Genomic DNA, 56,907 nt, shown 5'->3' on the forward strand with positions numbered 1-56,907 from the left:
CACGTGGGGCATGGCGTTTTGCCTCTTGCCAGGCGTCTGGACCGCGGCATCCAGCTACGTCGTCGAGGGGCGGTAACGAAATAAACCCTTTAAAAACTTTACTGGGTTAAGTATTTTGCATGCCTATGCCCGGCCTGTTGCTAACCGCAAACCCTGTGGGAGCGAGCTTGCTCGCGATGGCGGTGGATCAGCCACGTTCAAGTCGACTGAAACACCGCTATCGCGAGCAAGCTCGCTCCCACAGGGCTGGTACGCCAAGGCCTTTAACCTCTTCCTTACGACAAGGACCCTCCCGTGAGCGGACTGCGTGAACGTCAAAAAGCCGAACGCCGGCAAGCCATCAGCAAGGCGGCGGTCGAACTGTTCGAGCGCCAGGGTTTCCAGAACACCACCATCGAACAGATCGCCAGCCAGGCCGGCGTATCGGCTCCCACGGTGTTCAAGTACTTCGGCAACAAGCAGGAAATCATCCTGGAAATCCTGCACGACGCCGACCAGCGCGCGCTCACGGACACCCGCAGCCAGATGCCTGAAATCGAGGACCCGGTTGAAGCGCTGTGTTATCTGGAGCGGCTGTTGACCGGTTACGCACTGGAGGTCATGCACCCGAGCCTGTGGCGCGAGTTGCTGCCGCTGATCCTGTTTGGTGGCGATAACGGGCTGCCCGAGGGGTACCGCGCCATGAACGATGCGCTCAGGGCCGAGATCAGTGGTCTGATCAGGGAATTGCAACAGGCCGGCAAATTACGCGCCGACCTGGACGTCGACCTCGCCGCGTTCCTGTTGAACGACTATTCGCACTTACAGCTGTTCAGGCTGGTCAACCAGGAACAACCAGACATCGAGGCACACTCCACCCAGGTCCGGCGGATCACCGAATTGCTCTTCCTGGGCATGCGCGCCTGAGGGCGTCACCCACCGATACGGACCCGGCGCCGCAACGCCGGGTCACGCTGATCAGCGATGGGTCTTGATGCCGATCCAGGTGCGGGTGCGGATCCGCTCCACGGCGGCCGGCACCGGCTCCAGGGCGAACAGGGTCTTGCGCGCCTCGTCCGGCACATACATGGCGGGGTTGTTGCGAATGTCGGCATTGACCAACGCCGTGGCTTCCTTGTTCGGGTTGGGGTAACCGATCTTGTTGCTGATCCGCGCGATGACATCAGGACGCAAGATGTAATTGATGAACGCGTAGGCCTCCTTGGCATGAGGGGCGTTGGTGGGGACCATCATGACGTCCGACCACATCGGCGCACCTTCCTTGGGCAGCGCCATCTCTACCTTGACCCCCTTCCCTGCGTCTTCGGCCAGTCGCTTGGCCAGGGCCACCCCACCGGACCAACCCACCCCTACGCAGATCTCGCCATTGGCCAGGTCCATGCCATAGCGCGATGAGTTGAAGTAGGTGATGTAAGGCCGGACCTTGAGCATGGCCGCCTGCGCCTTTGCATAGTCCTCACGTTTCTGGCTGTTGGGGTCCAGCCCTTCATAGTGCAAGGCAATGGGCACGATCTCGTTGGCGGCGTCCAGCAGACCGACGCCACAACTGGCCAGCTTGGCCATGTTCTCTTCCTTGAAAAGGATGTCCCAGGTGTTCATTTGCACATCGGCACCCAATACCTGGCGTACCTTGTCGACGTTGTAGCCGATCAGGGTCGTGCCCCACAGGTACGGTGCCGCATAGCGGTTGCCCGGATCGCCCACCGCCTCCAGGGACTTCATGAACTCGGGGTCCAGATGCTGCCAGTTCGGCAACTGGCTGCGGTCCAGGGGCTGGACGGCGCCGGCGGCGATCAGGTGACTGACGTTGGAGCTGCTCGGGTAGACCACGTCATATCCGGAGTTGCCGGTCAGGAGCTTGGACTCCAATGTCTCGACACTGTCGAAGACGTCGTAGATGGGACGGATGCCGGTTTCCTCTTCGAAACTCTTGAGGATTTCAGGCGGCAGGTACTCGATCCAATTGTAGATCCGCACCGTCCGCTCTTCGGCCAGGCTCGCGCCACTGACCAGCATCGAAACGACAGCGCCCAGCAAGGTGTTGCGCAACAGCATGTTCATGATCAAACACTCCAGCGCGGCCGCGAAGGCTCGCGGCACTTAATAGCGGTAGGTGAAATAGAGTTCCAGTGCGCTGAATTTCCGGTCGTCGCCGAAGACCTGTTTGGCCGCCGCCATGGGTTTGACCCAGTTATACGACAGCGAGGTGGACAATGACTTCGACGGCGCCCAATCCAGGAAGACTACACTCTCGTCGGCAAAACGCCGGTCGCTGACGGCGGTGCCCATGTAGTTTTTTTCGTCGAGCCAGAACTGGTAGTGGATCGCACCGAGGGTGAGGGTTTCGTTGAGGTGGGTCTTGAGTGAGAACTGCTGGACGTTTTCGTTGCTGTTGAACATCAGGTAGTTGCCGACGACATCGCCGATCAGCCAGGTGCTCCAGTCGACGAAGCCCTTGCTCAACGGATCCCAGGCTTTCTGTCGGTTGTCCGTGAGGTTGTCGTCGCCGGAAAAACTCGCGTAGCGGTAGCCGATCACCGGGGTCAACGGCAGCGTGCTGAAGGTGTAATCCGCCTGGCCGTACCAGGCCTTGGCGTCGTAGTCCACGCCTTCGCCGCTGCCCCGCTCCAGGGCATATTCGGCGTTGAGGGTCAGGTCCGGGATACCCGGGAGCCTGGCGCTCAAGGCCCTGACGTTGTACACCAGCATGCCATCGCGGCGACGCGGCAAGGTACTGCCCTTGGGCCCCATGGCCTTGACCTTCAACGCGGTGGCGCCCAGCGTCACCTGGTCGTCGAGGTTGTAGTCCAGGTTCACGCCGCTCATGCGAAAGTCCCCCAGGTCGCTGTCCGTCCCCAGACTGAAGCCCTGGACCTTCAATGCGCCATGGTCCCAGGCGACCACCGCCGAATCCTTGAAGGCGGTGCGTGGCGCGAGCCAATAGGCGCCGTCGTTCAACTGGTCGAGGTTGCCATCCATCACGATGAAACCGTTGCCGATCATGTAGTTCTGGCGACCGCCCGTGACCGTCCACTCCCCGGCGCGGAAACCGCCATAGAACTCTTCGGTCGAGACCTTGCCGTCGGAACTGCGGGTGAAGCCACCGGCATCGCCATCCCCGAAGGTGGTCGCCCCCACCAGGGAGCCGCCGGCCAGCAGGCTGAAATCCGGCTGCACGGCATACTCCAACTTGACGCCCGGCTTGACGTAGAACTCCTGCCAGTCGATTTTCGTGCCGCCATTCTTGCCGCTGCGCATGTCCACCACACCGCCGCCAAAGTTGACGTTGCGGGTGGACAGGACCGCGCCACCAGCCGTTAAGTTGACCTCGCCCTTGAGGTTGCCCTCCTCGAAGGTGTAGCCCGCCCAGGCAACCTGGGCGGTCAAGGGTAACCCGAGCACGAGGAACGTTCGGGACAAACGCATCATGGAAACCATATGGAGCTCCTGTTGATTATTGTTGTTACAGGGCAGTGAATGGCGGCGCAAACGCGCGCCAACACCTGGCTGGGCCGGGTGAGCGGAACGAAACTCTTGTGTTTATCGGATGAACTCAGGGCGTCAGTTGCGCCGCGATGGCACGCAGCATGCGCACGCTGTCGCCGTCGAAGGGACTGACGGCGTCGCCCAGGGACGACTGCTTGACGATCACCACGCCGGACGGTTTGTCGATGAACAGGTATTGGCCATGGATGCCACCGGCCATGAGCGCCTGGCTGTGGTCGTTGAAGACATACCACTGGCTGCGGTAGGACGCGCCGGGGGTCCAGCTCGAAAAGTCGGCGCAGGCGGCATAGATGGCGGGGTCGGCGCCAGCGGCGATACCAGCGAGCGCCTCGGCCGAGAGCAATTGTCGCCCCTGCTGGCGGCCATCGTTGGCCAGCAGGCGGCCGAAGCGCGCCATGTCACGCAAGGTCGCGCTGAACCCGGCACCGGCCACGCTGCGGCCCCAGGGATCCGCCAGAAAGTAGCCGTCACGTTCACAGCCCAACTGGCTCCAGACCTCCTGCAGCAACTGATGACAGGCCTTGCCAGACGCCCGCTCCATGACCCAGGCCAATGCCTCGGTGGTGGCCGTCACGTAATGGAAAAAACCGCCGTGATTGCCGCGCTTTCTCAATGACGGCAAGTACTGGTACAGGGATTCGAACGTCGCGTACTGCGCTGGCGCCGGCTGGAAACCGCAGGCATAGCCGTATTGGGAGCTCTCTGAATCCGGGTCCTCATAGACCTCGCTGTAATCGACGGCCACGGCCATGTCGAACAGCTGGCGCACGGTCGCATCGCCGAACGCGCTGCCCGTCAGTTCCGGTACGTAATGGGCGGCCGTCAGCGTCGGGTCCAACAGGCCTTCGCAGACCAGTTGCTCGCCCAGGGCACCGATCAGCGACTTGGTCACCGAAAACATGATGTGCCGGTCCTGGGGGCACTGGCCATTGAAGTAGCGCTCGAACAGCACGGTGTCGCCCTTGAGGACCAGGAACCCATCGGTCTGGCTGGCGATCAGGTGGTCGATCACGCTGATGCTCAAGCCACACTCGCTGTCGAAGTGCAGCTCATCCAGCGGCTGGAGCGCCTGCTTGAACGCGCTGACCGGCCCGGTGCCGGCCCGCACATCAATGGAAGGACGCAAGCGCGCCAGGTTGCGAAAGCCCCATTGGCTGTACGGCGGGCTCATCCAGTTGTGCCAGGTGACGCGGCGGTGGGGTTCGGCGGGAAAGCCTTGCATGAGCGAAGGCGCCAGGCGTGCGTCAGAAGGCGATTCGTGAGTCTCGACGTAGAGACTGGCCAGTGAAGGCACGGTGTTCTGATTCATTGGGTTGCCCCTGCGAAATGACTCTGCGTGAAAGCAGATGCAGGAGAATAATTACCCGATGTAATTTTTTAGTCAATAAAACTTTTTACCGTCATTGCTTACCTATCTGGGTCCCGTGACCACCGTGCCCGAGGGAGCAAGCCTCGCTCTCACCGTCGGCCCAGTCCTAAGCAAATAACTTAAAGTTATTTATTATCATTTTTTTAGATCATTTAGATTAAGCCTTAAGCCCAAAGGCTTCCCGCGGTGATGCCATCAAGGAACGTTGGCACTCACCCACCTTCCGTCACGGCAATCTCATTAACGGGCCACCGTCATGCAGCTTCTAACGCTACCTCCCTCCCCCGGCCTGGCCACCTCGATTCGTGCCACGGCCCAGGTCTTCGAAGACCCCACCTCCCGCGCCTTGCTGGAACACCTGCAACAAGTGGCGCCCAGTGATGCCAGCGTGTTGATCATCGGCCAAACCGGCACCGGCAAGGAACTGGTGGCGCGCCACGTGCACAACCTCAGCGCCCGTCGCCACAAGCCGTTCGTTGCGGTCAACTGCGGGGCGTTTTCCGAGACCCTGGTGGAGGCCGAGTTGTTCGGCCATGAAAAAGGCGCCTTTACCGGTGCGTTGACGGCCAAGGCCGGCTGGTTCGAGGAAGCGGATGGCGGCACCCTGTTCCTCGATGAAATCGGTGATTTGCCGCTGCCGATCCAGGTCAAGTTGCTCCGGGTATTGCAGGAGCGCGAAGTGGTTCGACTGGGTTCGCGCAAGAGCATCAAGATCGATGTGCGTGTATTGGCGGCCACCAACGTACAGCTGGAAAAAGCCATCAATGCCGGGCACTTTCGCGAAGACCTCTATTACCGCCTGAACGTGGTCAGCCTGGCGCTCAAGCCGCTGCGCGAACGTCCCGGCGACATCCTGCCGTTGATACGCCACTTCATCGCGCAGTACAGCCACAGGCTCGGTCACGGCGAGGTGACGCTGGATGCCCAGGCGCAGCGCAAGTTGCTCGACTATTCCTGGCCGGGGAATATCCGCGAACTGGAAAACGTCATTCACCACACGCTGCTGATTTGCCGCAGCAAAGTAATTGGTGTGCAGGACCTGCACCTGTCGAACTTTCGTATCGAGCGCCAGGACAACCCACCGCAAGCAGCCCCTCAAAGTGCAGAGGAGCTCTTGCAGAAAGCCTTCGAGAAGCTGCTCGAGCAGGAGCATGGCGATGTGTATGAAAAGGTCGAGGCCGAGTTGTTGCGCACCGCCTACCGATACGCCAATTGCAATCAGGTCCATACCGCCAGCCTGTTGGGCCTGAGTCGCAATGTCACCCGCACGTTGCTGATCAGGATTGGCGAACTGGTGGTCAACAAACGCCGTCCCACGCTCAGTACGCGGGACGGCCAGGTGGTCAATCTTTCAACCTGATCGCGCCCCGACGCCCAAGGGCTCCTCAGCCCTCGCCCCGGCCCGCGCGCCCAGGTAGAAGTCCTGGAGATCGCTGCGGGCCGCCAGTTGTTCGGCGCTGCCTTCACTGACCACCCGACCGCTTTCCAACACGTAGCCGTGGTGGGCGTAACGCAGGGCGACATTGATGTTCTGCTCGGCGATCAAGAAGCTCACACCATCACGTTGATTGAGTTGCCGGACGATCTCGAAGATTTCCTCGACGATCTGCGGCGCCAGGCCCATCGACGGTTCGTCCAGCAAGACCAGTTGCGGCCTGGCCATCAGCGCGCGGCCTATCGCGATCATCTGTTGCTCGCCGCCCGAGGTGTAGCCGGCCAGACTTTTGCGCCGCAGTTTCAGCCGAGGGAAATGGCCATAGACCAATTCCAGGTCAGCCAGCAACTGGCGTCGCGGCACCTGGCGCGCCAGGGCGCCGGCCAGCAGGTTTTCCTCCACGGTCAACTGGGCAAAGCAATGCCGACCTTCCAGCACTTGCACCAAGCCGCTCGCCGCCAAGGTGTGAGGGGCGCTGCGGGTCACGTCTTTCCCCTGGTAGACGATCCGCCCCCGTACCACCTCGCCCCGCTCGGCGCGCACCAGATTGGAAGCCGCCTTCAGCGTGGTGCTTTTACCCGCGCCGTTGGCGCCCAGCAGCACCACGACCTGGCCTTTTTCCACCTCCAGCGACACACTGCGCACCGCCAGGATGGTCTGTTCGTAGAGCACTTCAATATCGTCGATCTGCAGGATCGGCACGTTCGTCGCCATGCTGTTTCGCCTTTTCAGACAGCGACCGGACGCGTGCGCCCGGTTGCCGCGATGCCTCAGGATTCCTTGCTGCAATCACGCGGGGTAATGCCTTTTTCCCGGGCGTACTGGTGCGAAGACGCTTCGATGATCGGCCGCAACAGGGCGCGGTCGGCCTGCACCCAGTCACTGATCAGCTTCCACTGGGTACCGTCCCATTGCTGGAAACGCACCGCACCGCCGCCTTCATGGTCCGAGCACGACAACTGCAACGGCTGCACCAGGCCCAACGCCCCCAGTTCCTTGAGCCGGGCGTCGTCGAGCTTGAGGTTCTCGAAGCCCCAACGCACCTGCTCACCCGTCAGGGGTTGCTTGCCGAATTTCTGCTGGGCAATGCGCAGCGCTTCTACGTTGAGGATGCCGTTGACCACGCCGAGGTTGTAGTACACGGTGCCGAACCGCTTGGGATCGGCCAGGTCGCCATGGCCGGCGTCGACCACTTGCTGCTTGATGCCCTGCAGCACCGGGAAATCAGTACCTGAAGGGTGCGTGGTGATGGCGATGAAGCCCTTGGCCGCGGCACCGGCCGGCGCGGCGTCATCTTCGGAGTTGCTCCAGATGTTGCCGATGATGTGGTCGGCCGGGAAACCGACTTTCTGCGCGGTTTTCAGCGCCACCGGGTTCATCACCCCCCAACCGCGCAAGATCACCCAATCGGGTTTTTCCCGGCGGATATTCAGCCACTGCGACTGCTGCTCGTTGCCTGGGTGCGGCACCTCCAGCAAGGTCAGCGCAAAACCGTACTTGTCGGCCAGGGTTTGCAGGACCTCATTGGTTTCCTTGCCATAGGGCGAACCGTGATACAGGGTGACGATCTTCAAGCCCTTGAGCTTGTCCAACCCGCCGGCGCGCTGGCCGATGTAATTGATGATCGCCGAGACCTCGGAATACGGGTTCAACTGCAACGGGAAAACGTAGGGGAACACGCTGCCATCGGTGGAATCCGTACGCCCATGGTTGATGGTGATCAGCGGCAGTTTGTCGGCCGTCGAGCGCTCCAGCGTGGCGTAGGCGATACCCACCGACAGCGGGTTGGTGGCAGCCGCCGGCGCGCCGTTCAAGCCTTTCTTCAGGCGTTCGTAGCACTCCACGCCTTTCTCGACCACGTATTCGGTCTCGCACTCACTCCAGGTCAGCTTGACGCCGTTCACGCCGCCATTGGCGTTGACATACTTGAGGTAGTCGATGAAGCCGCCGAAAAAACCGGTGCCGCCGGCTGCATAAGGGCCGACGCGATAGCTTTGCAGCGGGAAGTATTGCTCGTTGTCCGCCTGGACGGTGAACGCCGCGGCGGTGAGGCTCAGGGCCAGTGCCAGGCTGCTGGCGAATGATCGTTTGAACATCGAATTTTCCTTGTTATGAAGCCATGGATAAGCCAACAAAATGGAACTGCAAACCCGCGTTGTGCGGTTCGCTCAGTAGCGCAACGGCCACAGCCGTGCGCGCTGGCGAAATCTCTGCCAGAGGCGCGCAAGGCCCTCTGGCTCCTTGATCAGGAACAGGATGATCAGGGCACCGAATATCATCTTCTGCAGGTTCTCCACCTGGCCGGCGTCCACCAGCCCGCCAGGCAGCAGCGACACCAGGTTCGAAAGCAACACCGGAAACAGCACGATGAAGGCCGCACCGAGAAAGTTGCCCAGCAGACTGCCGAGGCCGCCGATAATGATGATGAACAGGATCTGGAACGAGCGGTTCAGATCGAAGCCGTGGGGCTCCACGGTGCCCAGGTAAGCGAAGGCCCACAGGGCACCGGCCACTCCGAGGAAAAACCCACTGATGGCGAACGCCAGCAGCTTGGTTTTCGCCAACGCAATGCCGATGACCGCAGCGGCAGTGTCCATGTCGCGCACCGCCATCCAGTTGCGCCCCAACTCGCTGCGCACCAGGTTCTTGCCCAGCCAGAACAGCGCTACCACCACGCTCAGGGTCAACAGATAGCGGCCGGCCGGCGCGTCGAGGTTCACCCCGAATACGTCCAGGCGCGGCGCACTGATCACGCCCGAGGCGCTGTTGTTGGAAAACCAACTGAACCGGGTCAGCGCCCAGGTCACGAAGAATTGCGCCGCCAGGGTCGAGACCAGCAGGTAGAAGCCTTTGATGCGCAGGCTCGGCAGGCCGAACAGCACCGCCACCAGCGCTGCCGTCAACCCACCCAGGGCGATACTGACCAACAACGGCAAGCCGGCGACCCGTATTTCAAGGTTGTAGGTGGCAAAGGCTCCCACCGCCATGAACGCCGCCGAACCGAGGGAGAGTTGCCCGGCATAACCGGTGAGCAAATTGAGCCCCAACCCGGCCAGGGACAGCACCAGGAACGGAATCAGGATCGCGCTGAACCAATAGTCATTGCCCAGCCAGGGCACCACGACGAAGGCGAACAGCAGCAAGGCGGCCAGCCCGTGACGATCCTGGCGCAGGGCGAAGACCCGGCGGTCCTGGGCATAGCGGGTGTTGAACTGACCTGTTTCTCGATAAAACATGAGTGTTCTCCCTAAACCCGTTCGATGGCCCGTTCGCCAAACAACCCCGCCGGACGTACCAGCAGAAACAACAGCGCCAGCACGTAGGGAAACCAGTTCTCGATGCCACTGCCGATGAAGGGCCCGAGGTAAACCTCCGCCAGCTTCTCCGAAGCCCCGATGATCAGGCCGCCGACAATCGCCCCGCTGATGGAGGTGAACCCACCGATGATCAGCACCGGCAAGGCCTTGAGCACCACCAGCGAGAGCGAGAACTGCACGCCCAGGCGAGCGCCCCAGAGCAGGCCGGCGACCAACCCGACAAACCCCGCCACCGCCCACACCACCACCCAGACCCGCTGCAAACGAATGCCCACGGCCAACGCCGCCAGTGGGTCATCGGCCACCGCCCGCAACGACAATCCGAGCCGGGTCTTGTTGAACAGCCAGGACAACAGCAGCACCAGGAACGCTGCGGTCACTGCGGCAAAAATGTCGAACTGCGACAACAACATCCCGCCCAACTCCAGCGGCTCATCACTGATACCCAGTTCCAGGCCATGCACCTGGGCGCCCCACAGCGCCTGGGCGAAACCTTCGATGACGTAGGACAGCCCGAGGGTGGCCATGAACAGGGTGATCGGTGAACGGTTGACCAAGGGCCGCAGCACCACCCGCTCCACCGCCACCGCGATCAGCACCATGGCCGCCAGGCTGATGACGAACGCCAGCCAGAACGGCACACCGCGCTCCAGCAGGCTGACGAAGGTCAGCGCCGAGAACAGCACCATCGCACCCTGGGCAAAATTGAACACCCCGGAGGCCTTGTAGATCAGCACGAAACCGATGGCCACCAAGGCGTACATCACCCCCGCCAACAACCCGCCAATCAATACTTCAAAGAAAAATTCCATCGCCGCTCCTATTCTGCGGACGCAACTTACCTGCCCTCCCTGGTGGGAAGGTGTCGAATATCCGGTATCAGTGGCGAGTGCCCAGGTAGGCCGAAATGACCTCGGGGTTCTGCCGTACGTCTTCAGGCGAGCCGTCGCCGATCTTGCGACCGTAATCGAGCACCACCACGTGGTCGCTGATGTCCATGACCACGCCGATATCGTGCTCGATCAACACCACCGTCGTGCCCAACTCACGGTTGATGTCGACGATAAAGCGGCTCATCTGCTGCTTCTCGTCGGCGTTCATCCCGGCCATGGGCTCGTCCAGCAGCAACAGCCGAGGCTCCGCCGCCAGCGCGCGGGCCAACTCCACCCGTTTCTGCAAGCCATAGGGCAGCGTGCCCACCAGGACGTCGCGCCAAGGCTGCAAATGCAGGAATGCGATGACCCGCTCGGCCGCTTCGCGCTGACGGTCATCCTCGGCCCGGGCGCGACCGATGCGCAGTGCCTGTTCGATCCAGGTGCTGCGGCGCTTGAGGTTGCGTCCGGTGAGCACGTTGTCGAGCACGCTCATGCCCTTGAACAGCGCGATATTCTGGAATGTCCGGGCAATGCCGCGGACCGCCACGTCATGTGGGCGCATCCGGCGCCGCTCCTGTCGATCAAAACGGATGTGCCCGTCCTGGGCCTGGTACACGCCGCTGATGACGTTCAGCAGCGAACTCTTGCCGGCGCCGTTGGGGCCGATCAAGGCACAGATTTCACCGGCGACGACGCGAAAGCTGATGTCCGTGACCGCCTTGACGCCTTTGAATGACAGCGAAATATGCTCCAGCTCCAGCAAATGCGTGATGGCCGTCTGGGTCATGGGGCGTCTCCTCTCAGGCCAGTTGCGACTGGAGACCCGTCCAGTCATCGGTGGTGTGCTGCACCAGGTTCGGCGGCGCTTGCCAGTGAGCCCCGTCGTCCCACTGGCGAACCTCGATACCCAATGCCTGGAAAAATGCCTGGGTTTCGGGCGGCAAGGCATCGCCCACCAGCAGCGGCGCGCGGGTCCGGGAAAACCCCAGCACGTCGCGCAACGGCCGGCGAACCAGCCAGTCCCCCAGATGCCGTTGCAACAGCCCCGGCTGCGCTGCCAAGGCCCAGTCCACCAGCCCGCGGGACCAACTGCCCGGCTCCGGCAAACGTTCGAGCGCATAGCGGTGCAAACGCTCGTAGGTTTCCCGCGTCCCGGCCACCAGCGTCGGGCCCAGCTCGCGACGATCGCGATCACGGGTCGCCAGGTTCTCAGGAAAGTTCAGGCGAAAACCGGCCATCAACCAGGGCGCCAGCAGATAGCGAGCTTGCCCGCCCGAGGCGAACGCCCGGGCGGCCAATGCCTCTTCCTGCCGGCCCAGCCCTTCGCGCGCCAACAGCCGCTGCCCCTCCTGCAACAGTTCGGCGTGGCTGACGCGTTGTTCCTCCATCGCCCGTCCACTTCCGCGATAAAAAACAAAGGCCGTCTGCAGCACTTGCCCTTGCGGGGCCAGGTCAACGATTGGCCGCTCGGCAGCCAACGCGGCGTAATCCAGCGCTTGCGCAAATGGCGCCGAATCCGACAGGCCACGCTTATCGAGGTAGACCCACACCCCCACGGCCACCTGCGCCGCACGCAGACGCAGCATTTCTTCCACGCCTTCGACCAGGACGAAATCCGGCTGCAGCGTGGCGAGCCGTTGCACCTGTTCGGCCGCCGTCTCCAGCGGGTCGAACAGACTCGCCACGCCACCCAGCCATTGCGCGGCCAAGGCGGCAAGCAGCGCCTGCGGCCTGGGTCGACTGATGATCGTCAGGGTCGCGCCCGCCGCAAAACCGCGGGCTTGCAGGGCACTGGCGAAATGGCGCACCTCGTCGGCCACGTGCGCCCAGGTCCGCTCCTGCCAGACACCCAGGTGCTTGTGGCGCAGCGCGACGTCCGTGCCATGCTCCAGCGCCTGGCGCTGCAACCACTGGGGCAAGCTGGCCGGGACCGGGTCGAGGGTGTCGGTGAACGTGCCCATGCTGCCTCCCGCGCCTAAGCGACCGCCGCCGTTGGGGCTGCCGCTTTGCGTTGCTCAAGCTCACGCACCAGCGGCAGGACCTTACGACCGAAATACTCGACTTCTTCCTGGAAGTGCAGGAAACCGGCGAGCACCAGATCCACGCCTACCGCCTTGAGCGCGACGATGCGTTCGGCGATCTGCTGCGGCGTGCCGATCAAGTTGGTCTTGAAGCCATCGTTGTATTGCACCAGGTCCTCGAAGCTGGACTTGGCCCAGTTGCCCTCGCCTTCCGGGCTGGACTTGCCGGCCTGCTTCGCCGCATCGCCGAAGGCATTGACGGCCTCGGGATCGGCCTGGTCGATGATCTGGGCGAGGACCGCACGCGCCTCTTCTTCCGTGTCGCGGGCAATGACAAAGGCGTTAACACCGACCTTGACCTTGTGGTTGTTGGCCGCGGCTTTCGCCTGGAGGTCATCGATCTGCGCCTTGACGCCTTCCACGGTATTGCCGTTGGTGAAGTACCAGTCCGATACCCGGGCGGCCATGTCCCGAGCCGCACGTGAGCTGCCTCCCTGGAAGATCTCCGGGTGCTGCTGCAGTGGTTTTGGCTTGAGGGTGTAGTCGTGGAAGCGGTAGAAATCACCGCGCAAGGTGAAGTTGTCGGTGGTCCAGATGCCCTTGAGCGCAGTGATGAATTCTTCGGAACGGCGATAGCGCTCATCGTGCTCCAGCCACGGCTCGCCAATGGCGGTGAACTCGCCCTTGAACCAGCCCGATACGATGTTGACCGCCACCCGGCCGCCGGTCAGGTGGTCGATGGTTGCGATCTGCTTGGCCAACACCGACGGCGTCCACGGCCCCGGCAGTACCGCGGCGATGACTTTCAGGCGCGTGGTGGCGGCCAGCAAGGCATGACTGAACGCGACGGACTCGTGCTGGTATTCAGCCCCGTAGCCGGCGGTAAAGCGCACTTGCGACAGGGCGTAGTCGAAGCCGGCCGCTTCAGCGATCTGGGCCAGCTTGCGGTTGTAGTCGATGCCCCAGTCGGTGCGTTGTTCGATTTTGCTGACCACCAGACCGCCACTGACGTTGGGCACCCAGTAGGCAAATTTGATCGTGTCCTGGCTCATTGCATGTACTCCACGGCTCGTTTTGAAAGGAAAAATGGATCAGGCAGCACTGGCGTCACGCCGGGCGCCCGGGACCAGGCTCAGCAACGCCGACTCGACGGCGCGCTCGATACGCTCCAGCACCTGAGCACTGGAGATCCGGTATTGGCTGAAATCGGTTTCGCTGGCATAGACCCCCACTGGCAGGCTGAGGGCCTGGAAGAAGCCGAACAGGGGTCGCAACTGGTGGTCGATCATCAAGGCATGGCGATCCGAGCCACCTGTCGCGGCCAACAGCACCGGTACGTTCTTGAGGGCTTCGTGATGAACGAAATCGAACAGGTGCTTGAACAGGCCGGTGTACGAGGCTCGATACACCGGGCTGGCGGCGATCAACAGATCGGCCGATTCAATGGCATTCAGATCCTCCTGCACGGCAGCCGGCAACGCCTCGCGACGCAACACCCCGGCGAACTGTGGACCGACCTTGGCCAATTCGATCAAGCGCACCTCGATCGGCAGTTGCTGCCCGAGCCGGTCCACCAACGCCTGGAGCAGTGCCAGGGTGCGTGACGGGTGCTGCACGCTGCCTGACACCGCCACCACTTTGAATTGCTTGCTCATCGCTTACCCCATGCCTGGAGACGCCACCTCAGCGTCTGCACAAGGTGTAGAGCAGCAACCGTGCCAGTTAAATATTTCCTTACTAATCAATTAATTACATGAAAATCCCAATCACTGCACTGTCGCCCGACGGACAAGCTGTTGGTCCACTGTTGCCTGGCGAACACCTGGCCCGTCGATGTCCGTCGCGGCAACTGTTGCCCGGCACACAGTTGCGCAACAGATTGTCCGCGGCCAGGACAGCCCTTGCGCTGATGAACGCCGTATGGACCCCGCATTTACGGGCGTTGGGCCTCGGGCATGGACTGTGCAATGGCTTTTGGCACCGGCAGATTTTTCCCCTGCCCGCCGACTCGCCACCAAGAAGGAATATCAACATGACCGCACAGCAACACCACCTGCCGCCGATCCTTTCCACGGGCACCGACTATGAGCCCCTTGCCGAACGCTTCCGGCCGATCTTTGCACGCATCCAGGCCGGCGCCCTGGAGCGTGAGCAAACACGCAGCCTGCCCTTTGAACAGGTGAAATGGCTGAAGGAAGCCGGCTTTGGCGCCGTCCGCGTACCGGTCGAATATGGCGGCGCCGGGGCCTCGCTGCCGCAGCTGTTGCAATTGCTGATCGAACTGGCTGAAGCCGACTCCAACCTGCCCCAGGCCTTGCGCGGGCACTTCGCATTCGTCGAGGACCGCCTCAATGCCCACGCCAGTAGCCCACAGGACACCTGGTTCAAGCGCTTTGTCGAGGGTGAGTTGGTGGGCAATGCCTGGACGGAAGTCGGCGCGGTGAAAATCGGCGAAGTCGTCACCCGGGTTTCCCGCCAGGGTGATCAGTGGGTCGTCAACGGCACCAAGTACTACAGCACCGGCAGTATCTTCGCCGACTGGATCGACGTGTATGCCCAGCGCGACGACAACGGCGCCGACGTGATTGCCGCCGTCCGTGTGCACCAGCCGGGCGTCAAGCAAAGCGATGACTGGGACGGTTTTGGCCAACGCACCACCGGCAGCGGGACATCGCTGTTCGAGAACGCATTGGTCGAGGCAGAAAACCTCATCGACTTCTCTACCCGCTTCAAATACCAGACCGCGTTTTATCAACTGGTGTTGCTGGCCGTGCTGACCGGCGCCGGCCGCGCGGCGGTTCATGACATCACCGAGCAAGTGCGCAAACGCACGCGGGTCTTCAGCACCGGCAATGCCAGCGAAGTGAGCCAGGACGTGCAAGTGCAACAAGTGGTCGGCAGGGCATCGGCCCAGGTCTATGCCGCCGAAGCCACCACCCTGCGCGCCGCGAGCGCCTCCCAGCGCGCTTACGAAAGTCGCTTCAGCCAGGACGCCGAGACCGAGCACACCGCCAACATCGCCGCCGAACTGGAGTCGGCCCAGGCCCAGGTGGTGATTTCCGACCTGGTGCTGCGCGCCACCAGCGACCTGTTCAATGCCCTCGGTGCTTCGGCCACCAGCACCAGCAAGGCCCTCGACCGTCACTGGCGCAATGCCCGCACCGCGGCCTCGCATAATCCGTTGATCTACAAGGAGCGCATTATTGGTGATTGGGAAATCAACGGTACGGAACCGCCGTATGTCTGGCAGATTGGCGGGGGCTCGAAGCAGCTTTGAGCAGGCTTGCTCGCGATGGCGGTGGTTCAGCTACATGGATGTCGGGCTGGCTGGCCTCATCGCGAGCAAGCTCGCTCCCACAGGGGGTCTGGGTTGAACATGGGGTTCGTGTCCACTGGAGATCGAGTGTGGGAGCGAGCTGGCTCGCGATGGCGGTGGTTCAGCTACATGGATGTCGGGCTGGCTGGCCTCATCGCGAGCAAGCTCGCTCCCACAGGGGGTCTGGGTTGAACATGGGGTTCGTGTCCACTGGAGATCGAGTGTGGGAGCGAGCCTGCTCGCGATGGCGGTGGTTCATCTGCATGGATGTCGGGCTGGCTGGCCTCATCGCGAGCAAGCTTGCTCCCATAGGGGTTCTGGGTTGCACATGGGTTTCGTGTCCACTGGAGATCGAGTGTGGGAGCGAGCTGGCTCGCGATAGCGGTGGTTCATCTGCATGGATGTCGGGCTGGCTGGCCTCATCGCGAGCAAGCTCGCTCCCACAGGGGGGCTGGGTTGAACATGGGGTTCGTGTCCACTGGAGATCGAGTGTGGGAGCGAGCCTGCTCGCGATGGCGGTGGTTCAGTTGCATGGATGCCTGTTCCTTACGCCACACGTTCGACGTAGTGGGATTCCCCACCTCCAGTCGCGCCCGATAACCAACCCCATACGAAGCTCAACGTCGTACGCCCTGCTTGATCGACACTCACCGTCCCTCGAGACCAGCCGGAAAGAATCTCACCCTCCGTAGTCAAGCATTGGAAGAGAAGTTCAATGGTATCGGGACCCGTTATGCGTCCGACTTGATTGCCCAGGCGAATCCGGCCGCCTTGGTAAGTGCTCGAAATGGCACCGTTCTCGACGAGGTAATGAAACACCGTGCCTGCGCCAGAGAGTCCTTGGGCGTTGTCCGCCACCGTAAACCGGCGATTGTGCAAACGATCGCTGATTGGAGAAAAGGGAATTTCCATGAATGTCGCGTCCTCTAGTCGAGATATTCCATTGCGGCCGTCGATGACCCTGAATCATTTTTGTCGCCACTGGTAAAGCCCCCCGGGCAAGTACCGAGTCGCAGGGCAAGCTGCCTACCTCTCCACAAAGCCGACGGGAACTCATCCCAGACGATCAAAACACTGGCATCATGCCTTTTTCCTTGCACTCATGGAGTGACTGTGACGAATCTAAGTGCCGCCCCTGAGTTTGCACCCGCCTCCACTTTATCGCCCTACCGCTTCTTCCCCCGGCTCGGAATGTTGGTGCTGGCCACTCTGGTCGTCTTCCTGGCCGCAATACCCGAGGTCCTTTTCGTACCCGCGGACATGCAGGCCTATCTGATGTTCACGACCACCTCGGGGCTCACCGCGCTCGTCCTCCTCGGCCTCTTCGCCCTGCAATACCGTGCCGATTCGCGCCCCCAGTGGTGCGGTCATGCCATTGGCAAACCCCTGCGGTGGGGGGCGGTCGGCATTGTCGGGACCTACCTGCTTTTCGGGGTTGCCGTCTTCGTGCTCGGGTTGCCCCGTGAGGTGTTCATGGCCGAGCTTCTGGACGGGCTCAACCGTTGGCAGGCCGCGATCAAGATTGCGTCGCTGATCGTGCTGCCGCCCATCGCCGAAGAGCTGTTCTTCCGCCATTACATGTTCCGGCTATTTCCCTACGAGAACAGCCGTGCCTGGACATGGATCGCGATCATCGTGACGTCGGCCGTCTTCGCCGGCATGCACATCCAATACGGAAATTGGATGACGATCGTGCTGATCTTCGCCTGTGGAGGCGTGTTCGCCATCGCCAGGGTGGTCAGCGGTGGGCTGCTGGTGCCGGTGCTCCTGCATTCGCTGACCGAGATTGTCGCACTGAGCGCTGACCAGTCTTTCTCGCTGATGGGGCTTTACGGTTGAGCCAGCGGTGCCAGGCAGCGGCCCTCCACAGCTTCACGGCGCCTGAACCTCGACGGGTGGCAGAAGAATCTCGCCCATCTGCGGGTAGTGCATGGTCAGGACCGCCCACCTCAGCCCCTCCACGCCTGGCACGGTGCCGGATGCCTTGGATGAATGCTCGACGTAGCCGGCATATTCTTCGATGTAGCGGAGATGCTTTTCCCAGCGCGCCTGATCAAAGTTCACGCCAAAGATGATGACACTGCCCGTTGCCACCTTTTCCGCCTGGGCTTTCAAGCGGGTCATGTACCAATAGTCCTTGGCCGCGCTTTCAAACATCTTGCCCTGGTTGGCATTGGCGAAAGGGGTCTTGAGTTCAATGAAGTGAAAGCGCTTTTCATCCTGGTCGCGAATCCATAAGTCGCATTGCTTGGAAACAATGTCCATCAGCGACCAACGCTGATCGAGCTTCACCTTGTACTCGACGCCAACATCCGCCAGTTCGCGGTCGGGGCCACGAAGCCCACGGGCCTGGATCAGCCAGAAATAAAACTCGAACTTCAACCAGCCCTCGAAACCGTTGGCCAGGGCACTGATGGATGACGGCAGGTATTTGCGGTCTTCTTCCCACGATTGCATGAAATCGTGAAACGCTGACGCAACGTCAGAAACTCCGGGCATGGGGCACTTCCTTGTATCGCTCTGGGGGTTTTCGGCATAGTGCCATCACCCTCCTGATGGCTACAATGCCAGGCTATGATTTCGCAAACGTCAGCACCTCAAACAAGAGCAATAATGAAAATTCACGCAACCTGCCTCGGACTGTTTGCCCTGACACTCCCACTCCCCTGGGAGTCCCTTCAGGCCTCGACGTGGCAGATCTGCCAGATGGAGCTGCGTATCGTCGAGGTCCTGAAACAACCCTACCCGCAACTTCAGGCGCAGATCGTGAAAGCCAGGCCGAAATCCGCCTCGGTGGAGTGTCCTGCGCAAGGCTCACTGTTGACCTTCACCCCGGAAACCCCGGACTACCAAGCCACGCTCCCCCGCCGGCAATGGCCCGGCAAAGGGCAGTCGGTACGGGTGGACTACCGCTACCTGGATGGCATCTGTAAAGGCGACGGTAACTCGCATCCGTGTCGTATCAAGCACTACCCCCTGATGGGACGATAGTCGGGCAGCCGGGGAAGGCGGCAGTTCTCGAATCAGTGAAGTCACTGATGGCCTCATCGCGAGCAAGCTCGCTCCCACAAAAGGGACTTGCGCAACGCCCTGTGGGAGCGAGCTTGCTCGCGATGACGTCCGCACATCCAACCTCAATGCAACTCAAGCCAACAGCGCGCTGATCCACCGGATTTGCCGGGCAATGTCTTGCCGCTTCTCTTCGGGCACGGCTTGGTGTGCCTTGGCGAAGCTGGAGAGGGTCTTTTGTTTCTGGCGCAGCAGGCGCTGCCACTTGGCCAGGAAGGTCGGGGTTCGCGCTTGCATCTGCAGCGGGCCGAAGTACAGCTCCTCGGCGGTGTACGTCACTGGCCCGGCGCGCTCGGCGACGATGATCTCGTAGTAGAAGCGGTTTTCCCGCAGCACTTCCTCGCAAAGGATGCGGTAGCCGTTTTCCATCAGCCATTGACGCAGCGGTTGTTCGCCACCGTTGGGTTGCAGAATCAGCCGCTCGTGCCCGCTCAGACGTGCCTTGCCGCTGTCGAGGATGTCGCGGATCGTCTCGCCGCCCATGCCGCAGAGGCTGATCGCGGTGATCCCGTCTTCCGGCTCGATTGCCGCCAGGCCGTTGGCCAGACGCACACTGATCCGCTGCTCCAGGCCATTCTCGCCCACGGTGCGTTCGGCGGCGCGCAAGGGTGTCAACGCCACCTCGCCGGCCACCGCCGTCGCAATGACGCCACGGCGCAACAAGGCCACCGGCAGGTACGCGTGATCCGAGCCGATATCGGCCAGGTGCGCCCCCGCCGGCATATGCGCCGCCACGCGCTCCAGGCGCATGGACAATGTCTGTTCGTTCAACTGCAGTTCCCTGGGTTAATCGTAGAACGGCTCGACCGCCGTCCGACTGCCGACAAAGAAGCTGTCCGCGACCAACCGCAGTGGCTGCAGGTCCATGTCGCTGGCCTTGTCGTTGATCAGTTGCTGAAAATGTCGATACACCGCGGCGTACTCGCCTTCCTCGGATACGGCCTGGCGCACACCGTCGATGCTCAACAGCGCGCCGCCGTTGTCCAGGCGCAGGACGCCTTCGGCGCAGCGAATCTCGATGCTCCAGAGTTCGTCATGGCCATGGTCGAAATCGAATTCCGCCCGGATATCGAGGTGGCGCGCATCAGCCATCTTGATGCTGGCGGCAATCGGCGACTGGCAGTTGTCCGGCACGCGCAACTCGGCGGCCTCCACGAACAACGGCAGTGCCAGCAGATGAGTCGCAATCGACAGCGCGTTGATGCCGGGATCGAAGACCCCCAGGCCACCGGGTTGCCAGATCCACGCCTGGCCGGGGTGCCACTTGCGCACGTCTTCTTTCCAATCGATCTGCACGCTGTGCAAGGTGCGACTGGCCAGCCAGTCACGGGCGGCCGCGATGCCCGGGGCGTAACGGGAATGCCAGGCGAACAGGCCGCTGACGCCTTGCTCGCGAACCTGCTCCACCAAGGCCATGGCTTCACCCAACGTGGCGCACGGCGGCTTTTCCACCAGAACGTGTTTACCGGCCGCCAGCGCCTGTTGCACCAGGGCGAATCGACCTTGCGGCGGTGTGCAAAACGCAATCGCATCGACGTGCGGGCCGTTTTCGAGCAGCTCGCCCAAGGATCGGAAGTTCTCCACCCCGGCGCAGGGCTGCCCTTGCGTGGCGACTGCCACCAGTTGGAACGCGGGGTTGGCGAGGATGGCTGGAACGTGTTGATCCTGGGCAATCTTGCCGTAGCCCACCAGGCCGAGACGAATCGGTTGCATCGATGACTCCTGATTTTTTGTACTTGTGATCGGCCAGCAAACTAGACGCAAATCGCCTGGCGGACAATGGGGGCCGCGCAGTATCTACCTGATTGCCCAGCCCGGCGCCGCAAAGGCATCAGCTACGCCGCTGTTCACGGACACTCGTCACGACGTTGGTCACCCGCCCGTAAAAGGGCTCCAGCCGCTCACGTGGCGCATCGTGCTCCACCACCAGGGCGGCGACCTCCTCACAAGAAACCACCTGATAATGAGCGACGCTGGACAGCTTTTCGTTGGTCACTGCGGTAATCACTTGCCCACTCGCCGCCACCACTGCACGCTTGAACTCTGCGTCCTCCAGGCCGAATGCCGTGACCCCATTGTCTGGATCGATGGCGCAGGCCCCCAGAAAACACACGTCATAACTGAACTGGCGCAATTGCTCCACCGCCGTCAGCCCGATCACACCACCGGCGATGGGATTCAAGCGCCCCCCCAGGAGAATGACTTCGGCACGGGGCAGTTTCATCAACTGCACCGCAATCAACGGCGAATTGGTGGAGAGGGTCAACTGAAGGCTCGGATCGATGGCGCCAGCAATCGCCAGGTTGGTCGACCCGGCATCGATGAACACGTGCTGGCCCACGCGCAGCAAGGCAGCGGCCGCTTGGCCGAGGCTGCCCTTGCGTACCGGGTCTTTACGCACGCGTACATCCAGCGACCCTTCGGCAGCCGGCACAAGTATCGCGCCGCCATAAACACGCTTGCATAACCCCGCCGCTGCCAATACCCCCAGGTCACGCCGGATCGAGTGTTCGGACACATTGAATTCGCTGGCCAGGTCCGCCGCGATCACCCGGCCATACCGGGCGAGACGCTGGCTGATCAATTGCTGGCGTTCACCGGGGAACGCTTCGTGGGGAGAAGTCATGAGATACAACCTGCATAAACGAGCACTAATGATCATCAACGAGCAGATAGTGCCGGTTATGCAGCGAAGCGTCAAACCCGCTCATTCCAGCGAGCGCCTGTACGATAAACGGTCAAGCGTTCCCTGGAACATTCGTGCCCATGCCCACTGGCAGGAAGGGTCGAATTTCTTCGATCTCCTCGGCACTGAGGCGCAACTGCGCGCCGGCAATCAGCCCGTCGACCTGCCCGCGGCGACGGGCTCCGACGATGGCACCGGTCACCACCGGCTTGCGCAGCACCCAAGCGATGGCGACTGCCGCCGCACTGACCCCGTGCCGTTCGCCAATACCGGCCAAGACCTCGACCAGCGCCAGGTTCGCGCTCAAGCGAGGCTCCTGGAAGTCGGCGCTTCGCGCCTTGCGCCAATCGTCGTCGGGCAATTGGGCGATACGTTCGCGCGTCATGCTGCCGGAAAGCAGCCCCGACTGAAGGGTGGAATAGGCCAAGACCCCCATTCCCGCCTGCTCGCAAAATGGCAGGACGTCTTGCTCGATGTCCCGCATCAAGGCGGAATAAGGCGGCTGAAGTGAAACGATCTCGGTTACCGCCTGGGCCCGCTTGAGTTGCGCGACATCGAAATTGGAGACGCCGATGGCGCGAATTTTCCCCTGTTCGCGGGCGGTGGCCAACGCCGAAAGCGCCTTCTCGAGCCCTTCACTGCTGCCGTCGGCAGGAAAGGCCGGCCAGTGAATCTGATAAAGGTCGATGGTTTCGACTTGCAGTCGGCGCAAGCTTGCCTCGACCTCGGCGAGCAACGATCGAGGCGCCAGCGAGTGTGAGATCGCCTTGGTGACCGGGTCCCAGACCAGACTGCCCTTGGTGAACACCAACGGGCGCTGCGAAGCCGGCAGCCGCCGCAACAGCTGCCCGACCAGTTGCTCGGCATGGCCCAAACCATAAACCGCCGCCGTATCGATCCAGTTCACCCCGCGTTCAACGGCATATTCAAGGGCACCGAGGCTGTCCTCGTCGTCCTGTGCACCCCAACTGTATTCCCAGCCGGTGCCAGCAATGGCCCAGGTTCCCAGGCCAATGGGCGAAATCAGCAAGTCCGATGATCCAAGACGATTCTTTTGCATAGCGAGTTCTCCACAGATGATGTGGGCAGTATCCGCGAGGGATCTCATGACGATAAGATGGGTAATCTTATTTGAAATACTGAACTGTATTCATGAGTCAGCACCCCGATCTTTCCGAACTGGATGCCTTTGCCGCCGTCGCTCGCCATCGCAGCTTTCGCAAGGCCGCCGACGAGCGTGGCGTTTCGGCCTCGGCATTGAGCCACGCCATGCGAGCCCTGGAAGCACGCCTGGGAGTCAGGCTACTCAACCGCACCACGCGCAGCGTTACCCCGACCGAGGCCGGCCACCAGCTATTGGCAACACTGGCCCCTACCCTGCAGCAGGTTGCCGATGCCTTGGCCCAATTGACCTCGTTGCAGGATGTGCCCGCCGGCAAGCTTCGCCTCAACGTGGCGCGTCCGGCGGCGCGTGCAGTATTTGCGAAGGTGCTCGCACCGTTCGTGGCCAGGTATCCCCGCATTCAACTGGACCTGGTCAGCGATGATGGCTTGACCGATATCGTCAACGGCGGCTTTGACGCCGGCGTGCGCTTTGGCGAAAGCCTGGCCGGCGACATGATCGCCGTCCCTGTCGGCCCCCCTCAATCGTTCGTGACCGTAGCCGCGCCAACCTACCTGGCCGCGAAGGGGATCGCCCAGGCTCCACGGGATTTGCTCGAGCATGCCTGCATCGCCCGGCGTTTTCCCAGCGGCAAACTCTACGCTTGGGAGTATCAGGCAGAGGGACAACCGATCCGGTTGTCCGTCACCGGCCCGCTCATTCTTGAAGACGATGCGCTGATGATCCAGGCGGCGAAAGATGGCGCCGGGATTGCCTACGTCTACGAGGAGCTGGCACGCGACGACCTCCGCAATGGGCGTCTCACGGAACTGCTCGCGCAATGGAAAGCGCCGCCAAGCCGGTTTTTCCTCTATTACCCCAGCCGACGCCATGTACCGCCGGCCCTGAAAGCGCTCATCGAGTTCATCCGGGCGGATGATTGGCTAACCTGAGGAAACAGCGGCAGAGGTTTCCCACGTACCGCTGTTTGCACAGTCTGGATTGGACTCGTTCGTCGCCAAGTGCTGAGGCGGGCGTTCAGTACCTGATTAACTCGGCCCAGGCGATGTTGCATTCGCGCAACTCTTGAGCCGCGCGCTTAGCCATTCAGCAGGCGGCCGCCGTCAAGGACGATTTCAGAGCCGACCGTCCAGCGCGATTCGTCGGATGCCAGATACAGCACTGCTTTGGCCACCTCGTCGGAGGTACCGAAGCGGCCAAGCGGAATGGTTGCCGTGATCGCTTGGTTAATCTGCTCGCGGTAAGCGTCCGGAATACCTGCCTTGTCGTAAAGCGGAGTCTCGACGGGGCCAGGGCTCACTGCATTGACACGGATGCCACGGCCTAGCAATTCGGTCGAGAGCGTCTTCGACATGTTCAGCAATGCGGCCTTCGTTGCGGCATACACGGACGAGCGATCTGCCCCTGCATGCGCGCTTACGGAAGTGGTCAACACTACGGAAGCAGGATTTGCGAAGACCGGCAACAGCGCCTGCATCAGGAAGTATGGCCCTTTGACGTTGATGTCGAAAATGCGGTCGAACATGTCTTCCGTCCATTCCTCAATGGGCCGCCAGACGGATACGCCGGCATTGAGGAAGGCAACGTCGAGTTGGCCGTAGTGTTCCTTGATGACTTGTGCCAACTCCTTTTGTGCTGCAACGCTGGCCGAGTCGGCGCGCAACACCGGCACTTCCGGGCCCAATTCTGCCTGGGCCTTTGCAATCGAATCGGGGTTGACGCCCGTGACGATCACGCGAGCACCCTCCGCCAGGAACTGCTTTGCCGTTTCCAGCCCGATGCCACTGGTGCCGCCAGTGATGAGCGTACGTTTACCTTGCAAGCGGGACATTTGAATTCTCCGGTGAATGACCACTGCGGTCGACATGGAGAAATATGCGCTCATGCTCCGAATCGGATAAGACTGCCTATTCGTATATGATTCATGCAAATCAAGCATGAATCGAGGTGGAGAAGTGGACCGATTTCTTTTGATGACATGCTTCGCGCGTGCTGTGGAAACCGGGAGCTTTTCGGCGGCAGGGCGCGATCTAGGGTTGGGGCAACCCAATGTAAGCCGCTATGTAGCGGCTCTGGAGGATCATTTGCAGACGCGCTTGCTCCACCGGTCTACGCGCAAGCTATCCTTGACGCCGGAGGGCGAACGCTACTATGCGGACATCCGGCGCATCCTGGATGCGGTGGATGAATCCGAATCGTCCTTCAGGAACAGCGTCGAGCCATCGGGGCTCTTGCGCGTAGCCTGTCCGACAGCTCTCGCACACGCGTTTGTGCTGCCGCATGTGCCGGCCTTTTTGGAGCGCTACCCTCAATTGATCTTGGATCTCCAACTCAACGATCGATACGTAGACCTGGTCAATGAAGGTACCGAACTCGCCATTCGCATAGGACAACTGGAGGACAGCTCCTTGCGCGCCCGGCGTCTTGGGTGGTACGACCGGGTCTTCGTCGCCAGCAAGGACTACTTGGCTAAACGCGGAGTTCCGCAGACCCCGGATGATCTGCGCGACCACGACTGCATCATCTACACCTTACTGTCGTCCGGGGCGACCTGGCGATTCCGTGACGCGGACATTCCGATTGCCGGCAGGCTCAGGGTCAACTCGCCCGACGCTGTCAGTGCGGCAGTCGTGGCAGGCCTGGGTGTGGCGCATGGACCTGCGTGGCTGTTTGAGGGTGGGCTGAACAGCGGGAGATTACAGTTCATTCTCACCGACCATGCGGCTCCCCCTGTCCCCGTGCAGATGGTTTATGTCGCCAATAGACTGCTCCCCACGCGGGCTATCGTGTTCATGGATTTCATGGCTGACGTGTTTTCAAAGATTCCAGCCTTGAACGGCAGCACCCCTTTGCCGACGCTATAAGACAAGACGACAAAACGTGCCCCCTGACGCTCTTGCCTAAGGCTACGCTGACCGGGCCGAAATACCGGGCTGGAGTCATCGTCAAACAAAAAAAAAGCCCCGCGACCGAGGACGGTGCGGGGCAAGGGAATTGGTTGGTTGCGGCCAACCAAAGGAGCACGGTGAAAAGCGTTTACGGGCCGGTCAGATGCATTCCTGTGCGGCGCGTTCGAAACTCGAAGGCAGGAGGTTGGAGGCCAGCAAGTGCCGCTCGTAGATGAATACCTTGCCGCCGTCGCCGGCCTTGTAGGCTTCCAGCACGTTGTCCGCCGAGACTTTGCTCGGCACCACGATGCGGTAGCTGCGCTGGGTCTGCGAGACCATCGGGTTCAAGGCATTGCCCTGCAATTTCGGTACGACGCATTCGGCGTATTGGGCCGGCGTCTTGCTGGTCTGCAAGGTCAGGGTCGGATCGTTCGGTGCCGAGGCACAACCGGCCAGCAACAATGGGGAAAACGCCAGGGAAAGCAGAAATAAACGGCGCATGGGTTGAGGTCCTGAAAATAAAAATACGGGGCTGCGTGTTCGATGGCGCTGATTTTCCAATGATTGCCGGCAAAGCAGAACTTGCATTTCGTAATGGTCACTATTACTCCTAGCAATAGTTGCAAGCCGAGAAAGATTGATGAGGACTATCCATGAGAACGTTTGATCTGATTCGCGACTCGGTATTGCCCGACTTCCGTGAACGAGTGGCTGACTACTTGATCCAGTACGAAAGCGTGCTGTTGAGCAACACAGAACCCGACCCGGAGCTCAAGCGGGCCACGGCCAATCAACTGCGCGGTTATCTGCGTGGATTGAATACCACTCGGGTATTGGGCATGGCGGATTGGGAGGAGCTGGATCGGCGGGTGGTGGACACCTGGCTTCAGTGACCGGCCGGACATTCCGGGAATGTGTTCGATTCAGGGTGTCAAGGGCGATTGCTCCCGCCGGGCAGGGCTGCGATCGCTCGCCGGCTGCGGCCCGACACTGGCTTGCGCCCTATCCACCAGCCGTTGCACCCAGGCGGCGTCCTGGTCATTGACCACCCCATAGCGGTTCGGCGGTAAAAACTTCCAGTGATGGGCGGCCTCCTCCAGACGCTTGAGTTCATCGGCAGACATCCAGTACGGCGTATCCACCAATGGCATCGGCGCACCGTCGAAACGCCGGCCCAACTGCAGGTTCGTGCCGGGGGCGAAAGCCATCGCCAGTTGCTGCTGGGGTTGCAGCAGCTTGTCCGGCGCCGGCATTTGCCCTACTCGCCCGTAGCTGAAGTCCCCTGAGAACTGCTCCTTGAGCACCAGCCAGTACCCCGCCGCGGTCTTGGCCAGAATCCATTGCGACACACCGCTGTCCTGCACGCATTTCAGCTTGCCGTCGGTCCATTGCATGAGGGTGTTGCAGTCCGGGTCATAGTCGTTGGACCACAGGCTGATGCCGCGGATGAGGGTGTGGTGTTCGAGCTCGACCAGCCCTTGATCGGGCATCGATTGCCAATATCGCTTGGTCGGGTCGCGCTTATCGCGCAAGTAGTTATGCAGGCCCCAGGCAGCCATGAACAGCAAGGTGACGAGCACAAGCCAGCCAAGGGAATCCCCCACGATCCGGTCAAGGTCGACGCCTGGGGCGGATAACCCCTGATAGACCAGCAGCCCCAGCAAAAACGCGATGCCCGGCAACACCGGGCCCAGGCACAACGGCGGCACCAGCACCATGACCCAGCTGAAGCGATGCATGGTCGCACGCTCACGCGCCCAGGCCAGCTCCTGAGCAAGCATCGGCGCCCGCTCCCGAGGGCCGATGTCAGGATCGGGCGTCTGGAAACGCATGTACTGGGTGTAGGTGTCATCGCTCATGGATCGGATCTTGTCCTTGAAGTCATCGTGTTAGACACACGTTCATGCCCATCGCCCAAACTCGCTTCACCCGCCCCTTGCTCAAGCCAGGCTAGACAGTGGTCCTGTTCGAGCATCCGGATCACGAACGACGTTTCTTGAAGATATCCACGCCTGGGAACAACCCGGCGGAACGGATCGATATTTAGACCAGTAGTCGCTCGATCCACTGCTGTGGCGTCATCTTCGTCACCATGATCGACACAATGACAAACATCCCCAAAAAGCCCAGAACCCCCATCCAGAACCACTTCTGATACACGGTTGAGTATCGATCATCGAGCGTGCGCCCATCCCCTAGCGCGCTCGACGCCATCACGTATAACCGCTTCTGGAACACCAGCACAGGCAGCCACAACGCCCCCACGCACAGGAAAATGATCAACGACGTCATGATCCATTCCGTAGTCAGGGGAAGTCCGGCCAGTCTCGTTAGCAGGTAACCCGTCACTATCTGAATGAAACCCGCCGGCGTGGTAATCCAGGTATCGAACCGGACAACCGTCCTGGCCACATGGGCAATGACCTGCGGATTGGCGGTGCGGCTGGCGGCGATCAGGTAGAGGTAGGATCCCATGCCGAAGCCGAACAGGAAAATGGCAGCGATCACATGGATGTACTTCAAGCACAGATAGAGCATGGTCAACCCTGCCCGTCAGAGAAATGCACAGACAGGCTGAGGTTTTGCGGATCGTTGATGGCGGCCATGTATTCGTCGACGGTGATTTCACCCACACAGGCCCGAGCTCCGGGTTCGGGCAGATACCCTTGGGCGACTTTCGCCGCCAAGGCAACGGCTGCACAGCTGGGAATTTCCGGCCCTTTGTCGTTCATGGCGGTGAGCTGCACGTTCAACGACAACGGCTCGCCGTCGGCACCGATACCATGGACATCGATGTACATTGCGCTTTTGCCATCGCCAAGTCGTTCGAACCAGAGCCCACACCGATGAAGCCTGGCCGCCCAAGGGAGATGGTCGCGCACCAGCCCCATCCTCATTGCCTGGGCCAGCAGGTAGTTGGCAATGCCGCCGAGCTTCAGGCCTGCGCCGGCCTTGAAGCTCAGGTTCAGGGCGCCATAGCGGCTGGCGAAGATATCCATGTCCGGCACGTCGACATTGGCCAGTACCCGGGTGCCCATGTAGCGCATTCTGCGAAGCGTCAGATCCTGCCATCCCAGAACCTCATGCACCCGGCCATTCCTGAGTTGCTTGATCGGCTTGCCCGCATAGGCGAGAACGCCTTCGACGGTGGACAAGCCCGGCATTTTGGCCGAAGAAGAAATACCATGCTCGATCGTGTCGATGCGTTTAAACCGATGCCGCTGCTGATCAATGAGGGCGGCCGAGAGCGTTGGCACTGAGCTGCAACCACTGAGGATCGCCACGCCTGCCTGTTTTGCCCGGGTGTCGAGTGCGCTAATGCCGGTGACGAAGGCTCTGCTGTCCGACAGGTCGCAGTAATTCACGCCGGCGTCGATGCAGCTCTCGGCGACGGCATAGGATTGCCCTTGAAAGGGGCCGCCGGTATGAATGACCCATTGGATGTTCATCAAGCCAAGGACAGATTTGAAGCCTGGGCCCATGGCGTCGCCGCACCAGCTTTCACATGCCATGCCCGATCGGGCGTTCAACTCATCGACTTTGCGCTGCAGTTTTTGGGCGTCGCGCCCCGAAATCACCAACTGTACGCCTGGCATCACCACCAGGTGCCTGGAAACGATACTGCCGAAATTTCCATACCCACCGACCACCATGACCCTGAGCGTCATTCCATCCGTCCCTAAATATTCGATGAAGCCCGCAACCTTGCCACAAGGACGACGCGGTGGTGTAGCCCTTGTGGCAGATCATTGAGTTCCCGCACTTGCCCCCTGCTGATACTCCCGGGGCGTGCAGCCGAATTCGCGGCGAAACACCGTGTGCAGGTATTGCGCCGATTTGAAACCGCAATTCTGGGCGATGTCGGCAATCGGTGCGTCGGTGTTTTCCAGCCCGTTGGCGGCGGCGGTCAGCTTGAAGCGCAGGATTTCATCGTGGACGCTGCAGCCCCGCTCCTTGCGAAAATGCGCTTCCAGCGATGAGCGCGATATCCCTACATAAGCCGCCACCTGGGCCGTCTTGATGCCCTGGCAGGCGTATTGGCGGATGAAGAGCAGTGCCTGCATGACATAAGGGTTGCCCAACGGTTGATGCAGGCTCGACACCTGCACATTGATCGCATCTGGTGGGATCAGAATCTGTGTGCCCGTGGACGGCATGCCGTGCAGCATTTGGTGGAGCAGGCGTGCGGCGGTCCGACCCATGGTCTCGGTGCCCTGGATCACCGAGCTCAACGGCACCCGCGTCAGGCTGCGGGTCAGCGGGTCGTTGTCGATACCGATCAACGCCACTTGCTCCGGCACGGCGATCCCGGCGGTCAGGCAGGCTTGCAGCAGTTGCCGGGCGCGGGCGTCGCTGACGGCGATGATGCCGATGGGCTTGGGCAGGCTTTGCAACCAGGCGATCTGCTGTTCGACGGCGCTGTCCCAGAGCGGTGCGCTGGTGCCCATGCCGCGATAGACCTCGGCCGGCAGGCCGTCGCGCTGCACCAGCCGGCGAAAGGCTTTCTCCCGTTCCTGGGCCCAGCGATTGGCTTGTGCTTCAGGCAGGCTGAAACAGGCGAAGCGGGTCAGCCCGGCCTCGATCAGGTGTTCGTAGGCCAACCGCATCAACGCGTCATTGTCGGTGGCGACATAGGGGATGCCCTTCGGGTAGGCGCGTTCATCCTGATAGGAACCGCCCACCGCCACCACCGGCAGCTTGATCCCGGCCAGCGCCTCGCCGATCAGCGGGTCGTCGAAGTCGGCAATGATCCCGTCGCCCTGCCAGCGCTCGATGCCTTTCAAGCGGCAGAGAAAATCCTCCTCGAGAAACAAGTCCCAGGACGCACGCGTGCTGCTCAAGTAGTTGCCGATACCGCTGATGATGCCGCGGTCGTAGATCTTGCTGCCATTGAACAACAGCGCGATGCGGTGAACGGGCGGGACGGTTTTCATTGGTTTAACCCTGTGCCGGTGGACACAGACTAGGCGCGCGGCCGACGAATCTCAATACTCAAAATCGAACTGCCCGTTGGTGATTTTCATAATCAGCAGCCACGGGGCCGGCGTTAGTATCGAGACACCGCCAAGAATAAAAAGGAAACCCGCACATGCCGTACTTCCCCGGTGTCGACAAGATTCGCTACGAGGGCCCCGCCAGCGATTCGCCGCTTGCCTTCCGTCACTACGACGCCAACAGACTGGTGCTCGGCAAACCCATGCGCGAACACCTGCGCATGGCGGTCTGCTATTGGCATACCTTCGTCTGGCCGGGGTCGGATGTGTTCGGTGCCGGCACGTTCAAGCGCCCGTGGCAGCACGCCGGGGATCCGATGGAAGTGGCCATCGGCAAGGCCGAAGCGGCCTTCGAGTTCTTCTCCAAGCTGGGCATCGACTACTACTGCTTCCACGACACCGATGTCGCCCCGGAAGGTGGCTCGCTCAAGGAGTACCGCAACCACTTCGCCCAGATGATCGACCACCTGGAACGCCATCAGGAGCAGACCGGGATCAAGCTGCTGTGGGGCACCGCCAACTGCTTCAGCAACCCACGCTTTGCCGCAGGCGCCGCCAGCAACCCCGATCCGGAAGTGTTCGCCTGCGCCGCCGCCCAGGTGTTCAGCGCCATGAACGCCACCCAACGCCTCAAAGGCGCCAACTACGTATTGTGGGGCGGTCGCGAAGGCTACGAAACCCTGCTCAATACCGATTTGAAACACGAGCGCGAGCAACTGGGCCGGTTCATGCGCATGGTGGTCGAGCACAAGCACAAGATCGGCTTCAAAGGCGACCTGCTGATCGAACCCAAGCCCCAGGAGCCGACCAAGCACCAGTACGATTACGACAGTGCCACGGTGTTCGGCTTCCTGCAGCAGTTCGGCCTGGAAAACGAGATCAAGGTCAACATCGAAGCCAACCACGCCACCCTCGCCGGGCACAGCTTCCACCACGAGATCGCCACAGCCGTCTCCCTGGGGATCTTCGGCAGCATCGACGCCAACCGCGGCGATCCGCAAAACGGCTGGGACACCGACCAGTTCCCCAACAGCGTCGAAGAAATGACCCTGGCCACCTACGAAATCCTCAAGGCTGGCGGGTTCGGCAATGGCGGGTTCAACTTCGACTCCAAGGTCCGGCGCCAGAGCGTGGACGATATAGACCTGTTCCACGGCCATGTCGCCGCCATGGACGTCCTCGCCCTCGCCCTGGAGCGCGCGGCAGCCATGGTCCAGAACGATCAGTTGCAACAGTTCAAGGACCAGCGCTACGCGGGCTGGCAGCAACCGTTTGGCAAGGCGGTGCTGGCCGGCGACTTCAGCCTGGAATCGTTGGCCGAGCACGCCTTTACCAACGAGCTCAATCCCCAGGCTGTCAGCGGTCGCCAGGAAATGCTCGAGAACGTGGTCAATCGGTTTATCTACCCCTGACAAATGTGGCGAGGGGATTTATCCCCGCTGGGCTGCGAAGCAGCCCCCGGAAGAACAAACTGATTTGTCTGCCCCATCAAAGAGGCCGTTACATTCTCGCGACAAATCTGTGCCCACGGTGTCCTGCAACGCTCTACAGTTCTACCCGGTATCACGCTCATCGTCAGGCAGTGTCTTTCAAACAACAATAAAAGGACGCACTACATGAAAACATTCAAACGTACCCTGCTCGCCGGCGCCCTCGCCCTGCTCTCGCTTCCGGTCATGGCCGATGCGGCCCATCCGAAAATCGGTTTCTCCATCGATGACCTGCGCCTGGAACGCTGGTCGCGGGACCGTGACTACTTCGTCGCGGCGGCGGAAAAACTCGACGCCAAGGTCTTCGTCCAGTCCGCCGATGCCAACGAGCAGAAGCAGATCTCGCAGATCGAAAACCTGATCTCCCGTGGCGTCGATGTGATCGTCATCGTGCCGTTCAACGCCACCGTGCTGACCAACGCCGTCGCCGAAGCCAAGAAGGCCGGGATCAAGGTCGTGTCCTACGATCGACTGATCCTCAATGCCGATATCGACGCCTACATTTCCTTCGATAACGAAAAGGTCGGCGAGATGCAGGCCAGTGGCGTGCTGAAAGCCGCGCCCAAGGGCAATTACTTCCTGCTCGGTGGCGCGCCCACGGACAATAACGCCAAGGTCCTGCGCGAAGGCCAGATGAAAGTCCTGCAACCGGCCATCGACAAGGGTGACATCAAAATTGTCGGCCAGCAGTGGGTGAAGGAATGGAACCCCACCGAAGCCTTGAGCATCGTGGAAAACGCCCTGACCCGGAACAACAACAAGATCGATGGCATCGTCGCCTCCAACGACGCCACCGCCGGCGGCGCCATCCAGGCCCTGGCCGCACAGAAAATGGCCGGCAAGGTGCCGATCTCGGGCCAGGACGCCGACCTCGCGGCGGTCAAGCGCGTGATCGATGGCACCCAGACCATGACCGTCTACAAGCCACTGAAACTGATTGCCTCCGAAGCCGCCAAGCTCTCGGTGCAACTGGCGCGTAACGAGAAACCGACCTTCAGCTCGCAATACGACAATGGCAGCAAGAAAGTCGACACCATCCTGCTCACCCCTACGCCGTTGACCAAGGACAACATCGACCTGCTGGAAAAGGACGGGTTCTATACCAAGGCGCAGATCGCCGGGCAGTGACCTGGGTGCACATCCTGGGTTAAGCAAAGTCCCTGTGGGAGCGAGCTTGTTCGCGATGGCGGCAGCCCATCCAATATGGGTGCAAGCTGAAACACCGCTATCGCGAGCAAGCTCGCTCCCACAGGGGGCTGATTGACTTCAGGGTTCCTGCGTATGTGTGAGCCCACTCTCATGAGTCCTGCCATGTCCGACTACCTGCTGCAAATGAACGGCATCGTCAAAACCTTTGGTGGTGTCAAAGCCCTGAACGGCATCGATATCAAGGTCAGGCCCGGGGAATGCGTCGGCCTGTGCGGTGAAAACGGCGCGGGCAAATCCACGCTGATGAAAGTGTTGTCGGCGGTCTATCCCCACGGCACCTGGGAAGGCGAGATCATTTGGGACGGCCAGCCGCTCAAGGCGCAGTCCATCAGCGAAACCGAAGCCGCCGGGATCGTCATCATTCACCAGGAACTGACCCTCGTCCCCGACCTGTCGGTGGCGGAAAACATTTTCATGGGCCACGAGCTGACGCTGCCCGGCGGGCGCATGAACTACCCGGCGATGATCCACCGCGCCGAAGCCTTGATGCGTGAACTCAAGGTCCCGGACATGAACGTGTCGCTGCCGGTTTCCCAGTACGGCGGTGGCTACCAGCAATTGGTGGAGATCGCCAAGGCACTGAACAAGCAGGCACGGCTGCTGATCCTCGACGAGCCCTCCTCGGCCCTGACCCGCTCGGAAATCGAGGTGCTGCTGGACATCATCCGCGACCTCAAGGCCAAGGGCGTTGCCTGCGTGTACATCTCCCACAAGCTCGATGAAGTGGCCGCCGTGTGCGACACCATTTCGGTGATCCGCGACGGCAAACACATCGCCACCACCGCCATGACCGACATGGACATTCCGAAGATCATCACCCAGATGGTCGGACGGGAAATGAGCAACCTCTACCCCACCGAACCCCATGACATCGGCGAGGTGATTTTCGAGGCGCGCCACGTCACCTGCTACGACGTCGACAACCCCAGGCGCAAACGGGTCGACGATATTTCCTTCGTCCTCAAGCGCGGGGAAATCCTTGGCATCGCCGGACTGGTCGGCGCCGGGCGTACGGAACTGGTCTCGGCGCTGTTCGGCGCCTACCCCGGCCGCTACGAAGGCGAAGTCTGGCTCAACGGCCAGCAAATCGACACGCGCACGCCGCTCAAGTCGATCCGCGCCGGCCTGTGCATGGTCCCCGAAGACCGCAAGCGCCAAGGCATCATTCCAGACCTCGGAGTGGGCCAGAACATCACCCTGGCGGTGCTGGACAACTACTCGAAACTGACCCGCATCGACGCCGAAGCCGAACTGGGCAGCATCGACAAAGAAATCGCGCGCATGCACCTCAAGACCGCGAGCCCGTTCCTGCCGATCACCAGCCTCTCCGGCGGCAACCAGCAAAAAGCCGTGTTGGCGAAAATGCTCCTGACCAAACCCCGCGTGCTGATCCTCGACGAACCGACCCGCGGCGTGGACGTCGGCGCCAAGTATGAGATCTACAAGCTGATGGGCGCCCTGGCGGCCGAAGGCGTGTCGATCATCATGGTGTCCTCGGAGCTGGCCGAGGTGCTGGGGGTCTCCGACCGCGTCCTGGTGATCGGCGACGGCCAGTTGCGCGGCGACTTCATCAACCACGAACTCACCCAGGAACAGGTGCTCGCCGCCGCGCTCAGCCATCCCGATGGCCATAACAATAATGATCGGAAGTCCGCGTAGATGAATCAGGTCAAACAGCTGTTTTCCCGCTACAAAATGCTCGCGCTGGTGATCGCCGTGGCGCTGATCTGGCTGTTCTTCAGTTGGCAGACCGAGGGTGGGTTCGTAACCCCACGCAACCTCTCCAACCTGCTGCGGCAGATGTCCATCACCGGGATTCTCGCCTGTGGCATGGTGCTGGTGATCATCAGCGGCGAGATCGATCTGTCGGTGGGCTCGCTGCTTGGGCTGCTGGGGGGGCTGGCGGCGATCCTCGATGTGGTTTATCACGTCCCGCTGCTGGCGAACTTGAGCCTGGTGGCCTTGTGCGGTCTGGTGATCGGCTTGGGCAACGGCTACATGACCGCCTACCTGCGTATTCCATCGTTCATTGTCGGGCTGGGGGGCATGCTCGCGTTTCGTGGCGTCCTGCTGGGGGTGACCGGCGGCACCACCATTGCCCCGGTGTCACCGGAGCTGGTCTACGTCGGCCAGGGTTATTTGCCGCACACGGTCGGGACCGGGCTTGGCATCCTGCTGTTCGCCCTGACCTTGTTCCTGACCTGGAAACAGCGGCGCAACCGCGCCCTCCATGGCCTGGCGGCTCACTCCCTGGTGCGTGACGTGTTGCGCGTGGTGGTGATCGGCGCGGTGCTGGCCGGGTTCGTCTATACCCTCAACAGCTACGACGGCATCCCGGTACCGGTGCTGCTCCTGCTGATCCTGCTGGGGGTGTTCAGCTACGTCACCAGCCAGACCGTATTCGGCCGACGCGTCTACTCGGTGGGCAGCAACATGGAAGCCACGCGCCTGTCCGGCATCAACGTGCAAGCGGTGAAGCTGTGGATCTTCGGCATCATGGGCGTGATGTGCGCCCTCGCCGGCGTGGTCAACACCGCACGCCTGGCCGCCGGCTCACCCTCGGCCGGCAACATGGGCGAACTCGACGCCATCGCCGCCTGCTTCATCGGCGGCACCTCCATGCGCGGCGGTTCCGGCACCGTCTACGGCGCCCTCCTCGGCGCGCTGGTGATCACCAGCCTGGACAACGGCATGTCGATGCTCGACGTCGACAGTTATTGGCAGATGATCGTCAAAGGCAGCATTCTGGTGCTGGCGGTGTGGGTGGATGTGAGTACGCGGACGGGGCGGCGTTAATAATCAGGGGACAGCAAGCATGATCATCGAACCGTTCGCCATCGATATCCCTGAAGGCGCCCTTGAAGACCTTCGGCACCGCCTGTTGAACACAAGGTTGCCTGAGCCCTTGGCCGACCAAGGCTGGAGCGAAGGCATGGACCTGGATGTGCTTCGGGCGCTTCTCGCACATTGGTCGACCGCGTTCGATTGGCGCGCTCAGGAAGCAGCGTTGAATCGCTTGCCGCAATTTGTCGCCGACATCGGTGGGCAAAGGGTGCACTTCATTCATCAACGTGGCGTCGGGCCGAGTCCGAGACCGTTGATCCTTACCCATGGCTGGCCCGGCTCGTTCATCGAAATGCAGCGCATCATCCCGCTGCTGACGGACCCGGCCCGCCATGGGGGTGATCCTGCGGACGCTTTCGATGTGGTGGTGCCGTCGCTGCCCGGCTACACCTTTTCCGCACCGTTCCAGCAATCCGGCATGGGGCCCTATGAAGTGGCGGGCTTGTGGAGTGAGTTGATGAGCGGGCTGGGTTATGAACGGTTCGGCGCCCAGGGCGGGGACATTGGCGCGGGCGTTTCGATGTGGTTGGGCGTGCGTTATCCCGAGCGGGTGACAGGCATTCACCTCAACTATATTCCGGGTTCCTATCGCCCTCCCCTGGGCGAAAACGCGCCAGCGCTGACCGAGGTAGAAACGGCCTTCCTGCAACGCGCGGCGGCATTTGCCGATGCCGAAGGCGCCTACGGGCACATTCAGCGAACCAAACCCCAGAGCCTGGCGGTAGGCCTGAATGACTCCCCGGCTGGGCTATTGGCGTGGATGGGGGAAAAGATCCTGTCCTGGTGTGATGACAGCCCCGCGATTGACCGAGATTGGTTACTGACCAATGTGACGCTGTACTGGCTGACGCACTGTATCGGCTCGTCGTTTCGCCAATACGTGGAGGGCAGCAAGCGGCCGTTGCAGTTCAACAGCGGCGAACGTTTGAAGCCGCCGGTTGGAGTGGCGCTGTTTCCTAGGGAGCTGCCCATGCCACCACGGAGCTGGGTGGAGCGTTGCTGCGAGGTGAAACGCTGGACCGAGATGCCTCGGGGTGGTCACTTTGCCGCGTTGGAACAGCCGGCGTTGTTGGCGGAGGATATCAGGGCGTTTTTCCGGGACTGTCGCTAGAAAAGTCCGAAAAAACTCACCTCAAGCCTCCTGTGGGAGCAAGGCTTGCCCGCGATGAAGATGACGCGGTCTTCCGGGGAAACGAGGCGCCTGCATCGCGAGCAAGCTTTGCTCCCACAGAAATCCGCGCACATCAGTGCTAGCGGCAAGAGGCGGTCCGAAAATCCCGTAGGAATTTACACCCTGTGGCGAGGGAGCTTGCTCCCGCTGGGGCGCGAAGCGGCCCCAAAACAGGCGCCTCTTTTCTCCAGGTACTGCGCAGGCGCCGGTTTTGCGACTGCTGCGCAGCCGAGCGGGAGCAAGCTCCCTCGCCACGGGGTGCGGGGCGTCCTACAGGCCGGTTGTGGGTACCGGGATCGACTTCTATCGTTGGGTTCGTCGCTGGCTTTGGTCAGTGGCTGGGTTTCGCAGCCCGACAGATACGGTAGCAACCAAGCATCATAAAAGTGACAATGAGCGCCTTTGGCGTTCGACGTCATCTTATGGTGGCTGTGTGTGGGAGATCTTCGGGTCTGCCGGGTTCCTTCGTATCCTCGGTCTGCGAACCCACGCGCAGCTACCACCCATTCGTTTCGCAGCGGATCGAAGTAGCTTTTTCTTGATACGAAGAATGAGTAACTATTGCCATGAATCAACGCGATCAACGCTTCACACCTCTCACCCAAACCGCCACCACCCACCCCGTCCTGCTGATCGACACCCACGCCCCACTGCCCGAACTCCATGCCTGTGCCAGCGAACGCCTGCACGCCACGCTCGACTACCTGACCTTGGTGGCGTGCAGCAGCCTGCGTGATTCGGCAACGAACGACATCAACACCCTCACCAATGTCGCTCGGATCCTGGTGCAGGATGTGGCGGATGTGTTCGGCGTGATCGAGCGGCGCGGGCTCGAAGGCTGAGCCATTGTGGGAGCGAGCTTGCTCGCGATGGCGGTGGCACAGTCAATATCTTTGCAGGCTGACATATCGCTTCGCGAGCAAGCTCGCTCCCACAGGGAATGGCGTTAGCCCGAGAATTTCTCAGGCGTTTACCTCCCGTGGCGAGGGAGCTTGCTCCCGCTGGGTTGCGTAGCGACCCCAAGCTGATTGAATGGGATCGATCTGATGCACCGAGGTGCCGGGTTTTAGGGCTGCTGCGCAGCCCAGCGGGAGCAAGCTCCCTCGCCACAGGTGTTAACCGCCCCCACCCAAACAGGGCTTATCTAGCCTAGTTGTCGACGCACGGCCAGTTCCACGCCGCGGATTTCCGCCAGGCCCTTGAGGCGGCCGATCAGTGAGTAGCCGGGATTGCTCTTGCGATGCTGATCGTCAAGCAGTTGATGCCCATGGTCTGGACGCAGCGGCAAGCGCGGGCCGCCTTCGCGTTCACGTCGGCGCTCTTCAGCCACCAAGGCGCCGATGACTCCGACCATGTCGACGTCGCCGTCCAGGTGATGGGCTTCATGGAAGCTGCGTGGGTCGGTTTCCCGGCGGGTTGAACGCAGGTGAGTGAAGTAGATGAACGGAGCAAAGTGCTTGGCCATCGCCACCAGGTCGTTGTCTTCGCGCACACCATAGGAACCGGTGCAGAACGTCAGGCCATTGGCCGGGCTTGGCGCGGCATCCAGCAGCCATTGGGCGTCTTCGGCGGTGGACAGGATACGTGGCAAGCCGAGCAGTGCCCGGGGCGGGTCGTCCGGGTGGATTGCCATGCGCACACCCACCGCCTCGGCAACCGGGATCACCGCACGCAGGAAGTACCCCAGGTGTTCGCGCAACTTGGCCTCGTCGATGTCGGCGTAGGTGCGCAGCAAGTCACGGAAGTTGTCCAGGCTGTAGTGTTCCTCGGCGCCGGGCAAGCCAGCAATCAGGGTATTGACCAGGGTTTCGCGCCGGGCCGGCGTCAGTTGTTCGAAGTAGGCCTTGGCCTGCTGGATGTCCTCGGCGCTGTATTCGGCCTGCGCTCCCGGGCGCTGGAGGATGAACAGGTCGAAGGCGGCGAACGCGGTTTGATCGAAACGCAAGGCCCAGCCGCCATCCGCCAGTTCGAAAGACAAATCGGTTCGGGTCCAGTCCAGCACCGGCATGAAGTTGTAGCAGACGATATCGATGCCGCAGCTCGCCAGGTTGCGCACACTTTGCTGGTAGTTGGCGATGTACTCGTCGCGCCGCCCGCAGCCGCGCTTGATGTCTTCGTGCACCGGAATGCTTTCCACCACCGACCAGCTCAGGCCGGCCGCTTCGATCAGTTGTTTGCGCGCCGCGATGGCATCTACCGGCCATACTTCGCCATTGGGAATCTCGTGCAGCGCGGTGACGATGCCGGTCGCACCGGTCTGGCGAATGTCCGCCAGGGAAATCGGGTCTTTGGGGCCAAACCAACGCCATGTCTGTTCCATGTTCTTCTCCTTTTTATCGTTTGGATGCGGCAAGGGTGTGCAACAGGCTATCCACGCCATCGCGCGTCAGGGCGCTGTAGGCGTGGTGCACGGCGTCGCGAAATACTGCGCGAGCCGAGAGCCGCGGCGGGAAGACTTCGTGCAGGTCGAGAACCGCGTCCACCCGCGATGCGCCCTCGAATCGTCCGGCAAGATCGGCAAAGGTTGCGCTCAGTGGGTCGTCGACCACGTGCGCCGGACGACCGGGCAACGGCTGCGTGCAGTAGTGGATCCATGCCGCGATGCCCAGCGCCGTACAATCAATGCCGCGCCCCTGGTCGAGCAATTGCTGCGCGCCGAGCAACCAGCGTTGCGGCAGTTTCTGCGAACCGTCCATGGCAATCTGCCGCAGCCGATGTTGCAGGCTGTCATTGGCAAACCGTGCCTTTAGATCGTGGGCATAGACCGAAAGGTCGATACCCGCAGGCATGTCCAGCGTGGGCGCCGCCTCGTCGGCCATGTAGCGTCCGATCAGGTGCAGCAGGTTCGCGTCACTGACGGCCTCGAACACCGTGTCGTGACCGACCAGCAGCCCCACATAGGCCAGCAACGAATGGCTGCCATTGAGCATGCGCAACTTCATCGTTTCGAACGGGCCCACGTCGTCCACCATCTGCACCCCCTCCACTTCCCAGTCCGGGCGGCCAAGGGGGAAGTGATCTTCGATCACCCACTGGCTGAAACTTTCACAGACCACTGCCGCCGGGTCATGACAGTCCAGTTGCTCCAGCCGGCGGAAGGACTCGCCGTCCATCGCAGGCACGATGCGGTCGACCATGCAGCTGGGAAACGCCACCTGTTGCTCGACCCACTGCGCCAGCGCCTCATCCTGCAACGCCGCCAGCGCGCTGACTGCCTGGCGGGTGCGCTGGCCGTTGTCGGGCATGTTGTCACAGCACAACACAGTGAAGGCCGGGACACCCGCGGCGCGGCGCCGGCGCAGGGCTTCCAGAACGATCCCGGGGGCCGAGCGCGGCGCTTGCGGATGAGCGAGGTCATGGGCAATCGCCGGATCTTCGCTGCGCAGTTGGCCCGAGGACGGGCTCAGGCAATAACCCTTTTCAGTGACCGTGAGCGTGACGATCCGCGTCTGCGGCGCCGCCATGCGCATCAGCAACTGCTCCAGGTCAGGACCGCCCTCGCCCACATACAAGGCCTGGCGCAGCACCCCGATCTCGCGCAGCGTCACTTGTTCGCAGTCGCGGTATTCGGCCACATGGTAGCGACCGTCCTGCTCGCGCAATTGCTCGACCAGGGTGCGATTGGAACGCAGGTTGGCGCTGCACACGCCCCAGTCGCTTTCACCGTGGCGATTGAGATGGCGTTGCAGGTAGACCGCCTGGTGCGCGCGATGGAACGCGCCCAGGCCCAGGTGCACGATACCGATCTGCGCTGCAGTGCCGGTGCAAGGTACACGTTTCACAACAGGCATCGACTCACTCCTTCTGTTCAGGAACGGCCCAGGGCCGAAACCGGCTGCGGGCTTTGTGCCGCCGCGTTGCCGGTATCCGCCACCGACAGCGGTTTAACGTAGCGCGCGACACACACGGCACCGATCACGGTCAACAGCCCCGCCAGCAGGAAAGCACTGGTGAACGAACCGGTGAACTGCACCAAAAACCCCGTCAGGGTCGGGCCGACAATGCCCGAGGTATTCGCCAGAAAGTGCATGAAACCACTGACGCCGCCCACCCGCGCCGCCGGAACGGTGTCCTGGATGATCGCCCAATAGATGGCACCGGTGAGGTAAAGGAAAAACACCGCCAAGGCGACGAGGATCACCGCTGGATACAAGGTAGTCACCATCCCGGCACAGGCGATGCAGACAGCACAGGCCAGCAGGCACGTCACCAGCACCACTTTACGGGAGAACATCATCCGCCCGGTTTTCTTGAACACGAAGTCGGAGATGAAGCCGCCCAGGGCCAGGCCGAGGAAACCCAGGACCCAGGGAATGACCGTGGCGATGCTCATGTCCTTGACGTTCAAGCCGTGGGCCATGGTCAGGTAGCTGGGGAACCAGGTCAGGAAGAAGAACAAGGTGTAGTTATAGGAAAAGAACGCCAGGGAGGTGAACAGCACCGTCGGCTGCTTGAGGTAGAACCGCAAAGGGAACACCGGTTGTGCCGCCAGCTCGCCCTGCCCCTCGGCTCGGAGAATATCCTCGGCACCCTCGCCTTCGGGCCGTTCCTTGACGAACTTGAACCACACCGCCGCCCAGACCAGGCCGATCAGCATGATGATAATGAACGAGATCTTCCAGCCGTAGGTGACGGCGATAAAACCCACCACCGGACCGGAAATCGCCCCACCCAGCGGCGTGCCGGACATTGATGCGCCAATCGCCCGCGCCCTGCGCTTGGGGGTGTACCAGTTGTTCACCATCTTGCTGGTGGTGACGCTCAGCGGTCCTTCGCCCATGCCGAACAGGATCCGGATGAGCACCAGCGAAGCGAAGCCCACTGTCAGCACCGTGAGGCCGCTGAACAATGACCACAAGACCATGGCCAGCAGCAAGGTGGTCTTGGCGCCGTAACGGTCGGCGGCCCAGCCACCGATGAAGTTGAAGGCCGCATAGCCGACGAAAAAGCTGCTGAAGATCATGCCCATCTCACCCGTACTCAGACCGTAGTCCTTCTGGATGAAAGGTGCCGCCACAGACAATGCCGACCGGTCGAGGTAATTGATGACCCCAGCCAGGAACAGCATGATGATGATTAAGCTACGTCCTTGACCAAACATGGTGGAACCTCCCGCTTGTTGTGTTTATTCGGTGAGGGTGCCCATGACAGGCACGGTGAAACCGGTGGTACCGACGGCTCAGTGATGGGCGTTCGTCAGCTCCACCAGCACTTTTCGGGTTTGCTCGGGGTGCTTTTCGATCAGGTCGATGGCGCCGGGCATTTCGTCGAAGCTGACGCGATGACTGATCAGGTCCTGGACTTGCAACTTGCCGCTGGCGATCAATTCGATCACCCGGGGGAATTTGCGGTTGTTGAGCCGCGACCCCACCAGGGTCAGTTCCTTCTTGATCATTTCCAGCTGCACCAGATCACTGGGCGTGGCATTGAAGCCCAGCAACCCGATACGCCCAGCCGGCGAGGCCAGGCGCACCATCTGCGGCATCAGTGCCGGAATGCAGGCGGCATCGACAATCAACGGCACGCCCTCGCCTTGGGTCAGCTCACGCATGACGGCTTCGACATCGACTTGCTGGCCGTTGAGGGTCCGGCTGGCGCCCAGCGCCCGGGCCGTCTCCAGGCGGCTGTCGATGACATCGGTGACGGTAATGTCGGTCAATCCCAACGCCCGGGCCATTTGCACCAGGGTCAGGCCGATTACCCCGGCGCCATAGATCAACACGCTGTCGCCAGGGTGCGGTTGCATGCGATCGAGCACGTTCAGGGCAATGGAATAAGGCTCGACCAGAGCGCCGTGGCTGAGGGACATCGCGTCGGGCAGGCGGTGGGCGTTTTCGGCCGGTACGCAGACCTGCTCGCTGAAGCCACCGTCGCGGTGCACGCCGATCACTTGCAGCCGCGTGCAGACATTGGGCCGGCCAATGCGGCAGGGATAGCAGGTGCCGCAACTGATCACCGGATCGATGCACACCCGGTCGCCCACCTGCAGGTGCTCGACGCCTTCACCGACTTGCCGGATCACCCCGGAAAACTCATGGCCGGTGACACGGGGGAACCGCACGAATGCGTTCTGCCCATGAATGATGTGCATGTCCGAGCCACAGATGCCGGCATACGCCACATCGACCTGGACCTCGCCGTGGGCGACCTGGGGTTGGTCGACCTGGGCCAGCCCGAACTCGAAGGGTGCTCTTACCTGGAACGCTTTCATCAGTCACTCCTGACGGGGCATTCGCCCCGTTTCCTCAAAGGGTTGAAACCGCTTCACCAATGCCAGAGCGTGCCGTCTTCGAGACGGTTGACCGGCAGGCTGGCGCGCTTGTAGGGGTATTGGCGGGCAAGGTCTTCATCGATGTCGACGCCATGCCCCGGGGTTTCGCCCGGCGTGAAGTGGCCGTCCTCGAAGCGATAGGCATGGGGGAAGACTTCATCGATGCGGTCTTCGTGAGGCATGTGTTCCTGGATACCGAAGTTGGGCACCCACGTATCGAAATGCAGGGCCGCGCCCATGCACACCGGCGACAGGTCGGTGGCGCCGTGAAAACCCGTGCGCACCTGGAACAGCGCGGCGAAATCGGCAATGCGCCGCACATGGGTAATGCCGCCGGCATGCACCAGCGTCGTGCGGATGTAGTCGATCAACTGTTCCTGGATCAACTCGCGGCAGTCATGGATGGAATTGAACACCTCGCCCACGGCCAACGGCGTGGTGGTGTGCTGGCGAATCAGGCGGAAGCTCTGCTGGTTTTCCGCCGGTGTGCAGTCTTCCAGCCAGAACAGGTTGTACGGTTCCACGGCCTTACCCAGGCGTCCGGCTTCGATGGGCGTCAGGCGGTGGTGCACGTCGTGGAGGATATGCAGGTCATCACCAAAACGTTCGCGCACGGCGGCGAACAGCTTGGGGACGTAGTTGAGGTATTTGGCGGTGTCCCAGACGTGTTCGGCGGGCAGGTCGCTGTCGGCCGGTTCATAACGCTCGCCGCTGCGCTTGGCGACACCGTAGGTGGTGGCAATGCCGGGCACGCCGCATTGCACACGCACGGCCTTATAGCCCAGCTCGACGTGACGGGCGACTTCGTCCAGGCACCCTTCGATGTCCTTGCCGGTGGCATGCCCATAGACCATCACCCGCTCGCGGCTCTTGCCGCCAAGCAATTGGTACAAGGGCATGTTCGCGGCCTTGGCCTTGATGTCCCAGAGCGCCACGTCGACGGCGGCGATGGCCGTCATGGTCACCGGTCCCCGGCGCCAGTACGCGCCGCGATACAGGTACTGCCAGATGTCCTCGATACGGTGGGCATCGCGGCCGATCAGCGCGGGCAGGACGTGTTCCTCCAGGTAGGCGACGACCGCCAGTTCGCGGCCATTCAAGGTTGCATCGCCAATGCCGTAGAGGCCCTCATCGGTGACGATTTTCAACGTGACCAGGTTGCGCCCCGGGCAGGTAACGATGACGCGCGCTTCAACGATTTTCATAAAATCAGACCTGTGCAACAGAAGGAAGTGAGGACGCGCCCATGTTCGGCATGGCCGCCTGGGGAATCAGCGCGCCCCGGTATTGGACGACCTGGGCCGCCAGGCGATGCCCCCAGCGGGCGGCCTGTTGGGGATCGCCGCCGCGCAGGCGACAGGCCAGGTAGGCGGCGCTGAACGAATCACCGGCAGCGGTGGTGTCGACGACATGGGAAACGGTTTGCGCGGGCACCTCGAAACGCCCTGTCGGGCACTGGATCAAGCAGCTGGCGGCGCCACGCTTGAGGGCGACTTCGCGTACTCCCACCTGGGCGTAGGCACTGAACAAGGCGTCCGGGTCGCGATAGCCGAACAGGGCCACGTCATCTTCCCAGGTGAGCAGGGCCAGGTCGGTCAGCTGCAACAGGTCGCGGTAGACCTGCCGGGCCGATTCAGGATCGAGCCAGAGGTGGGGACGGTAGTTGTTGTCGAAGACGATGCGCGTGCCCGCTCGACGAGCCCTGGGCAGGGCCTGGATCAAGCGTTGGCGCCCTTCCGGTGTGAGGATCGCCAGGCTGATGCCGCTCAGGTAGACGTAGTCGTAATCGGCCAGTGCATCGAGCATGACGTCGGCCTCGGGGCCCTCGAACATGCGCCGCGCCGCCGCTTCCCCGCGCCAGTAGAGGAAACGCCGCTCGCCGTGTGGATCGGTCTGGATGAAATACAGCCCCGGCAGCGCGTCTTCGATCACGCGGACATGAGCATCACCAATCCCCTCTTCCAGCCAGGACCGGCGCATGGCGACGCTGAACGCATCGCTGCCCACGGCCGTCATGTAGTCCACGGCCACTGCGCCATGGGGATTCAATCGGGCCAGGTAGACCGCGGTGTTGAGCGTATCGCCACCGAAGGTCTGCGTGATCGCGGTACCCGGCTCACCGCGCATCTCGATCATGCACTCTCCCACCAGCGCCACTTTCAGCGGGCGGGCGAAGCGGGCCTGCGGGCCATGGTTGAGCGTTAAATCCATAATCAACGCGCCTTTCTTGTTTTTAAAACGGCGTTTCATTTTTATCTCAAGGCCCGAGTCTAGTCAGATTTCCGGCCTCGTCAAGCAAAAATGAAACAGCGTTTTGTTCTGCTTGCGTATATCCTTGGGTTTTACTTTCACGTTGGAGCCTTCATGGACAACAGCGTCATTCCCAACAACGATCTGGTGTCGGCGGTGGGCCGGACCATGGCCGTGCTCGAGGCACTGGCCGAGCATCCGGAAGAAAGCGGCGTGTCGGAAATCGCCACCAAACTGGACATGTCCAAGGCCACGGTCTATCGCTTCCTGCAGTCGCTCAAGGCCCGAGGGTATGTGGTGCAGGACGCCGAGGATCGCTATCGCCTCAGCGTCCGGCTGTTCGAACTGGGCGCCCAGGCCCTGCCCCACCTGGACATCGTCCGGGAAGCGGAGCCCGGGATGCGCAGGATCAACGAGCTGACCGGCGAGACCGTCCACCTGGGGATTCTCGACGAAGGCAGCATCGTCTACGTGCACAAGATCGACTCCAAGTACAACCTGCGCATGTACTCGCGGATCGGTCGACGGGCGCCGTTGTACTGCACCGGCATCGGCAAGGTGCTGATGGCCTGGCTCGAAGAAGACGAGTTGCTCGCCCACCTGGCACAGGAAAGCTTCGAGCGTCGCACGGCCAATACCCTGACCAGCGCCGAGGCGTATCTGCAGGAACTGGAGACCGTTCGCCAGCAAGGCTATGCCGAGGACCATGAAGAGTTCGAGGACAACATGCGTTGCCTGGCGGCACCGATCCGCGACCGTTTCGGCCATGTGATCGGCGGAATGAGTGTTTCATTTCCGTGCTTTCGCTTCAGGGAAGAGTTGAAGCAGGACTACGTCAAGCAACTGATGCAAGCCACCCAACAGATCTCAAGCCAGTTGGGCTGGCATACACGTTAATCGCAAAAGCCGTGGGCAAAACTGTGGGAGCGAGCTTGCTCGCGATGACGTCAACCCATCCAACATCGCTGCAAACTGATCCTCCGCTATCGCGAGCAAGCTCGCTCCCACAGAGGATGGGTAGTGACTGCGAAGTCTGTGAACGACCCGGCAAAACTGTGGGAGCGAGCTTGCTCGCGATGACGTCATCACATCCAACATCGCTGCAAACTGGTCCTCCGCTATCGCGAGCAAGCTCGCTCCCACAGAGGATGGGTGGTGACTGCGAAGTCTGTGAACGCCCGGCAAAACTGTGGGAGCGAGCTTGCTCGCGATGACAGCGGCACATCCAACACCTGTCCAGGCTGATCCTCCGCTATCGCGAGCAAGCCCGCTCCCACAGGTCTCGACTGACTGGTGTCAGAACCAGGTTTCCATCTGGAGGCCATACTGCCAGGTGCCACCGGCGTTGAAGTCCGTCTTGCCGAAGGCGTCTGTGGAGCTGTACCTGTCCAGGTCCGACGACCAATTCATGACGCTGGCGAACAGACGCAGTTCAGGGCGCGTAAGCAGATCGCCCAAGTCGGGCTTGAAGGTCGGGGCCACCGTGAACTTCCAGAAGTTACCGTCGACCGCATTGCGTTGCAGGTAGCCCTTGGGGTCGAGCTGCATGGTTTGCCAACTCATCTCGTAGGCCATCTCGAAATTGCTGTTGATTTCGTTGGCCAAGCGCACGTTCAGGGTCATCCAACGGTAGTCGTCGCCCTTGACGTAGCGATCCTTGCTTCGCTCGGCCAGCAGGCTCGGGCCGATGCGCCAGTCGGAGGCCAGGGGCGTTTCGCCGTACAGTGCCACACGCAGAGCCCGGGCATCGTCGATCAATTCGCCATCGGCGCCGACGTTCTTGACCTCAGCCCCCAACCCCTGCCCATAGAGCAGCGCTGTCTTGAAGAAGCCTTCGCGACCGAAAAAGGTTTTCTGGTGATTGGCGACCATGCTGTGCAAACCGGAGTCGGCCGGCGCCAGGCCCGCTTCATTGGTGCGAGTGCCGAAGTCGTTTTTCTTCGAGCCTATGGCGTTGAACATCCACTGCCACTGCCCGCCGTCGAAAAACTGGTTGGACGTCAGGATGTAGCTTTCCACATCGGCATTGACCCCGCCCTCGCTGAAATCCCCGTAGTTACGCCCGATCAACGAGTAGTTCGAGCGCCAGTCCTTGGTCATCTGCATGTCGTAGATGCCACCCCCGGTGCCGGCCAGATAGACCACGTCGGAGTCCAGCCAGTGGATGTCGAAATTGTCCCTGTCGAAGCGCTTGCCAGCCCACAAGGTGGAATGTTCGAACATCGAGTTGCCCTTGAATGCCGCGAGGTGATCGAGTTCGGTGAACACCTGGCGCACGTTCAGATTGCTTTCCTCGGCAGTCCAGTCGTTGGAGCTTTCTACGCCATCGGCGATGGACACCGTGAATTTGGAGCGGGTGCCGTTCTGCGCGTACAGCTCTTTCGACAGGTCGATGCGCATGTAGGTGTCGTCCTCGTTACCGAGTCGCCCCACGGCGCCGCCGACAGAACCGGCCGGGGTGGTGTACGGACCGCCGCGTCCGCCACCCAACCCATCGTTGATCAGCAACCCGGAGCGGGCGTAGCCCTTGAAGCTGAAGCCGTCAGTGAGGTGGGCGCTACCGCCCTGCTTTTCCGTGCTTTGCTGGCGGGCTTCGAGTTTTGCCAGGCGGGCATCGAGCGTGGGTGTCGCAACGGCGGACACGGTCGGTTGCGCGGCGGGGGTGGCGAGTTTGATTTGCTGCAGTTCCCTGGCGAGTGCCTGGGTTTGTTGTTCGGCGGCGGCTGCACGCTTTTCCGCTGCGCTGGCACGGGCTTCGAACGCCGCCATGCGCTCTTCCAGAGTCGCAGCCTGAGAGTTGGCCGCCGAGGCGCCGAGCACGCTTGCGAGGAGCCAGCTTGATGCTTTCTGCATGTGGATTTTCCCTGTTTTGTTTTTATTGTTCTGTTGCCGCGACCCGCCTTTTCCACCCAGGTTCTGAATTGTCAAAACAGAGGAAAAAAAGGATGCCTCATCGCAAATACGCTGCTACATTTGGCGATGTTAACGTTAACTTTTCTAAAAACAAAAATAAAGAGGGCTTTATGAAACAGCTCAAATCGCTCCTTCCAGCGGCGCTGCTCGGCCTTTGCGTCGGGTTTCCAGCCCTGTCGACTGCCGCCAACCTGACGATTTCCTGTGGTGCCGTGGGTGCCGAATTGCAACTGTGCAAAGAGGCCGTCGAAGCGTGGTCGAAGCAGACCGGCAACAGTGTCGAAGTGGTTTCCACACCTAACTCGGCGACCGAGCGGTTGTCGTTCTACCAGCAGATCCTCAGTGCGCAATCCAGCGACATCGACATCATCCAGATCGACATGGTGTGGCCGGGAATGTTGGCCAAACACTTGCTGGACTTGCGCCAGGTGCTTGCGGCCGACGCCACCCAGGGGTATTTCCAGGCCCAGGTGGATAACGCCACGGTGAACGGGCGCCTGGTGACCATGCCGTGGTTCACCGATTCGGGGTTGCTGTATTACCGCAAGGACTTGCTCGAGAAATACAACAAGCCCGTGCCCCAGACCTGGGAAGAAATGACGACCACCGCCAGGACTGTCCAGCAGGCGGAGCGCGCTGCCGGGAACGCCAATGCCTGGGGTTATATATTCCAGGGACGCGCCTACGAAGGCCTGACGTGCAATGCCCTGGAGTGGATCAGCAGCCAACCGCAAGGCGGGCTGGTCAACGCCCAAGGCGATATCGTGGTCAACAGCCAGGCGTCACGGGCGGCGTTGACCCTGGCCAAAAGCTGGGTCGGAGACATCGCCCCCCGTGGCGTGCTCAATTACACCGAGGAAGAAGGACGCGGCGTCTTCCAGTCGGGCAATGCGCTGTTCATGCGTAACTGGCCTTATGTCTGGGCCCTGGTGCAAAGCCAGGACAGCGCCGTCAAAGACAAGGTCGGCGTCGCGCCCCTGCCCCGTGGCGGCGCGACGGGTACTCACGCGTCCACCCTCGGCGGCTGGGGCCTGGCGGTGTCGCGCTACAGCGCCAACCCCAAGCTTGCCGCGGAACTGGTGAGCTACTTGAGCAGCGCCCAACAACAGAAACATCGTGCCCTGGTCGGCGCCTACAACCCGGTGATCGAATCGCTCTACCAGGATCCCGAGTTGCTCGCGGCCATGCCTTACTACAGCCAACTGCACAGCATTCTCAACGACGGGGTCATGCGCCCCGCCTCGATCACTGCCGACCGCTATCCACGGGTCTCCAATGCCTTCTTCGATCAAGTGCACGGCGTGCTGGCGGGCGAGCGACCGGTGGATCAGGCCCTGGCCGAGCTGGAAAGCGAACTCACGCGGATCAAACGCCGGAACTGGTAAGCCACAAGGAAGGAAATCACCATGTCTGTCTCCACCACACTCGTCCCCGACGACGAGTACCTGCCCGCCCGGGAAACGCCGGTACAACGCCGTCGCGTTCGCGCCGCCTGGCTGTTCCTGACCCCGATGCTGCTGTGCCTGGCGCTGGTGGCGGCCTGGCCGCTGTTGCGTACATTCTGGTTCAGCCTGACCGACGCCAGCCTCGCCGATACGGGGGATGCAACCTTTGTCGGCTTGAGCAATTATCTGTTCCACAGCAGTGCCGGTTGGTCAGGCCTGCTCGTCGATCCACAGTGGTGGAATGCGGTGCGCAACACCTTGCATTTCACCGTGGTGTCGGTGGGGCTGGAAATCGTCCTGGGGCTGCTGGTGGCGTTGCTGCTCAACGTCCGGTTCAGCGGACGCGCCCTGGTGCGGGCGTTGATCCTGATTCCCTGGGCGATCCCGACCATCGTCTCGGCGAAAATCTGGTCATGGATGCTCAACGACCAGTTCGGCATCATCAATCACCTGATGCTCGGCCTCGGCCTGATCGACGCGCCCCTGGCCTGGACCGCCGACGCGGACCTGTCGATGTGGGCGGTGATCATCGTCGACGTCTGGAAGACCGTGCCTTTCGTCACCCTGCTGATGCTGGCAGCCTTGCAGATGCTGCCCAGCGATTGCTACGAAGCCGCCAGGGTCGATGGCATTCACCCAGTGAAAGTGTTCTGGCGGGTCACCCTGCCACTGCTGATGCCGGCCTTGCTGGTGGCGGCGATCTTCCGGATCCTCGATTCCCTGCGGGTCTTCGACGTCATCTATGTGTTGACCTCGAACTCGTCGAGCACCATGAGCATGTCGGTCTATGCCCGCCAGCACTTGGTGGAATTCCAGGACGTCGGTTACGGCAGCGCCGCCTCGACCTTGCTGTTCCTGGTCGTCGCGGTGATCGCCATGGTTTATCTGTACCTCGGACGCCGTCAGCTGGAGGTCCGCTCATGAGCCCGCGCCTACTGAAAAAAGCCCTGTTGCGCCTCGGGTTCTGGTGCCTGATCGCTATCTTGCTGGTGTATGCGGTCTTCCCTTTCTACTACGCCATCGTAACGTCGCTGAAACCGTCCAGCGCCTTGTTCCAGGTGAGTTACTGGATCGACCAGCCCGACTTCTCCAACTACGCCGCCGTGCTCAACCAGGCCTCGTTCCTGCGGGCTATCGGCAACTCGCTGGTGGTTGCGCTGTGCGTGGTCGCGCTGGCGCTGTTCCTCAGCCTGACCGCCGCCTATGCCTTGGGCCGGGTGAAGTTTCGCGGGCGCGGTCCGGTGTTGATGATGGTCCTGGGCGTCTCGATGTTTCCCCAAGTCGCGGTGCTGTCGGGGTTGTTCGAAGTGATCCGTGCTCTGGGCCTGTACAACACCTCCTGGGCGTTGATCCTGAGCTACACGATTTTCACCCTGCCCTTCACCGTCTGGGTGCTGACCACCTTCATGGGGCAACTGCCTCATGAGCTGGAAGAGGCCGCCATCATGGACGGTGCGTCACCTTGGGTCACGTTGACCCGCGTGCTGTTGCCGCTGCTCTGGCCGGCACTGGTCACCACCGGCCTTCTGGCCTTCATCGCCGCATGGAACGAGTTCCTCTTTGCCCTGACCTTCACCCTGACCGACTCGCAACGCACGGTTCCAGTCGCCATCGCGCTGATTTCCGGCGGCAGTCCCCATGAGCTGCCTTGGGGCCTGTTGATGGCGGCGTCGGTGCTGGTCACGGTGCCCTTGGTGATTCTGGTGCTGATCTTCCAGCGCCGCATTGTTTCCGGCCTCACTGCCGGTGCGTTAAAGGGTTGAGGCCCAACACAGACAAAAAAAGGAACAGCATCGTGATCAAGTTGAAGCTGGACAACGTGAACAAACAATTGGGCGGCGCACGCATTCTTCGCGACGTCAGCCTGGAAATCTCGGCAGGCGAATTCGTGGTCTTCGTCGGCCCTTCGGGCTGTGGAAAGTCGACCCTGCTGCGGCTGATCGCCGGGCTGGATTCGATCTGTGGCGGCGACCTGCTGATCGACGGACGCCGGGTCAACGACCTGGAGCCGCGCGAGCGTGGCGTCGGCATGGTGTTCCAGTCCTATGCGCTGTACCCGCACATGAGCGTCTACGACAACATCAGCTTTGGCCTCAAGCTGGCCAAGACCGAAAAGACCAGTCTGCGCGAGCGGGTGCTGAAAACCGCGCAGATCCTGCAATTGGACAAACTGCTGCAACGCAAGCCACGGGAACTGTCGGGCGGCCAGCGCCAGCGCGTGGCCATGGGCCGGGCCATGGCGCGGGAGCCGGACATTCTGTTGTTCGACGAGCCACTGTCCAACCTCGACGCGTCCCTGCGCGTGCAGATGCGCAACGAAATCGCCCGGCTGCATGGGCGCTTGGGCTCGACCATGATCTACGTGACCCACGACCAGGTTGAAGCGATGACCCTGGCCGACAAGATTGTCGTGCTCAATGGCGGCCGCATCGAGCAGGTCGGCTCGCCACGGGAACTCTATGAGCGTCCGGCCAGCCGCTTTGTCGCCGGTTTCCTGGGCTCACCCAGGATGAATTTCCTTGCCGCGTTCCTGCATACGCCAGGCGAAACCAGCCAGGTTGAAAGCCTGGTGCTGGGCATGACGTCCCTGCCCTTCGACAGCTCGGGGCTGGCGGCGAATACGCAACTGAGCCTGGGGATTCGTCCGGAACATATCGCCCTCAAGGCGGCCCAGGGAACGGCCGGCATCGCGGTGAGCGGGGTCGAATACCTGGGAAGTGAAACCTATGTGCACCTCGACACCGGCCAGGACGACCCCATGGTCTGTCGTTGTGAGGTCAACGCCGGATGGCGAGTGGGCGATCGGGTCGAACTGCAACTGGATATCGACAATCTGCATGTGTTCGACACACACGGCACGGCGTTGCAGCGCCACGCCATCGACCGCCTGCCCGATGACGTCGCCCTGCGCCCGGCCCATGCGGGCGCCCTATGACTTTATCCTTGAATAGCCTGAGCAATCCGATGCCCGCCTCTCTTGAACATGCGCAGCAGGCCCTGCGTGATGGCCTGTCTCGCCTGATCCACGACTATCGACCCGACTATCATCTGGCCCCGCCAACGGGCTGGATGAACGACCCTAACGGGGTGGTGTTTTTTCGGGGCGAGTACCACGTGTTCTACCAACACCACCCCTTCGACGCCAAATGGGGCCCGATGTACTGGGGCCACGCCAAGAGCGCCGACCTGGTTCATTGGCAACATCTGCCCATTGCCCTGGCACCGGGCGACGATTTCGACCGCGACGGCTGTTTTTCCGGTAGCGCGGTGGTGTGTGGCGACACCCTGGCGCTGATCTACACCGGGCACACCTGGCTGGGAGAGGTGGGTGACGAACGCCTGATCCGCCAGGTCCAGTGCCTGGCCACCAGTGTCGACGGTGTCCGCTTCGTCAAGCATGGCGCCGTTATCGAGGACGCGCCGCAAGCGGCGATCATGCACTTTCGCGACCCCAAGGTCTGGCAGGAGGATGGTTATTGGTACCTGATTGCCGGGGCGCGCCTGGGCGACACGCCGCTGCTGCCGCTGTATCGCTCCACGGACCTGCGCGCCTGGGAATTTCTCGATTACGTGTCCAGGGGTACTGACGGCGACGGCTACATGTGGGAATGCCCGGACCTGTTTCGCCTCGACGGGCGCGACGTACTGCTGTACTCCCCCCAAGGCATGCAACCGGCGGGGTACGAACGGCTCAACAAGTATCAGACCGGTTATCGCATTGGCCACCTCGACAGCGAATGGCACTTCAGCGGCGGGCCGTTCATCGAGCTGGATAACGGCCACGATTTCTATGCCGCGCAAACCTTGGTGGCCGCTGATGGCCGGCGCCTGGTGTGGGCCTGGCTGGACATGTGGGAAAGCCCGATGCCGAGCCAGGCCCATCACTGGTGCGGCATGCTCGGTTTGCCACGGGAGCTGGAACTGCAGGGCGATCGCCTCGGCGTGTTTCCGGCGCGGGAACTGGTTGCGCTGCGCCAGGCACCGTTGCCGAGCATTGCGCCGTGGGGCGAGTCGGGCAGCCGCTGGGTACCGCAAGTGAGTGGCGACCGACTGGAGATCCATGTGCATCTGGACCTGCTCGATTGCACCGAAGGTCACTTGGGCATTGCCTTGCGCTGCAGTGCCGATGAGCAGGAACAGACCCTGCTGTATTACGACGCGTCACTGCGACGCCTGGTGCTCGATCGCAGCCGCTCGGGTGCGCAAGTGAGCGGCCAGCGCAGCGTGCCGATAGAGCCGGCGCAGACGCAACTGCACCTGCGGGTGTTTCTCGATCGTTCCTCCATCGAGGTGTTTGAGCAAAGCGGCCGCTTCAGCCTCAGCAGTCGGCTCTATCCGCGGCCCGACAGCCTCGGGGTGAAGCTGTTGGCGAGCGGGACGGGCGGGCACGTCGCCATTTCCAACGCCTGGCCCCTGGCCTCGGGTTGGCTGTGAGTCGCGTCATTCGAGTCGCGAGAAGCCCGGGCGCTGTGTCATGATTCTGCGTCAACCTGACTGGCCGCACTTCGCATGACTTCCGTGAAAGACGTTGCACAGCTGGCCGGCGTATCCCTGATGACGGTTTCGCGCGCGCTCAACACGCCGGAAAAACTGAGCCCCGAAACCCTTCAGCGGGTACGCCGCGCCATCGATGAACTGCAATTCGTACCGAGCCTGTCGGCGCGCAGGATGCGCGGCGACAACTTGCAGGCGCGCACCATCGGTGTGTTCGCCCTGGACACCGCGACCACGCCGTTCGCCGTCGAGTTGCTGCTGTCCATCGAACAGACCGCGCAGCAGGCTGGCTGGAACGTCTTCATCCTCAACCTGCTGAGCAACCCGCCCACCGACCAGAACATCGACCTGATGCTGTCGCATCGCCCCGACGGGTTGATCTTCAGTGCCATGGGGTTGCGCCAGGTGAGCATTCCCGAGCGACTCAAGAGCAAGCCGCTGGTACTCGCCAATTGCCTGGCCGATGACAGCCAACTGGTCAGCTACGTGCCGGATGATGAAGCCGGGCAGTACCGCGCCGTGCATCATGCCTTGAGCCAAGGCTATCGGCGCCCGCTGTGTATCAACTTGCCCAGGAAAAGTGTCGCCTGGAATCTGCGCCAACAAGGTCTGCAACGCGCCTGCCAGGCATTCGGGCTGGCGCCTGAAGCACTCCTGCAATACGACCTTTCCGATCACGATGCCTACGGTGAAACCGCCGCCATTCTCGACCGGCATATCGTCGACGGCCGTCCGCAATTCGACATCCTGGTCTGCGGCAACGACCGCATCGCCTTCTGCGCCTATCAACTGCTGTTGGGTCGCGGCTTGAAAATCCCTGATGATGTCGCAGTGCTGGGCTATGACAACATGATCGGCATCGCCGAACTGTTCATGCCGCCGCTGACCACGGTCCAACTGCCCTACTACGAGATCGGTCGCCAGGCGGCCCGGCACCTGATCGAGACTCTCGAACTGACGGGCGCCCAGCCGGTGGATTGCCCAATGGTGGTCAGGGCGTCGCTGTAAGGCCAACCGGTATCCGTCAAGGCTGCTGCGCGGGCGATGGCGGCAGTGATGCGATGATCCGGGTGCGGCAGACCTCGAGGATTTCATCAGCCAGGGCGGAATCGTCCGGGCAGGCCCGCGACAACATGACCGCGCCGACGACATGGGCCAACATGTCGAGCATTTTCGCCCTGACCTCTGCCTGCGGCGCGTCTTGCCCGGTCTCGTACCGGCTCGCGAGCGCCGCCAGCATGTTTTCGATACCGCTGGAAAAAGTCGCCTTCAGCTCGGGCGATTGACGGGCAGCGTCCCCGCACAGTGCCGCCATGGTGCAACCGCCACCCGGGGCGTCACGGTGATCCCGGGACACGTAGAGATTGACGAACCCGGGCACGTCGAGACCCGCGTTGTTGGTCAGCGATTGCGCAAGGCTGCGCGCGGCCGCTTCGGCCATCAGGTCGGCCTTGGAGCCGAAATGTTTGTAGAAACCGCCGTGGGTGAACCCGGCGGCCGCCATCAGATCCGCCACACCCACGCCGTCAAAGCCTCGCTCACGGAACAAGACAGACGCCGTCTCGACGATGTGCTCCCGATTTGCCTGGGCCTGGGCCTTGGTCACCCGCATTTTCCACTCCTCGTGCTGCTCGAAAATCACGCTCACATCATACATAGATGTCGAGCATAATCAAATTCGTTGACAGTTTAGATTTCGGTCATCATCCTAATGAAAAGCCGCGCTCACCTCGGCAGGTTGCACACAACACTTATCCAAACCCACGGAAACAAGACGCCATGACCGACCAGAATCTGTTCACACCTCATAAGCTGGGTAATCTCACGCTTTCCAACCGCGTGGTCCTGGCACCGCTGACACGCAACCGTGCGGGGCAAGGTTTTGTACCGAGCGAGTTCGCGGCCACTTACTACAGCCAGCGAGCGTCCGCCGGCCTGCTGATCTCCGAAGCCTCACAGATTTCCCAGCAGGGGCAGGGTTACCAGGACACCCCCGGGATCTACACACCGGCGCAGATCGACGGCTGGCGCAAGGTGACCGATGCCGTGCATGCCAAAGGCGGGCGGATCTTCCTGCAACTGTGGCATGTCGGGCGGGTTTCCCATGTCGACCTGCAAGCGAACGGCGCGGCGCCCGTGGCCCCCTCCGCCTTGCGTGCGGCGACCAAGGTGTTCGTCAACAACAGTTTCCAGGACGTTTCCGAACCGCGAGCGCTGCAC

The 56,907-nt window shown here is 61.7% G+C and carries 53 protein-coding genes (1 of these 53 cut by a window edge); 22 read left to right on the top strand and 31 right to left on the bottom strand.

Going from position 1 to position 56,907, the window contains the following annotated elements:
- Window positions 1-294: 294 nt before the first annotated feature.
- Window positions 295-906: a TetR/AcrR family transcriptional regulator gene (locus AO356_RS28370; protein ID WP_060742654.1), complete on the top strand. Its 612-nt coding sequence runs from the start codon at window positions 295-297 to the stop codon at window positions 904-906.
- Between the two features lie 51 nt (window positions 907-957).
- Here AO356_RS28370 and AO356_RS28375 read toward each other — a convergent pair whose 3' ends face one another.
- From AO356_RS28375 to AO356_RS28385, 3 genes are all read right to left on the bottom strand, one after another.
- Window positions 958-2,061, bottom strand: coding sequence for a polyamine ABC transporter substrate-binding protein (locus AO356_RS28375; protein ID WP_060742655.1), 1,104 nt, complete (start codon window positions 2,059-2,061; stop codon window positions 958-960).
- A 39-nt stretch (window positions 2,062-2,100) separates the two neighbouring features.
- Window positions 2,101-3,438 (bottom strand): alginate export family protein, encoded by a 1,338-nt coding sequence (locus tag AO356_RS28380; protein WP_060742656.1) that lies wholly within the window; start codon window positions 3,436-3,438, stop codon window positions 2,101-2,103.
- Between the two features lie 115 nt (window positions 3,439-3,553).
- Window positions 3,554-4,816, bottom strand: coding sequence for a serine hydrolase domain-containing protein (locus tag AO356_RS28385; RefSeq protein WP_060742657.1), 1,263 nt, complete (start codon window positions 4,814-4,816; stop codon window positions 3,554-3,556).
- Between the two features lie 316 nt (window positions 4,817-5,132).
- On the opposite strand from AO356_RS28385, the gene AO356_RS28390 reads away from it, so the two are divergent.
- Window positions 5,133-6,236, top strand: a complete 1,104-nt coding sequence (locus tag AO356_RS28390; protein ID WP_060742658.1) for a sigma-54 interaction domain-containing protein — start codon at window positions 5,133-5,135, stop codon at window positions 6,234-6,236.
- Here AO356_RS28390 and AO356_RS28395 read toward each other — a convergent pair.
- From AO356_RS28395 to msuE, 8 genes are all read right to left on the bottom strand, one after another.
- Entirely contained in the window at window positions 6,228-7,025 is a 798-nt protein-coding gene (locus AO356_RS28395) for an ABC transporter ATP-binding protein (RefSeq protein WP_060742659.1), read from the bottom strand. The genes AO356_RS28390 and AO356_RS28395 overlap by 9 nt on opposite strands.
- Before the next feature lie 56 nt (window positions 7,026-7,081).
- On the bottom strand, window positions 7,082-8,407 hold the full coding sequence (locus AO356_RS28400; protein ID WP_060742660.1) for an ABC transporter substrate-binding protein: 1,326 nt from the start codon (window positions 8,405-8,407) through the stop codon (window positions 7,082-7,084).
- 72 nt (window positions 8,408-8,479) lie between these two features.
- The gene (locus tag AO356_RS28405; RefSeq protein WP_060742661.1) at window positions 8,480-9,547 is read right to left on the bottom strand and encodes a branched-chain amino acid ABC transporter permease; all 1,068 of its coding nucleotides are present in this window, start codon (window positions 9,545-9,547) and stop codon (window positions 8,480-8,482) included.
- 11 nt (window positions 9,548-9,558) lie between these two features.
- Window positions 9,559-10,440, bottom strand: a complete 882-nt coding sequence (locus AO356_RS28410) for a branched-chain amino acid ABC transporter permease (protein WP_060742662.1) — start codon at window positions 10,438-10,440, stop codon at window positions 9,559-9,561.
- Window positions 10,441-10,507: 67 nt separating this feature from the next.
- Window positions 10,508-11,290: an ABC transporter ATP-binding protein gene (locus AO356_RS28415; protein ID WP_060742663.1), complete on the bottom strand. Its 783-nt coding sequence runs from the start codon at window positions 11,288-11,290 to the stop codon at window positions 10,508-10,510.
- A gap of 13 nt (window positions 11,291-11,303) precedes the next feature.
- Window positions 11,304-12,464, bottom strand: coding sequence for an AMP-binding protein (locus AO356_RS28420; RefSeq protein ID WP_060742664.1), 1,161 nt, complete (start codon window positions 12,462-12,464; stop codon window positions 11,304-11,306).
- Window positions 12,465-12,478: 14 nt separating this feature from the next.
- The gene (sfnG, locus tag AO356_RS28425; RefSeq protein WP_060742665.1) at window positions 12,479-13,576 is read right to left on the bottom strand and encodes a dimethylsulfone monooxygenase SfnG; all 1,098 of its coding nucleotides are present in this window, start codon (window positions 13,574-13,576) and stop codon (window positions 12,479-12,481) included.
- A 39-nt stretch (window positions 13,577-13,615) separates the two neighbouring features.
- Entirely contained in the window at window positions 13,616-14,179 is a 564-nt protein-coding gene (gene msuE, locus AO356_RS28430; RefSeq protein ID WP_060742666.1) for an FMN reductase, read from the bottom strand.
- 377 nt (window positions 14,180-14,556) lie between these two features.
- Between msuE and AO356_RS28435 the strand changes: the two genes are divergently transcribed.
- The gene (locus AO356_RS28435; protein ID WP_060742667.1) at window positions 14,557-15,801 is read left to right on the top strand and encodes an acyl-CoA dehydrogenase family protein; all 1,245 of its coding nucleotides are present in this window, start codon (window positions 14,557-14,559) and stop codon (window positions 15,799-15,801) included.
- A 585-nt stretch (window positions 15,802-16,386) separates the two neighbouring features.
- Here the strand turns inward: AO356_RS28435 and AO356_RS28440 are convergent.
- Window positions 16,387-16,752 (bottom strand): hypothetical protein, encoded by a 366-nt coding sequence (locus tag AO356_RS28440; protein ID WP_060742668.1) that lies wholly within the window; start codon window positions 16,750-16,752, stop codon window positions 16,387-16,389.
- Between the two features lie 201 nt (window positions 16,753-16,953).
- Here AO356_RS28440 and AO356_RS28445 point away from each other — a divergent pair, with 201 nt between their 5' ends.
- On the top strand, window positions 16,954-17,679 hold the full coding sequence (locus tag AO356_RS28445) for a CPBP family intramembrane glutamic endopeptidase (protein WP_060742669.1): 726 nt from the start codon (window positions 16,954-16,956) through the stop codon (window positions 17,677-17,679).
- Window positions 17,680-17,712: 33 nt separating this feature from the next.
- Here AO356_RS28445 and AO356_RS28450 read toward each other — a convergent pair whose 3' ends face one another.
- Window positions 17,713-18,339, bottom strand: coding sequence for a hypothetical protein (locus tag AO356_RS28450; protein ID WP_060742670.1), 627 nt, complete (start codon window positions 18,337-18,339; stop codon window positions 17,713-17,715).
- A 114-nt stretch (window positions 18,340-18,453) separates the two neighbouring features.
- On the opposite strand from AO356_RS28450, the gene AO356_RS28455 reads away from it, so the two are divergent.
- Complete coding sequence (locus AO356_RS28455; RefSeq protein ID WP_060742671.1) at window positions 18,454-18,831, top strand: hypothetical protein; 378 nt, start codon at window positions 18,454-18,456, stop codon at window positions 18,829-18,831.
- A gap of 153 nt (window positions 18,832-18,984) precedes the next feature.
- Here the strand turns inward: AO356_RS28455 and AO356_RS28460 are convergent, their stop codons facing one another.
- The 4 genes from AO356_RS28460 to AO356_RS28475 all read right to left on the bottom strand — a co-directional run bounded on the left by AO356_RS28460 (window position 18,985) and on the right by AO356_RS28475 (window position 22,655).
- A complete protein-coding gene (locus tag AO356_RS28460; RefSeq protein WP_060742672.1) occupies window positions 18,985-19,680 on the bottom strand; it encodes a tRNA (adenine(22)-N(1))-methyltransferase in 696 nt (231 codons plus the stop codon).
- A 15-nt stretch (window positions 19,681-19,695) separates the two neighbouring features.
- A complete protein-coding gene (locus AO356_RS28465) occupies window positions 19,696-20,622 on the bottom strand; it encodes a Gfo/Idh/MocA family protein (RefSeq protein ID WP_060742673.1) in 927 nt (308 codons plus the stop codon).
- Between the two features lie 118 nt (window positions 20,623-20,740).
- Window positions 20,741-21,535 carry a DeoR/GlpR family DNA-binding transcription regulator gene (locus AO356_RS28470; RefSeq protein ID WP_060742674.1) on the bottom strand — a complete coding sequence of 265 codons (795 nt, stop codon included), beginning with the start codon at window positions 21,533-21,535 and terminating at the stop codon, window positions 20,741-20,743.
- 112 nt (window positions 21,536-21,647) lie between these two features.
- A complete protein-coding gene (locus AO356_RS28475; RefSeq protein WP_060742675.1) occupies window positions 21,648-22,655 on the bottom strand; it encodes an aldo/keto reductase in 1,008 nt (335 codons plus the stop codon).
- Between the two features lie 92 nt (window positions 22,656-22,747).
- Here AO356_RS28475 and AO356_RS28480 point away from each other — a divergent pair, with 92 nt between their 5' ends.
- Window positions 22,748-23,650: a LysR family transcriptional regulator gene (locus AO356_RS28480; protein WP_060742676.1), complete on the top strand. Its 903-nt coding sequence runs from the start codon at window positions 22,748-22,750 to the stop codon at window positions 23,648-23,650.
- Window positions 23,651-23,796: 146 nt separating this feature from the next.
- Here the strand turns inward: AO356_RS28480 and AO356_RS28485 are convergent, their stop codons facing one another.
- Window positions 23,797-24,549 carry an SDR family oxidoreductase gene (locus tag AO356_RS28485; protein ID WP_060742677.1) on the bottom strand — a complete coding sequence of 251 codons (753 nt, stop codon included), beginning with the start codon at window positions 24,547-24,549 and terminating at the stop codon, window positions 23,797-23,799.
- A gap of 124 nt (window positions 24,550-24,673) precedes the next feature.
- Here AO356_RS28485 and AO356_RS28490 point away from each other — a divergent pair, with 124 nt between their 5' ends.
- Complete coding sequence (locus AO356_RS28490) at window positions 24,674-25,582, top strand: LysR family transcriptional regulator (RefSeq protein ID WP_060742678.1); 909 nt, start codon at window positions 24,674-24,676, stop codon at window positions 25,580-25,582.
- A 183-nt stretch (window positions 25,583-25,765) separates the two neighbouring features.
- On the opposite strand, the gene AO356_RS28495 is transcribed toward AO356_RS28490, so the two are convergent.
- The gene (locus AO356_RS28495) at window positions 25,766-26,107 is read right to left on the bottom strand and encodes a hypothetical protein (RefSeq protein WP_060742679.1); all 342 of its coding nucleotides are present in this window, start codon (window positions 26,105-26,107) and stop codon (window positions 25,766-25,768) included.
- A gap of 152 nt (window positions 26,108-26,259) precedes the next feature.
- On the opposite strand from AO356_RS28495, the gene AO356_RS28500 reads away from it, so the two are divergent.
- On the top strand, window positions 26,260-26,499 hold the full coding sequence (locus AO356_RS28500) for a hypothetical protein (protein WP_060742680.1): 240 nt from the start codon (window positions 26,260-26,262) through the stop codon (window positions 26,497-26,499).
- A gap of 30 nt (window positions 26,500-26,529) precedes the next feature.
- Here AO356_RS28500 and AO356_RS28505 read toward each other — a convergent pair whose 3' ends face one another.
- The 4 genes from AO356_RS28505 to AO356_RS28520 form a co-directional block, all read right to left on the bottom strand.
- Complete coding sequence (locus AO356_RS28505; protein WP_060742681.1) at window positions 26,530-27,465, bottom strand: hypothetical protein; 936 nt, start codon at window positions 27,463-27,465, stop codon at window positions 26,530-26,532.
- A gap of 184 nt (window positions 27,466-27,649) precedes the next feature.
- Window positions 27,650-28,144 carry a DUF2269 family protein gene (locus AO356_RS28510; RefSeq protein ID WP_060742682.1) on the bottom strand — a complete coding sequence of 165 codons (495 nt, stop codon included), beginning with the start codon at window positions 28,142-28,144 and terminating at the stop codon, window positions 27,650-27,652.
- Between the two features lie 2 nt (window positions 28,145-28,146).
- Window positions 28,147-29,274 carry a saccharopine dehydrogenase NADP-binding domain-containing protein gene (locus AO356_RS28515; RefSeq protein ID WP_060742683.1) on the bottom strand — a complete coding sequence of 376 codons (1,128 nt, stop codon included), beginning with the start codon at window positions 29,272-29,274 and terminating at the stop codon, window positions 28,147-28,149.
- A 78-nt stretch (window positions 29,275-29,352) separates the two neighbouring features.
- Window positions 29,353-30,540, bottom strand: a complete 1,188-nt coding sequence (locus AO356_RS28520; protein ID WP_060742684.1) for a XylR family transcriptional regulator — start codon at window positions 30,538-30,540, stop codon at window positions 29,353-29,355.
- Between the two features lie 155 nt (window positions 30,541-30,695).
- Here AO356_RS28520 and xylA point away from each other — a divergent pair, with 155 nt between their 5' ends.
- The 6 genes from xylA to AO356_RS28550 all read left to right on the top strand — a co-directional run bounded on the left by xylA (window position 30,696) and on the right by AO356_RS28550 (window position 38,156).
- Window positions 30,696-32,012: a xylose isomerase gene (xylA, locus tag AO356_RS28525; protein WP_060742685.1), complete on the top strand. Its 1,317-nt coding sequence runs from the start codon at window positions 30,696-30,698 to the stop codon at window positions 32,010-32,012.
- Window positions 32,013-32,216: 204 nt separating this feature from the next.
- The gene (gene xylF / locus AO356_RS28530; protein WP_025213958.1) at window positions 32,217-33,218 is read left to right on the top strand and encodes a D-xylose ABC transporter substrate-binding protein; all 1,002 of its coding nucleotides are present in this window, start codon (window positions 32,217-32,219) and stop codon (window positions 33,216-33,218) included.
- 183 nt (window positions 33,219-33,401) lie between these two features.
- The gene (xylG, locus tag AO356_RS28535) at window positions 33,402-34,958 is read left to right on the top strand and encodes a D-xylose ABC transporter ATP-binding protein (protein ID WP_060742686.1); all 1,557 of its coding nucleotides are present in this window, start codon (window positions 33,402-33,404) and stop codon (window positions 34,956-34,958) included.
- On the top strand, window positions 34,959-36,095 hold the full coding sequence (locus AO356_RS28540) for a sugar ABC transporter permease (RefSeq protein WP_060742687.1): 1,137 nt from the start codon (window positions 34,959-34,961) through the stop codon (window positions 36,093-36,095). It begins immediately after the preceding gene.
- Between the two features lie 19 nt (window positions 36,096-36,114).
- Window positions 36,115-37,254, top strand: a complete 1,140-nt coding sequence (locus AO356_RS28545; RefSeq protein WP_060742688.1) for an epoxide hydrolase family protein — start codon at window positions 36,115-36,117, stop codon at window positions 37,252-37,254.
- Window positions 37,255-37,880: 626 nt separating this feature from the next.
- Window positions 37,881-38,156: a hypothetical protein gene (locus AO356_RS28550; protein WP_060742689.1), complete on the top strand. Its 276-nt coding sequence runs from the start codon at window positions 37,881-37,883 to the stop codon at window positions 38,154-38,156.
- Window positions 38,157-38,458: 302 nt separating this feature from the next.
- Here the strand turns inward: AO356_RS28550 and uxuA are convergent, their stop codons facing one another.
- From uxuA to AO356_RS28580, 6 genes are all read right to left on the bottom strand, one after another.
- On the bottom strand, window positions 38,459-39,634 hold the full coding sequence (gene uxuA / locus AO356_RS28555) for a mannonate dehydratase (protein ID WP_060742690.1): 1,176 nt from the start codon (window positions 39,632-39,634) through the stop codon (window positions 38,459-38,461).
- A gap of 13 nt (window positions 39,635-39,647) precedes the next feature.
- Entirely contained in the window at window positions 39,648-41,105 is a 1,458-nt protein-coding gene (locus AO356_RS28560; RefSeq protein ID WP_060742691.1) for a mannitol dehydrogenase family protein, read from the bottom strand.
- 17 nt (window positions 41,106-41,122) lie between these two features.
- On the bottom strand, window positions 41,123-42,415 hold the full coding sequence (locus AO356_RS28565; RefSeq protein WP_060742692.1) for an MFS transporter: 1,293 nt from the start codon (window positions 42,413-42,415) through the stop codon (window positions 41,123-41,125).
- A gap of 78 nt (window positions 42,416-42,493) precedes the next feature.
- Window positions 42,494-43,525: a Zn-dependent oxidoreductase gene (locus AO356_RS28570; RefSeq protein WP_060742693.1), complete on the bottom strand. Its 1,032-nt coding sequence runs from the start codon at window positions 43,523-43,525 to the stop codon at window positions 42,494-42,496.
- A gap of 53 nt (window positions 43,526-43,578) precedes the next feature.
- Window positions 43,579-44,790, bottom strand: a complete 1,212-nt coding sequence (manD, locus tag AO356_RS28575) for a D-mannonate dehydratase ManD (RefSeq protein ID WP_060742694.1) — start codon at window positions 44,788-44,790, stop codon at window positions 43,579-43,581.
- A gap of 4 nt (window positions 44,791-44,794) precedes the next feature.
- Entirely contained in the window at window positions 44,795-45,796 is a 1,002-nt protein-coding gene (locus AO356_RS28580; protein WP_060743233.1) for a sugar kinase, read from the bottom strand.
- Between the two features lie 153 nt (window positions 45,797-45,949).
- Here AO356_RS28580 and kdgR point away from each other — a divergent pair, with 153 nt between their 5' ends.
- On the top strand, window positions 45,950-46,732 hold the full coding sequence (gene kdgR, locus AO356_RS28585; RefSeq protein WP_060742695.1) for a DNA-binding transcriptional regulator KdgR: 783 nt from the start codon (window positions 45,950-45,952) through the stop codon (window positions 46,730-46,732).
- A gap of 399 nt (window positions 46,733-47,131) precedes the next feature.
- On the opposite strand, the gene AO356_RS28590 is transcribed toward kdgR, so the two are convergent.
- On the bottom strand, window positions 47,132-48,688 hold the full coding sequence (locus AO356_RS28590; RefSeq protein WP_060742696.1) for a carbohydrate porin: 1,557 nt from the start codon (window positions 48,686-48,688) through the stop codon (window positions 47,132-47,134).
- A gap of 170 nt (window positions 48,689-48,858) precedes the next feature.
- On the opposite strand from AO356_RS28590, the gene AO356_RS28595 reads away from it, so the two are divergent.
- From AO356_RS28595 to AO356_RS28620, 6 genes are all read left to right on the top strand, one after another.
- On the top strand, window positions 48,859-50,133 hold the full coding sequence (locus tag AO356_RS28595) for an ABC transporter substrate-binding protein (protein ID WP_060742697.1): 1,275 nt from the start codon (window positions 48,859-48,861) through the stop codon (window positions 50,131-50,133).
- Window positions 50,134-50,154: 21 nt separating this feature from the next.
- Complete coding sequence (locus AO356_RS28600) at window positions 50,155-51,117, top strand: carbohydrate ABC transporter permease (RefSeq protein WP_060742698.1); 963 nt, start codon at window positions 50,155-50,157, stop codon at window positions 51,115-51,117.
- Window positions 51,114-51,956 (top strand): carbohydrate ABC transporter permease, encoded by an 843-nt coding sequence (locus tag AO356_RS28605; protein ID WP_060742699.1) that lies wholly within the window; start codon window positions 51,114-51,116, stop codon window positions 51,954-51,956. The genes AO356_RS28600 and AO356_RS28605 overlap by 4 nt, the downstream gene beginning before the upstream one ends.
- A gap of 32 nt (window positions 51,957-51,988) precedes the next feature.
- Window positions 51,989-53,128: an ABC transporter ATP-binding protein gene (locus tag AO356_RS28610; RefSeq protein ID WP_060742700.1), complete on the top strand. Its 1,140-nt coding sequence runs from the start codon at window positions 51,989-51,991 to the stop codon at window positions 53,126-53,128.
- On the top strand, window positions 53,125-54,627 hold the full coding sequence (locus AO356_RS28615) for a glycoside hydrolase family 32 protein (protein WP_060742701.1): 1,503 nt from the start codon (window positions 53,125-53,127) through the stop codon (window positions 54,625-54,627). The genes AO356_RS28610 and AO356_RS28615 overlap by 4 nt, the downstream gene beginning before the upstream one ends.
- 75 nt (window positions 54,628-54,702) lie before the next feature.
- Entirely contained in the window at window positions 54,703-55,695 is a 993-nt protein-coding gene (locus AO356_RS28620; protein ID WP_060742702.1) for a LacI family DNA-binding transcriptional regulator, read from the top strand.
- Window positions 55,696-55,711: 16 nt separating this feature from the next.
- Here AO356_RS28620 and AO356_RS28625 read toward each other — a convergent pair whose 3' ends face one another.
- A complete protein-coding gene (locus AO356_RS28625; RefSeq protein WP_060743234.1) occupies window positions 55,712-56,299 on the bottom strand; it encodes a TetR/AcrR family transcriptional regulator in 588 nt (195 codons plus the stop codon).
- A 167-nt stretch (window positions 56,300-56,466) separates the two neighbouring features.
- On the opposite strand from AO356_RS28625, the gene AO356_RS28630 reads away from it, so the two are divergent.
- A protein-coding gene (locus AO356_RS28630) for an alkene reductase (RefSeq protein ID WP_060742703.1) crosses the window boundary here: on the top strand, window positions 56,467-56,907 show its 5' end (the start). The gene runs 654 nt beyond the window's last position; 441 of the gene's 1,095 nt are visible here — the first part of the coding sequence; its start codon is at window positions 56,467-56,469; its stop codon lies beyond the right edge, outside the window.

Source organism: Pseudomonas fluorescens, assembly GCF_001307275.1.
GTDB classification, from domain to species: Bacteria; Pseudomonadota; Gammaproteobacteria; order Pseudomonadales; family Pseudomonadaceae; genus Aquipseudomonas; species Aquipseudomonas fluorescens_AA.

Bases quoted from the DNA above. Each gene is read 5' to 3' on its own strand.
- AO356_RS28595 (WP_060742697.1), top strand. From the start codon at position 48,859: ATGAAACAGCTCAAATCGCTCCTTCCAGCGGCGCTGCTCGGCCTTTGC.
- AO356_RS28475 (WP_060742675.1), bottom strand. From the start codon at position 22,655: ATGCAAAAGAATCGTCTTGGATCATCGGACTTGCTGATTTCGCCCATT.
- AO356_RS28375 (WP_060742655.1), bottom strand. From the start codon at position 2,061: ATGAACATGCTGTTGCGCAACACCTTGCTGGGCGCTGTCGTTTCGATG.
- AO356_RS28550 (WP_060742689.1), top strand. From the start codon at position 37,881: ATGAATCAACGCGATCAACGCTTCACACCTCTCACCCAAACCGCCACC.
- AO356_RS28455 (WP_060742671.1), top strand. From the start codon at position 18,454: ATGAAAATTCACGCAACCTGCCTCGGACTGTTTGCCCTGACACTCCCA.
- AO356_RS28545 (WP_060742688.1), top strand. From the start codon at position 36,115: ATGATCATCGAACCGTTCGCCATCGATATCCCTGAAGGCGCCCTTGAA.
- AO356_RS28450 (WP_060742670.1), bottom strand. From the start codon at position 18,339: ATGCCCGGAGTTTCTGACGTTGCGTCAGCGTTTCACGATTTCATGCAA.
- AO356_RS28380 (WP_060742656.1), bottom strand. From the start codon at position 3,438: ATGGTTTCCATGATGCGTTTGTCCCGAACGTTCCTCGTGCTCGGGTTA.
- AO356_RS28570 (WP_060742693.1), bottom strand. From the start codon at position 43,525: ATGAAAGCGTTCCAGGTAAGAGCACCCTTCGAGTTCGGGCTGGCCCAG.
- AO356_RS28440 (WP_060742668.1), bottom strand. From the start codon at position 16,752: ATGGAAATTCCCTTTTCTCCAATCAGCGATCGTTTGCACAATCGCCGG.
- msuE (WP_060742666.1), bottom strand. From the start codon at position 14,179: ATGAGCAAGCAATTCAAAGTGGTGGCGGTGTCAGGCAGCGTGCAGCAC.
- AO356_RS28495 (WP_060742679.1), bottom strand. From the start codon at position 26,107: ATGCGCCGTTTATTTCTGCTTTCCCTGGCGTTTTCCCCATTGTTGCTG.
- AO356_RS28615 (WP_060742701.1), top strand. From the start codon at position 53,125: ATGACTTTATCCTTGAATAGCCTGAGCAATCCGATGCCCGCCTCTCTT.
- AO356_RS28405 (WP_060742661.1), bottom strand. From the start codon at position 9,547: ATGTTTTATCGAGAAACAGGTCAGTTCAACACCCGCTATGCCCAGGAC.
- sfnG (WP_060742665.1), bottom strand. From the start codon at position 13,576: ATGAGCCAGGACACGATCAAATTTGCCTACTGGGTGCCCAACGTCAGT.
- AO356_RS28400 (WP_060742660.1), bottom strand. From the start codon at position 8,407: ATGTTCAAACGATCATTCGCCAGCAGCCTGGCACTGGCCCTGAGCCTC.
- AO356_RS28435 (WP_060742667.1), top strand. From the start codon at position 14,557: ATGACCGCACAGCAACACCACCTGCCGCCGATCCTTTCCACGGGCACC.
- AO356_RS28465 (WP_060742673.1), bottom strand. From the start codon at position 20,622: ATGCAACCGATTCGTCTCGGCCTGGTGGGCTACGGCAAGATTGCCCAG.
- AO356_RS28560 (WP_060742691.1), bottom strand. From the start codon at position 41,105: ATGCCTGTTGTGAAACGTGTACCTTGCACCGGCACTGCAGCGCAGATC.
- AO356_RS28600 (WP_060742698.1), top strand. From the start codon at position 50,155: ATGTCTGTCTCCACCACACTCGTCCCCGACGACGAGTACCTGCCCGCC.
- AO356_RS28385 (WP_060742657.1), bottom strand. From the start codon at position 4,816: ATGAATCAGAACACCGTGCCTTCACTGGCCAGTCTCTACGTCGAGACT.
- AO356_RS28485 (WP_060742677.1), bottom strand. From the start codon at position 24,549: ATGTCCCGCTTGCAAGGTAAACGTACGCTCATCACTGGCGGCACCAGT.
- AO356_RS28590 (WP_060742696.1), bottom strand. From the start codon at position 48,688: ATGCAGAAAGCATCAAGCTGGCTCCTCGCAAGCGTGCTCGGCGCCTCG.
- xylG (WP_060742686.1), top strand. From the start codon at position 33,402: ATGTCCGACTACCTGCTGCAAATGAACGGCATCGTCAAAACCTTTGGT.
- uxuA (WP_060742690.1), bottom strand. From the start codon at position 39,634: ATGGAACAGACATGGCGTTGGTTTGGCCCCAAAGACCCGATTTCCCTG.
- AO356_RS28510 (WP_060742682.1), bottom strand. From the start codon at position 28,144: ATGCTCTATCTGTGCTTGAAGTACATCCATGTGATCGCTGCCATTTTC.
- AO356_RS28505 (WP_060742681.1), bottom strand. From the start codon at position 27,465: ATGAGCGATGACACCTACACCCAGTACATGCGTTTCCAGACGCCCGAT.
- xylF (WP_025213958.1), top strand. From the start codon at position 32,217: ATGAAAACATTCAAACGTACCCTGCTCGCCGGCGCCCTCGCCCTGCTC.
- AO356_RS28500 (WP_060742680.1), top strand. From the start codon at position 26,260: ATGAGAACGTTTGATCTGATTCGCGACTCGGTATTGCCCGACTTCCGT.
- AO356_RS28620 (WP_060742702.1), top strand. From the start codon at position 54,703: ATGACTTCCGTGAAAGACGTTGCACAGCTGGCCGGCGTATCCCTGATG.
- AO356_RS28420 (WP_060742664.1), bottom strand. From the start codon at position 12,464: ATGGGCACGTTCACCGACACCCTCGACCCGGTCCCGGCCAGCTTGCCC.
- AO356_RS28625 (WP_060743234.1), bottom strand. From the start codon at position 56,299: ATGCGGGTGACCAAGGCCCAGGCCCAGGCAAATCGGGAGCACATCGTC.
- AO356_RS28390 (WP_060742658.1), top strand. From the start codon at position 5,133: ATGCAGCTTCTAACGCTACCTCCCTCCCCCGGCCTGGCCACCTCGATT.
- AO356_RS28415 (WP_060742663.1), bottom strand. From the start codon at position 11,290: ATGACCCAGACGGCCATCACGCATTTGCTGGAGCTGGAGCATATTTCG.
- AO356_RS28605 (WP_060742699.1), top strand. From the start codon at position 51,114: ATGAGCCCGCGCCTACTGAAAAAAGCCCTGTTGCGCCTCGGGTTCTGG.
- AO356_RS28520 (WP_060742684.1), bottom strand. From the start codon at position 30,540: ATGAAAACCGTCCCGCCCGTTCACCGCATCGCGCTGTTGTTCAATGGC.
- manD (WP_060742694.1), bottom strand. From the start codon at position 44,790: ATGAAAATCGTTGAAGCGCGCGTCATCGTTACCTGCCCGGGGCGCAAC.
- AO356_RS28410 (WP_060742662.1), bottom strand. From the start codon at position 10,440: ATGGAATTTTTCTTTGAAGTATTGATTGGCGGGTTGTTGGCGGGGGTG.
- kdgR (WP_060742695.1), top strand. From the start codon at position 45,950: ATGGACAACAGCGTCATTCCCAACAACGATCTGGTGTCGGCGGTGGGC.
- AO356_RS28580 (WP_060743233.1), bottom strand. From the start codon at position 45,796: ATGGATTTAACGCTCAACCATGGCCCGCAGGCCCGCTTCGCCCGCCCG.
- AO356_RS28515 (WP_060742683.1), bottom strand. From the start codon at position 29,274: ATGACGCTCAGGGTCATGGTGGTCGGTGGGTATGGAAATTTCGGCAGT.
- AO356_RS28540 (WP_060742687.1), top strand. From the start codon at position 34,959: ATGAATCAGGTCAAACAGCTGTTTTCCCGCTACAAAATGCTCGCGCTG.
- AO356_RS28395 (WP_060742659.1), bottom strand. From the start codon at position 7,025: ATGGCGACGAACGTGCCGATCCTGCAGATCGACGATATTGAAGTGCTC.
- AO356_RS28565 (WP_060742692.1), bottom strand. From the start codon at position 42,415: ATGTTTGGTCAAGGACGTAGCTTAATCATCATCATGCTGTTCCTGGCT.
- xylA (WP_060742685.1), top strand. From the start codon at position 30,696: ATGCCGTACTTCCCCGGTGTCGACAAGATTCGCTACGAGGGCCCCGCC.
- AO356_RS28470 (WP_060742674.1), bottom strand. From the start codon at position 21,535: ATGACTTCTCCCCACGAAGCGTTCCCCGGTGAACGCCAGCAATTGATC.
- AO356_RS28480 (WP_060742676.1), top strand. From the start codon at position 22,748: ATGAGTCAGCACCCCGATCTTTCCGAACTGGATGCCTTTGCCGCCGTC.